This is a genomic window from Mesorhizobium sp. M0239, assembly GCF_040321815.1.
GTDB lineage: Bacteria > Pseudomonadota > Alphaproteobacteria > Rhizobiales > Rhizobiaceae > Mesorhizobium.
In genome coordinates this window covers 56,861-111,259 of the sequence record NZ_JAMYSG010000013.1, presented here as the reverse complement: position 1 = coordinate 111,259, position 54,399 = coordinate 56,861, and the positions used below count along the sequence as shown (strand labels likewise).

The following is a 54,399-nucleotide window of genomic DNA, read 5'->3' as shown; positions in this document are numbered from 1 at the left end:
GCCAGGAACCGAGCCATGAAGAGCGCTATTCATCCCGACTACCACACCATCAAGGTCGTCATGACCGATGGCACCGAATACACGACCCGTTCGACCTGGGGCAAGGAAGGCGATACGATGAACCTCGATATCGACCCGACCACCCACCCGGCCTGGACCGGCGGCCAGCAGACCCTGCTCGACCGCGGCGGCCGCCTGTCGAAGTTCAAGAAGCGTTTCGAAGGTTTCGGCATCTAAGCTCAACGAGCTTTCACAGATCAAAAACCTGCCTCCGTGGCGGGTTTTTTGTTGCGGCGCGGCGCTACTCGGCCAGCAATTCCCTTAGCGCCATGCGCTTGTAGGCGGCGACCAGCCTGTCGCCCTCCTGGCGCTCAACCGAGATCGCCAGCCGCATGGCGGCCTCGCCCATCTGCCAGACCAGAAACGCCGTGGTTTCCAGTGTCGCCGGATCGACCGCCGGCCGCAGCCGTTTCAGCACCGCGGTGAGGAATTCGGCGTTGGCGCGGCTGTCGGCGAGTTCGAGTTGGCGCAGCGCCTTGTCGGCCTGCGTGCCCGACCAGATGTCGCGCATCACCGGCTCGGCCAGGAACAGCCGGTAATAGATGTCGACTAACTCTGAAAACGCGGACTGCAGGCCTTCGGCGTCGCTGACGCCGGCGAGTGCCGCCGAGATGCAGGCTTGGCTTTCGGCGGTGTAGCGCTCGGCCAGCGCCCAGACGATCGCCCGCTTGTCGGGAAAGAACTGGTAGAGCGAGCCGATCGACACACCGGCCCGTTCCGCCACTTCTCCCATGCGCATGGCATCGCTGCCTTGCTCGGCGATCAGCGCCGAGGCAGCGGCCAGCATGCGCTCGACCCGCTCGCGGCTACGCTGCTGGCTCGGCGCCCGGCGCGGTGAAGCAACCTGCTCCTGTGCGGAAACGGGGGCTGCCGTGTCTTCCAATGACTGACTCCAAATGCAATCAAAATCGCTTGACCCACAAAATACGAGGGTTTATCACGTTTTGCAAACGTGAGGATTGTTCATATTTTGACGCAAAGGAAAACACAACGGGCATATGGAGCAAATGACATGATCGCGAAACTTCTTCCCACCCTCATCTTCATTGCCGCACTCGGCTCAGGCGTCGTCGGCGGCGTCTTCTTTGCTTTCTCCAGCTTCGTCATGCCGGGCCTCGCCCGCATGCCAGCCACAAGCGGCATTGCCGCGATGAATTCGATCAATGTCACAGCTGTGACCCCGCTGTTCATGACAGCGCTGTTCGGCACGGCGCTCGTCTGCGTCCTTGTCGCCATCGGTGCGGTGATTGGCTGGAGCCAGCCGGGTTCGCTCTGGCTGATTGCCGGCAGCCTGCTCTATCTCATCGGCATCGTGGTGGTCACGATGATCTTCAACGTCCCGCTCAACGATGCGCTCGCCGCCGTCGATCTGGCCAGCAGCAATGGCGCAGGCCTGTGGCCACGCTACCTCAATGAATGGGTGATGTGGAACCATGTCCGCGCCATCAGCGGCATAGCCGCGCTGGCATCCTTCTGGTTCGCCACGCGTTGACGACGATGGAGGAGCGACGGATGAAGGATCAATACGCAAAGATGGCCTTCGGCATGGCAATCGGAGTTGGTGTCGGTGCCGCGATCGGCACCGCTCTGGATGAGCTTCCGATGGGCGTCGCCGTGGGTATTGCGATTGGTGCCGCCGTCGGTGCGTGGCCACGCAAGTGACGGCAGCGCCGGCGGCCTCTACGCCTTTGTCTTCCGATCGGAATGACCGAGGTCGCGATCCGGGTCGATGACATCGCGGACCAGCTGCTTCAGTTTGGCCGCGTCCGGAAAACCGCCGTCGCGCTTGCGGTCCCAGACCAGCACGTCATTGCAGCTGATGGTGAAGATGCCCCCAGTGCCGGGCACCAATGTCACCTCGCCGAGATCGGTGCCGAAGGTCGACAGCAGTTCCTGAGCCATCCAGCCGGCGCGCAACAGCCACTGGCACTGCGTGCAGTAGGTGATGACGACGCAATGCTTCCCTGACGCGTTCATTGGTCCACCTCCAGAACGCGCACGGTCGTGCCGGCAACCCGGTCATGTATTGGCTCGTTGCCGAGTGCGACGGTCAGCGCGATCCAACATGGCCAGAGAATAGCTAGGGCAGACGCGGTAAAGGCGATTACGATTTCCAGTCGGGAATAGTTCAGCATGGGCGCCGGAGCGGTTTTCCAGGTCTGGAAAGCAAAGAAAGCTCCGACCAGCGTGGCGGGTAGATAGCCCAGGAATTTACCAACTGCCGACAAACGGTTTTTTGCAAAGCGAGGCCTTCCCTATGCCAATCCAGCTCGTCATGGACGAAGAGGGCCAGGACCCCCTTGCCAAGCGACCGACTGAAGGCCCCTTCCATCACAAGAAGATAGGTCGCAAGGACCAGCACTTGGAGAAAGCCTAGATCCAGTGCCGCAGTTCGAAAATTTCCGTTTGAATCAAGGTCTATCGAAAGGGTTGATACTGCCTTCGATTGAGCGTCCGTGCTCGTGCCGGCTGCCCATCTGGCCACCGGAAGACCGAAGAAGGATGTTGCACAAACCTGCCAATCGTAGCGGGAAAGGACAGGATCGCCTGTTCCTTTCAGACTGGCGGACTGGCAGGTTTTCCAGTTCAGCCAGAAGCTGCCTTTCACTCCGCCGTCGGTCATCAGAAACAAGGCCGCAACCAACGCATAAAGAGCGACGAAGATGACAAGGTAGTCGATAAGCGAAGCGAAAAGCCGTCGCCAAAGGCCGCCTGGACGAGGCCAGGTCACTGCAAGTTCAACGCCTTCGTCAGTCATCTTCCCCCTCGCCGACAACCGACTGCGCTACACCTTTGGCGGAAGTCTCAAGCAGCGAGGCCATGCTACCCCGCCTGTAGCGCCGTTGGCCACCACCTTGCAGTCCTATGCCGCGCTGAGCTTGGCCATGGTCTCGTCGTCGACTTCAAAGTTGGCGTAGACGCTCTGCACGTCGTCGTCGTCCTCGAGCGTGGCAACCAGCTTCATCAGCGACTGTGCCCGGTCCTCGTCGACCGGAACATTGTTTTGCGGCTTCCAGATCAGCTTCACCGATTCCGCCTCGCCGAGCGAGGCTTCCAGCGCCTTCGACACTTCGCCGACATTCTCGAAGCCACAATAGATCGTGTGGCCTTCCTCGTCGGTTTCAACGTCATCGGCACCGGCTTCGATCGCCGCATCCATGATCTTGTCGGCGCTGCCGGCCGATGCCGGATAATAGATTTCGCCGGCACGGTCCCACATGAACGACACCGAGCCGGTTTCGCCCATTGCCCCACCGGCCTTGGTGAAGGCGGCGCGCACATTCGAGGCCGAACGGTTGCGGTTGTCGGTCAGCACTTCGACGATGACGGCGACGCCGCCTGGGCCATAGCCCTCATAACGCACGGCTTCGTAGCTCTCGGCATCGCCCATCGAGGCCTTGTTGACGGCACGCTGGATGTTGTCCTTCGGCATCGACACCGCCTTGGCGTTCTGGATAGCCAGCCGCAGGCGCGGATTCATCGATGGATCGGGCGTCCCGCTCTTGGCGGCGACGGTGATTTCGCGCGCCAGCTTGGAAAACATTTTCGACCGCACCGCATCCTGGCGGCCCTTGCGGTGCATGATGTTCTTGAACTGTGAATGGCCAGCCATGGCACCCCTGTCGTCTTCTCGGCTAGAGCATCCCGAAGCGAAGTGATCTGACCTCGTCTGCCGCAATGCCCGAATTCAAAATTTCAGAGCGTCCCAGGTGCAACTCGTGGAAGCACGGCGTTCTCTGTCGGAATGGCCGGCTTATAGATAAATCGGCTCAATTCGTCCAGCCGCACCGCGCAAGACATGGCACTGCATGGCATGCTGCGGCCGCTCACGCCTCGAGGTCCGACTTCAGCCGGTCGATGATGCTGAGCGCATGTCCGGCATACTGGCTGATCCAGCGGTCGTGGATCTGCTTGATCGGCAGCGCGTTGAGATGGTTCCAGCGCTCGCGGCCGTCGCGCCGCGCAACGATCAGGTCGGCCTCCTCCAATACCTTGAGATGCAGCATGACGGTGCAGCGATCGATGTCGGGAAAGGCCTCGCACAGCATGCCGGTCGTCTTCGGCGCGTCCTTCAGCTGATCCAGTATTTCACGCCGGCGCGGATGCGCCAGCGCCTTGAAAACATTGTCGTCTTGCGATCGGCTTGACATGTTATGTTTCTATAACATATTGTTGGGCCGATCAAGGGAAGGAGTTGTGGATATGTCACTTGGATTCAGTGTTTCCGGACGCATCGGCAAGCCGGTCGCCGACGTCTTCGACGCAGTCGTCAATCCGAAGAAACTGAGCGGCTACTTCACCACGATCGGCGGCGCCAGCGCCCCGCTGGAAGCTGGCGCCGGCGTCGTCTGGTGGGGCAAGGTGCCGGTCGAGGTCGACGAAGTGGTCAAGGACAGCCGCATCGTGCTGCGCTGGGATGCCACCGACGCCGACGGCAAACCCGCCTACAAGACCCGCATCGAGATGAATTTCGAGCCGCTCGACGACGGCGGCACCTTCGTCACCATCGCCGAGAGCGGTTGGCAAGAAGGCGCGGTCGGCCTGAAGAAGTCCTACCTCAATTGCGAGGGCTGGTCGCAGATGCTGGCCTGCATGAAGGCCTATGTCGAATACGGCATCAATTTGCGCGACGGCTACTACCGCAGCGAGATGAAGGGCGAACCCGCCAACGAGACCAATATCTGAGCGGCCCCCATATCTCACCGCCAGGGAGCAAGACGGAGGTCAACGATGAAGAAAGTAACGCCATTCCTGATGTTCGAGGGCAAGGCCGAAGAGGCAATGACGCTCTATTGCGAGACCATTCCTGACAGCGGCGTCCTTGACGTCACAAATTACGGCCCCGGCGAAGATGGCTCGGACGGAACGGTCAAGCTGGCGCGCGTGTCGATCGCTGGCCTGGAAGTCATGGTCTTCAACAGCCCCGTGCACCACGCCTTCACGTTCACGCCGTCGGTCTCGCTCTATGTGGACTGTTCCTCTGAGGACGAACTGAACCGAATTGTCGAGACACTGGCAAAGGACGGCGGGTTTCTGATGCCGCCCGACAATTACGGCTTCAGCCGCCGCTTCGCATGGCTGAACGACAGGTTCGGGGTCTCCTGGCAGGTCAATCTCGCATAACCAGCCTGGGCAAAGCCGACCAACAACAGCTGAACACGACAAGGGAGCCAGCTATGACCGCGAAGATCACCGGCGGCATCAACATCGCCATGAAGGTGCCGCCGCACCAGTATCAGGCGACGATCGCCTTCTACCGCGACGTCGTCGGCCTGAAGCCTTTCACGGACAAGGCGCCGGCCATCGGCTTCGAGCTTGGCCCCAACCGCCTGTGGATCGATAAGGCGCCGATGATGAGCCAGGCCGAGGTGTGGCTGGAGCTGTTCACCAAGGATTTCCCCATGGCTGCGGATCATTTAGCCAAGGCCGGCGTTGTGCGTTGCGATGCCATCGAGCCCTTGGGCGAGGGCTTCCGCGGCGGCTGGATCACCAACCCCGCCAATATCATCCACATGCTGCGCGAACCGGACGCCTGGTGAGCGCCAAGCCACGAAAGGAGCATCCGATGGACATTCAGGAAAAACCGACCGCCGAAGCCGGCATGCTGATCCGGCGGCCTGTCGCCGAGGTGTTCGAGGCCATCGTCGACCCCGCCATTACAACGAAATTCTGGTTCACTCATGGCAGCGGCCGGCTGGACAGCGGCAAGCAGATCCGCTGGGAATGGCGCATGTACGGCGTGTCGACGACGGTCGACGTCAGCGAGATCGTCGCGAACGAAAAGATCGTCATGCAATGGAGCGATCCGCCGACCACCGTGGTCTGGACTTTCACGGAAATGCCTGGCGAGACGACCTTTCTCGAGGTTCGCAATTTCGGCTTTGCCGGCGATGGCGACGAGCAGGTGAAAGAGGCCGTCGGCTCAACCGGCGGCTTCACGCTGGTGCTGGCCGGCGCCAAGGCGTGGCTGGAACAAGGCCTGACGCTCGGCCTGATCGGCGACCGCCACCCGAAGGGCGTGCCGGCTAACTAAATCGGATCAACCTCGCCGCTTTTCCTGTTCGGTCACATGATGGCGAAGTACGCGATTGATTTCGGTTTGATAGCCACCGCCTCCGACATGTTCCTTAAACCAGGATAGCACATCGGCATCGAGCCTAATGGTGACCGGCTGCTTGAGTGGTCGGTAAAGATGTCCACGGCGAGCATGAATCCAGTTCTCGGCCGGAGCTTCTGGAATGTCCGAGGTATCAATCTCGCTGTCGGGCAAATCGGCCAGCTTGGCAAGTTGATTGCGCAGATCCTGGCTAAGGTCCTTCCTGTTCATAGCGCTTCCTTTCATGCGTTGTCGCTTTCCGAGCACCAACGATCCGAACCCGTTCTTCATCTTCGCGACCGGGGTAGGTATGCACAACCAGCAATACCGCGACAGCCTCAATCATCCCGATCGCGTGCCATCGTTGCTCACCATCTTCAAACCGGTCAGGCACGATGAGATGGAGCGGATCATCGAACACCTTTCGTGCAAGATCAAAGGCGATGCCGTGCTTGGCAAGATTGCGCCTCGCTTTTTCAGGATCCCATTCAAACTGCAAAGTAGCACCATCGACTACAGTATTGTATGTACAAATCCGTAAAAGTCAATCCAAACGCGGCATGCGCCCAAGCCCAAGCTCAGTGCCCGCCACCCGATTTCGCCTTCCTACGTCGCCGCGCCAGCATGTTGAGTCCCTCGACCAATGCCGAAAAGCCCATCGCCGCATAGATGTAGCCCTTGGGCACATGGTAGCCCATGCCGTCTGCGATCAGTGTCATGCCGATCATCAGAAGGAAGCCCAGCGCCAGCATGACAATGCTCGGGTTCTTGGCGATGAAGTTGGCCAGCGGCCCGGCCGCCAGCATCATCACGCTCACCGCCACGATCACGGCGATGTACATGATGGCGATCTCGTCGGTCATGCCGACGGCGGTGATGATCGAATCGATCGAGAAGACCAGGTCGAGCAGCAGGATCTGGAAGATCGCGCCGGCAAGGCTGATCTGCAGCGTCTCGCCCATCATCGTATCCTTGTGGTCGTCGGGATCGACCGTGTGATGGATCTCCTTGGTCGCCTTCCAGACCAGGAACAGGCCGCCGGCAATCAGGATCAGGTCGCGCCAGGAAAAACCGTGGCCGAAGGCCGTGAACACCGGCGTGGTCAGCTGGACGATGATCGAAATGGTGGCCAGCAGCACCAGCCGCATGATCAGCGCCGCCGAGATGCCGAGCCGGCGGGCACGGGCCCGTTGTGCTTCCGGCAGCTTGTTGGTCAGGATCGAGATGAAGATCAGGTTGTCGATGCCGAGCACGACCTCGAGCACAATCAGCGTCAGCAGCGCGACCCAGGCGGTCGGGTCGGACACGAATTGGAAATGCGGCGCCAGGAATTCGATGAGCTGCATGGAGGTCGTCCCCTCTTTTAACGATCTAGAGCAGTGTCGCCGGCAGTTAGGTACTAAGCGTGCCTATATCAATGTCAGGACCAGAAGGACGGTGCGGTTTCTTCCAGCCGTGGCCCGCGACGAAACGGCGCGATCCGCTCGGTCAGCCCTGTGCGGTCGGAAATATCGACGCCAACGCCGCACAAGGTCGCCGGTCCGGTCGCCGCCTCGAAGCGGCCTTTCGGCACCTTCGACAGGAACCGGTTGAGCGGCTCCTCCTTGTCCATGCCGAGCGAGGAATCGTAGTCCCCGCACATGCCGGCGTCGGACATATAACCGGTGCCGCCGTTGAGGACCTGGTGATCGCCGGTCGGCTGGTGGGTGTGGGTGCCGACGACGAGGCTGGCGCGGCCGTCGACGAAATGCGCGAAGCACATCTTTTCCGAGGTCGCCTCGGCGTGGAAGTCGATAATCACGGCATCCGCCTGCTCGCCGAGCGGACAGGCGGCAAGCTCGCGTTCGCCGGCCTGGAAAGGATCGTCGAGCTCGGGATGCATGAACACCCGGCCCATGATGTTGGCGACCAGCACGCGCGCGCCGCTCCTGGCGATATAGACACCGGAGCCGCGCCCGGGCGTGCCCTTGGGAAAGTTGGAGGGACGCAGGAAGCGCTCTTCGCGCGGCGCGAAGGCGAGCGCGTCGCGTTGGTCCCAGACATGGTTGCCGGTGGTGACGACATCAGCACCAGCGGCGATCGTCTCGCGAAAGATATCTTCGGTGATGCCGAAGCCGCCCGCGGCGTTCTCGCCATTGACGATGACGAAATCGAGTTTGAAGTCGGAGATCAGGCCGGGCAGTTGTTCCCACACCGCCGTCCGTCCTGTCTTTCCAACCATGTCACCGAGGAAGAGAAGTCTCATATGATCCCGCACCGAAGGTCAGCGAAAGCTGCATGACGCCAGTGAAGATCATGCGTCCCTTGTACTTATCTACAATTTTGGCGCGAAGCGGCGCAACCCGCTCTCGGTCAGTATTTCCGGAATGACGACGTCATGTTCCTCATCCGGCACCATTGCCACCTCCTGGCAGTCGAAGGCGATGCCGACCAGCCGCGGCGGCTGTCCCTTGTCGATCAGCTTGGCGATGGCGCGGTCGTAATAGCCGGCACCATAGCCGATGCGATGGCCGCGCGCATCGAAAGCGGCGAGCGGCACCAGCATCACAGAGGGGTCGAGCACCTCGGCTTCCTCGTGAGGGCCGACCGTGCCGAAACCCATCTCGACCATCGGCGCGCCGCGCACCAGTTCGCGAAAGACGATGGTGGTCTTGTCGAGAATGGCCGGCAGGCAAAGCCGCGCGCCCTTTTCACGCAAGGCAAACATCAACGGCCGAACGTCGACTTCGGAACGCATCGGCCAGAAGCCGGAAACGATCTGGCCCGGCTCGACGTGGAGGAGATCGCGTGCCGTCTCGGCCATTTCAAGCGCGACCTCCACCCGCCAGAATTCATCGAGCGCATCGCGGCGTCCGAGGGCCTCACGGCGAAGCTGCTTTTTCAGGTCTTTGAGAGAGGTCATTCAGCCAGGCTAGAAAAGGTCAGATCTGGATGGAGTTTTGGGAGCGACGTTTTCCACCGCAATCATCCACCGAAATGCGGGACGCGTGGCAATAAGTGACGATCCACACAACCGGTGGAGAGAGCGATCCCGGGAACCTACAAAGTAGGTGGGCGCCGTGTGAGAAAACCCACGGGTCTTCCCAGGGACAGCTCCCTAAGGATCGTTAAGGCCCCGGGGAAAATGTTCTCCTGCCGGGAAGCACAGACCGTCCCGCCCAATATAGGCTGCCGGCCGGCTAAGCGCCAGTGAGACGGGCATATGTTTCCATCAGGGTTCAAGCCCATTCGTCGCGGCCGGCGCACCCTTGCACAGGGTGAGCCGCGTCCTTACGGTTGCCATGATCAACCGAGGAGCAAGAATGCGTTTCGAAGGCACGGCGGCCTATGTCGCCGACAAGGATCTGATGGTGGCCGTCAACGCGGCGATCGCGCTGGAGCGGCCCTTGCTGGTCAAGGGCGAGCCAGGCACCGGCAAGACGGAGCTGGCCCGCCAGGTGGCGTCAGCACTTGGCCTCGACCTCATCGAATGGCACGTCAAGTCGACCACCAGGGCGCAGCAGGGCCTTTACGAATATGACGCCGTCTCGCGCCTGCGCGACAGCCAGCTTGGTGACGAGCGCTTCAACGACATCAGGAACTACATCAAGCGCGGCAAGCTCTGGGAGGCGTTCGCCGCCGGCAGGAAGGTCGTGCTTTTGATCGACGAGATCGACAAGGCCGACATCGAATTCCCCAACGACCTCCTGCAGGAACTCGATCGGATGGAGTTCTTCGTCTACGAGACCGGCGAAACCATCCGCGCCGCCGTCAGGCCGATCGTCATCATCACCTCCAACAACGAGAAGGAGTTGCCGGACGCGTTCCTGCGCCGCTGCTTCTTCCACTACATCCGCTTTCCCGACGTCGACACGCTGCATAGAATCGTCGATGTCCACTATCCCGGCATCAAGCAGAACCTGGTGCGCGCGGCGCTGACCCAGTTCTACGAAATCCGCGACGTGCCCGGCTTGAAGAAGAAGCCGTCGACCTCCGAGGCGCTCGACTGGATAAGGCTGCTGGTCGCCGACGACATCGCGCCGGAAGATCTGCGCGCCGATCCGAAGAACGCCCTGCCCAAGTTGCATGGCGCATTGCTGAAGAACGAGCAGGACGTGCATTTGTTCGAGCGGCTGGCGTTCATGGCACGAAGGCAGCAATAGGTAGCAGCAGCGCTTTCGCTTCTGTGGACCGTTGCCAGCAGCCGAACAGGCAGGCAGCCTCGGCCAAACCTTCAGAGGAGATGACATGGCTGAGATTATCGTCCGCCCGCTCGCGCAGTCCGACCGCGCCGATTGGCGGCGGCTGTGGACCGACTACCTCACCTTCTATGAGACGAAGCTGCCGGAAGAGGTCTACGCCATCACCTGGAAGCGGCTGTTCACCGAGGGTGAGTTCGAGCCGAAAGGCTTCATCGCCACGCTGGACAGCAAGGCGGTTGGCCTCACCCACTATCTCTACCACCGCTCAGGCTGGTCGGAAAAAAACAACTGCTATCTGCAGGATCTGTTCGCCGACCCTGACGTGCGCGGCAAGGGCATTGGTGCTGCGCTGATCGAGGCAGTAAGACAAGAAGCCGCGAAAATCGGCGTCAAGAACGTTTACTGGATGACGCACGAAACCAACACCACCGCGCGCAAACTCTACGACCATGTCGCGCGCCGCACCGGCTTCATCGAGTATGATCTGCTGTAGATAGACAATGTTCATCCCCTTCTTCCTCGAACTGAAGGCCGCGCGTGTTCCCGTTTCGCTCAGGGAATATCTGTCGCTGCTGGAGGGACTGGAAGCCGGGCTGGTCGACTACGACGTCGAAGGTTTTTATTACCTCGCCCGTGCGGTGCTGGTGAAGGACGAGCGCCATATCGACCGCTTCGACCAGGTGTTTGCGCATGTCTTCAAGGGCATCGAAGCGCTGGGCGGGCCGGATGCCGTCGATGTCGCTGACATTCCCGAGGAATGGTTGCGCCGCATCGCCGAAAAGCACCTGACCGACGAAGAGAAAAAACTGGTCGAGGCGCTGGGCGGTTTCGAGAAATTGATGGAGACCTTGAAGCAGCGGCTGGACGAGCAAAAAGGCCGCCACCAGGGCGGCTCGAAATGGATCGGCACCGGCGGCACCTCGCCCTTCGGCGCCTATGGCTACAATCCCGAAGGTGTGCGTATCGGCCAGCATGAAAGCCGCAACCGCCGCGCGGTGAAGGTGTGGGACAGACGTGAGTTCAGGAATTTCGATGATGCCGTCGAACTCGGCACCCGCAACATCAAGATCGCGCTGAAGCGCTTGCGTCGCTGGGTGCGCGAAGGCGCCGAGGAGGAATTCGACCTGCCCGGCACCATCCACGCCACCGCCGAACATGGCTATCTCGACGTGCAGACGCGGCCCGAACGGCGCAACGCGGTGAAGCTTTTGATGTTCTTCGATGTCGGCGGCTCGATGGACGACCACATCAAGAGCGTCGAGGAGCTGTTCTCGGCCGCCCGCGCCGAATTCCGCCAGCTCGAATATTTCTATTTCCACAACTGCCTCTATGAGGGTGTGTGGAAGGATAATCGCCGCAGGCATGCCGAGGTGATTCCGACCTTCGACCTCCTCCACAAATATGGCCCGGACTACAAGGTGATCGTCGTCGGTGACGCCTCGATGAGCCCTTACGAGATCGCTCATCCCGGCGGTTCGGTCGAGCACTGGAATCCGGAGGCAGGCAGTGTCTGGCTCGGCCGTCTGCTGCAGCAATGGCCGAACGCGGTATGGCTGAACCCCGAAGACCCCAAGAACTGGGGCTACACCCATTCGACTGCGATGATCCGCGACATCTTCGGCGGCCGCATGTTCCCGCTGACTTTGGCCGGGCTTGAGGGCGCGACCAGGCAGCTTTCAAGAAAACACTGAAAGACTGACAGGAGATCCGATGACCTGCTTTCTCTGCCTGCAATGCGGCGTCCAGTTCGCGGCGACAGAGACGCCTCCAAAACATTGCCCGATCTGCGAGGACGAGCGCCAATATGTGCGCTGGGAAGGGCAGGCGTGGATCACGCCGGAGGAACTTGCTGAAGGGCATCGGCTTGTGATGAAGGATGATGCCGGCGTTCTCGCCTTCGGCATCGAGCCGCGCTTCGCCATCGGCCAGCGGGCGCTGCTGGCACAGACGCCACACGGCAACGTGCTGTGGGACTGCGTTTCGATGGTCAGCGACGAGGCGGTGGCCGAGATCAACCGCCGCGGCGGCCTGGCGGCGATCGCCATCTCGCACTGCCATTATTATTCGGTGATGGTCTGTTGGAGCGAGGCGTTTGGCGGCGTGCCGATCTATCTCCACGCCGATGACCGCCAGTGGATCATGCGGCCGCACAAGGCGATCGTCAGCTGGGAAGGCGAGACGCTGGCCATAAACCCTTCGCTGACGCTCATCCGCTGCGGTGGCCACTTTGCCGGCGGTCAGGTGCTGCACTGGAAACGCGATGGCGGCGACGTCTTGCTGGCCGGCGATATCCTGCAGGTGACGCCGACGCGCCGCCATGTCAGCTTCATGTACAGTTATCCGAACTACATTCCGCTCAATGCAGCGGCCGTGCGCCGCATCGCGGCGGCGCTGGAGCCATTCGCATTCGAGCATATCTACGGCGCGTGGTGGAACCAGAATGTCATCGGAGGCGCAAAAGCGGCGTTGGCTGCTTCGGTCGATCGCTATCTGGCGGCGATCGCATGAAGGTCACGATCGAAAATGCGGGAAAATGCCGTAACAAATGCCTATCTTGGTGCGAATATGAGGTTGCAATCCGCGCATGACCCCGAGCCTCCGGTTCGGAAAGGATCATGCGCAAAACCAAAGTGCTACAGCGTCCCTTGCGCGTCCGATGGACGCGCGGCGCTGTAGGAGCGAGCCGGCAAGGCTGAGGAGATCACATGGACACCCACACCTACCCTGTAACTCGCACCGACGCCGAATGGCGCGCCCGGCTGACGCCCGAGCAGTATGCCGTCATGCGCGGTCACGGCACCGAGCGGCCGGGAAGCTGCGCTTTGCTCTACGAGAAGCGCGCCGGCACCTTTTCCTGCGCCGGCTGCGACCAGCCCTTGTTCGAATCCAAGCTGAAGTTCGAGAGCGGCACCGGCTGGCCGAGCTTCAACGACCCGGTGCCGGGCTCGGTCGAAAACACCGTCGACCGCAGCTACGGCATGGTTCGCACCGAATGCCATTGCGCCCGCTGCGGCAGCCATCTCGGCCATGTCTTCGAGGACGGCCCGCCGCCGACCGGCCTGCGCTATTGCATCAACGGCGTGGCGCTGAAATTCGAGCCCTCGGCCTGAGCCATCCGGGTTCGACACTATGAAAGGGCGGCATCTGTCGCCCTTTTCGTTTAAATATCCGTCGCCCCCCTCTGGGCAGACGATCAGACCACGATCATCGCCACCAGCCACAGCGTGGCGCCCAGCGTCATCATCCAGGCCTTGGCCCCGGGAATCTTTTCGGTGGTCCGCCACACCGCCAAGGTCAGGAACAGGCTGTAGGGCACCGACGCGAAATGCACTGCCAGCACAAGCCCGAGCGGCAACTTCAATCCGAGCAAGACGAGCGCCAGCACCGATGCGACGATGCTGACCGCGGTGCCGACGAGGACAAGGTCGCGCCAGAACAGCCGGTCGAGCGGCACCTGGCCTTGCCAGCGTGAGCGGAAAAAGGCGCCGATACCTTCTGGCAACACCGGATGTCTATCCCTGCCCCAGGACTTCGGTTACCGCACGCTCGAAGCGCGAACATTCGGTCACCAGCCAGTCGGCCATGGCTGGCCAGTTGTCCTCGGCATAGCAGTTCACCCGCCACATCGAATTGATGCCGAGGCCCTCGCAACTCTGTTCCGGCCTGAGCTTCAGCCTGTCTTCGATTTCACGCTGAAACGGCTTCAGCCGCGACCAGGCTTGCGTGGCGCCGAACTTCTCGTTGCGACCGAAGAAGACGCCGACCTGGTTCTGCGCCGGCGCGACATACATGGAAAGGACCAAGGCGAAGTCGGGCAGCCCGCGCTGCCAGAACCAGGGTCCGCGCCGCGCCATCAGAGCCCTTTCTTCCGGATGCCGCTCGGCGAACAGCGTCCAGAAGCCGCGCTGGCGGAATTCAGAGGCGCGGCGGGCGCCGAAGTCGAATTCGCTCATGGCTCGATGCTCGCTCCGGCATCATGCTCGCCCGAGCCTGTTTCGAAATTCGCTCTGGCGAGTCATATGGTGGTGGTTTCGAGAACCGGAGCGGAGCGTACTTAAAGTACGCGAGCACCGGAAGCGCAGAAAACGCCACCAGATGACCGCCGGAGTGAATTTCCAGACAGTCTCTACACCATGCCGAGTGCGGCCTTATACAGATCGAGGATGGTTTCCTCTTCCTGCCGCTCGGCCTGGTCCTTCTTGCGCAGCCGGATGATCGTGCGCATCGCCTTAGTGTCGAACCCAGTGCCCTTGGCCTCGGCGAACACTTCCTTGATATCGTCGGAAATGGTTTTCTTCTCTTCCTCGAGCCGCTCTATGCGCTCGATGAAGGCACGCAGCTGGCCGGCGGCAACAGTCTGGCTGGTATCGGTGATATCGTCGGCCATATTTTTCTCCAAAAGCATCGGCTCCGCGACTCGCGGACGACTGCGGCAAAATTTGAGCCGGTTCGATGCCCGACCGGCGGCGACGGGTCAAGCCGTTATCGACCAAGCCACGCTGGCTGCCGCCAGAAGCCGACAACCAGTCCGTTTTGCGAACTCTAATTGAAAGCGATCAGCAGATCCTTGGCATCGATCTGGTCGCCTGCCTTGACCAGCACCTCGGCGACCGTACCGTCGCGCTCGGCATGCAGCGCCGTCTCCATCTTCATCGCTTCGATGGAAAGCAGCACGTCACCGGCCTTCACAGCCTGGCCGGCAGCCACCGAAAGCGCCGAGACGACGCCCGGCATCGGTGCGCCGACATGCGCCTCGTTGCCGGGTTCGGCCTTGCGGCGGGCCTTGGCGGCGGACGCGCCATGCGCCCGGTCGGGCACCTTGACACGACGCGGCTGGCCGTTGAGCTCGAAGAACACGGTGACCATGCCCTTTTCGTCGACATCGCCGATGGCAAGGCATCGGACCACCAGCGTCTTGCCTTTCTCGATGTCGACGAAGATCTCGTCTTCCGGCTTCATGCCGTAGAAATAGGTCGGCGTCGGCAGGACGCTGACCGGCCCATAGGTTTCCTGCGCTCCGGCGAAATCCGTAAACACCTTTGGATACATCAGCCACGAGGCGAATTCGAACTCCGACAGCTTGCGCTCGAGCTTCTCCTCGATTTCCTTGCGGTTGGCCTTTAGGTCGGCTGGCTTGAGCAGTGAGCCGGGCCGCACCGTGATCGGCTTGTCGCCCTTCAGCGCCTTCCCCTGCAGCGCCGCCGGCCACCCGCCTGGCGACTGGCCAAGGTCGCCGCGCAGCATCGAGACCACCGAATCCGGGAATGCGATATCCTTGTCCGGGTTTTCGACATCGGCAACGGTGAGATCCTGGCTGACCATCATCAATGCCATGTCGCCGACGACCTTGGAGGACGGCGTCACCTTGACGATGTCGCCGAACATCAGATTGACGTCGTGATAGGTCTGCGCCACCTCGTGCCAGCGCGTCTCCAGTCCGAGCGAGCGCGCCTGTTCCTTCAAATTGGTGAACTGCCCGCCCGGCATCTCGTGCAGATAGACTTCCGAAGCCGGCCCCTTGAGGTCGCTTTCAAAGGCGGCGTACTGGTTGCGCACCGCTTCCCAGTAGAACGAGATTTTCCTGATCCATTGCGGGTCGAGACCGGGGTCGCGTTCGGTGCCCTTCAGCGCCTCGACGAGCGAGCCAAGGCATGGCTGCGAGGTGTTGCCGGAGAAAGCATCCATCGCCGCGTCTATGGCGTCGACGCCGCTTTCCACCGCCGCCAGCACCGTCGCCGCCGACAGGCCCGACGTGTCGTGGGTGTGGAAATGGATCGGCAGGTCGGTCGCCTCGCGCAGCGCCTTGAACAGCACGCGTGCCGCCGCCGGCTTCAGCAGTCCGGCCATGTCCTTGACGGCAATGATGTGGGCGCCGGCCGCCTGCAATTCCCTGGCCAGGCCGACATAGTATTTGAGGTCGTATTTCGCCCGCGCCGGATCGAGGATGTCGCCGGTGTAGCAGATCGCCGCTTCGATCAGCTTACCCTCGGCGCCGACCGCATCCATGGCGACGCGCATATTGTCGACCCAGTTCAGGCAATCGAAGACCCGGAACAGGTCGATGCCACCGCTTGCTGCCTGCTTGACGAAATGCTGCACGACATTGTCGGGATAGTTGGTGTAGCCGACGCCATTGGCGCCGCGCAGCAGCATCTGCAACAGCAGATTGGGCGCCGCCTCGCGCACCAGCGACAGCCGCTCCCACGGATCCTCGGTGAGGAAGCGCATGGCGACATCGAAGGTGGCGCCGCCCCAGCATTCCAGCGATAGAAGCTGCGGCAAGGCACGCGCATAGGTACCGGCGATGCCGGCAATGTCATGCGTTCGCACACGCGTGGCGAGCAACGACTGGTGGCCATCGCGCATCGTCGTGTCCGTGACCAGCACTTGCCTCTGATCGCGCATCCAGGCGGCGAACTTCTCCGGCCCGAGCACATCCAGCTTCTGCTTGCTGCCGCCGGGCACATTGCCGTTGAGGTAAGGCACCACGGGTGCGGCCGCATCGGCCTTCGGCTGCGGCCGGCCGCGCGTCTCGGGATGGCCGTTGACGCTGACGTCGGCGAGATAGTTGATGAGCTTGGTGGCGCGGTCCTGGCGCTTGACCTGCTGGAACAGTTCCGGCGTCGTGTCGATGAACTTGGTCGTGTAGGAATTGTCGGCGAAGCTCGGGTGGTTGATGATCGCTTCGAGGAAGGTCAGATTGGTGGCGACGCCGCGGATGCGGAACTCGCGCAGCGCCCGGTTCATGCGGGCGATCGTCTCGGCCGGCGTCGGCGCCCACGCCGTCACCTTCTCCAGCAGCGGATCGTAGAAGCGGGTGATGACAGCGCCCGAATAGGCGGTGCCGCCATCGAGGCGGATGCCGAAGCCTGTTGCGCCGCGATAGGCGGTAATGCGTCCGTAATCGGGGATGAAATTGTGCTCGGGGTCTTCCGTGGTGATGCGGCACTGCAGCGCGTGGCCGTTCAGCCTTATGTCCTTCTGCGCCGGCACGCCTGATTCCGGTGTGCCGATGGCAAAGCCGTCGAGGATATGGATCTGCGCCTTGACGATATCGATGCCGGTCACCTGCTCGGTGACGGTGTGCTCGACCTGGATGCGCGGGTTGACCTCGATGAAATAGAATTTGCCGGTGTCGGCATCCTGCAGGAACTCGACCGTGCCGGCGCCGATATAACTGGTCTCGCGGGCGATCTTCAGCGCATGGCCGCAAAGCTCCTCGCGCTGCGACATTTCGAGATAGGGCGCCGGCGCCCGCTCGACGACCTTCTGGTTGCGGCGCTGGATCGAACAGTCGCGCTCGAACAGGTGCACCGCATTGCCATGGGTGTCGCCCAGCACCTGCACCTCGACATGGCGCGCGCGTTCGATCAGCTTTTCGAGATAGACCTCGTCCTTGCCGAAGGCGGCTTTCGCCTCACGCTTGCCTTCGGTGACTTCACGGGCAAGGTCGGCTTCGGCGCGGATGGCGCGCATGCCGCGGCCGCCGCCACCCCATGATGCCTTCAGCATCACGGGATAGCCGATTCCCTTGGCCAGTTTCTTGACCGCCTCCATGTCATCCGGCAACGGATCGGTGGCGGGGATCACCGGCACCCCGACCTCGATGGCGAGATTGCGCGCCGCGACCTTGTTGCCGAGCCGCCGCATTGTGTCCGGCTTCGGCCCGATGAAGGTAATGCCGGCTTCGGCACAGGCGTCGGCGAATTCGGGACTTTCCGACAACAATCCGTAGCCGGGATGGATAGCATCGGCACCCGACAGCCTGGCGACGCGGATCACCTCCTCGATCGACAGATAGCTTTCGATCGGCCCCATGTCCCGGGTCAGATGCGGTCCGCGCCCGACCTGGTAGCTCTCGTCGGCCTTGAAGCGATGCAGGGAGTATTTGTCTTCTTCGGCCCAGATCGCCACGGTTTTAAGGCCGAGTTCGTTGGCCGCGCGAAAGACGCGAATGGCGATTTCGGACCGGTTGGCGACGAGGATCTTCGTGATGGCCAAGGACTGGGCTCCAGCAACGGAAGGAAGAGAAATCGGCGCAATGATTAGCGTGAAAATGCTGCAGTGCAAACAAATTTGACGCGCATTTAAACCGATTGAAATGGAATCATTGCGCCAGAGGCCTTCGCATTCATCCAAACAGCCAGAAAAAGCGCCGGCTCTGCCGTGACGCGCGATCATTCCCGGCTAAGGGACCCGGCTCCATCGGCCGCCCCTGATGGCAAAAGAAAATGCCCGGCGCGAGGCGCCGGGCATCCGTAAACGGTTGGAGACTGACGAGTCTTACATCTTCTGGATGTAGGTGTACTTGCCGTCGTCGCCCTTCTTCCATTCGTACATCACGTAGCCGGGCAGCGTGGGGTCGCCCTTGGCGTCATAGGACAGATCGCCGAGCACGGTCTTGAACGGGCCGTTTTCATGCAGCGCCTTGGCAACTGCCTGCGGATCGTTCGACTTGGCAGCGGTCGCTGCCTCGGCGATAGCCTGCACGGCGGCGTAGGAGTAGAGCGTGTAGGCTTCCGGTTCGAAACCCTGCGCGCGGAACTTCTCGACGAGTTCCTTGTTGGCGGGGATCAGGCGCGGATCCGGGCCGAACGTGTTGAGCGTGCCCGCAACCGCGTCACCCGCGATCGAAGCCAGTTCGTTCGACACGATGCCGTCGCCGGAGACCAGCGTCGCCTTGAGGCCCTGGTCGGCCGCCTGGCGGATGATCAGGCCGGCTTCGGTGTGCAGGCCGCCCCAATAGATGATCGAAACGCCGGCTTCCTTCATCTTGGCGATCAGCGCCGAGAAGTCCTTGTCGCCGACATTGATGCCTTCATACATGACTTCCGTCAGGCCCTTGGCATTCATTGCCTTCTTGGTTTCGTCGGCAAGGCCCTGGCCGTAGGTGGTCTTGTCGTGCACGACGGCGATCTTGGCGTCCTTGAAGTTCGCGGCGAGATAAGCGCCGGCAATGCTGCCCTGCTGGTCATCGCGTCCGCAGGTGCGGAACACGTTCCACAGACCGCGCTCGGTAAACTGCGGGTTGGTAGCGGCCGGCGTCACTTCGACGATGCCGTTTTCCGCATAGACTTCCGATGCCGGGATCGAGACGCCCGAGTTGAAGTGGCCGACCACGAACTTGACACCGTCGCCGACGAACTTGTTGGCGACCGAGATACCCTGCTTCGGATCGGAAACGTCGTCGCCGACCTCAAGCTTGATCTGCTCGCCATTGATGCCGCCCTTGGCATTGATGTCGGCGACAGCAGCTTCCGCGCCCTTCTGAAGCTGCGCGCCGAAGGCGGCGTTCGGACCGGTGATCGGACCTGCGACGCCGAACATGACGTCAGCCCACGCGTTGCCGCCGAACGCGACCAGCGCGGTCAGGGCGACGGCGGACAAAAGTGACTTTTTCATTTAAAACGCTCCCATTAACGGAGTGGGCGTGGATGAAGCTTTCATGCGATGCCCACCCTTATCGCAGAAAGCATAGTTTGCCGATTTTCAGGCACTTGTCACGCCGATTCAATTTCGAGGCGGCGTTAATGATGAACGTCAACCTTTCGGTTTCCAGCTCAAGAGTGAAGCTCTTTCGTAGAGCCAATTATACTGTGTCACCATCTGGTTGGTGCGCGTGTATTGATAGCCGACGAAGCCGAGGATCATCAGCACGATGGTGTCGACGACATAATAGTGCAGCGAGAACATGGTGCCGCCGAACAGCGCGTGATGGATGAAGCGGATCGCGATGCCGAGGCCCAGCATATAGGCGAACAGCTGGATGAAGCTGCGCCACGTCTGAGCACTGGCCTTGCCCGTCATCCACGCCGCCCAGCCGCCGAGCAGACAGGTGACGAAGAAGAACTGCCAGATCGAGGGTTCCTCGTAAAGAATGCCCTGCATGGTGAAGTCTCCTTAGCATGATCCCGAAAAGTTGCGGACTTTCCGGACAAGATCATGCGACAAACAAACAATCTGGAGCGGAATGGCGAATGCACGCATTCCGCTCCGAACTCAGTGGTGTCCGCCTTCGAGATAGGCGGCGCGCACTTCCGGATTGGCGAGCAGCTCCTTGCCGGTGCCGCTCATCGTCACATTGCCGTTGACCATGACGTAGCCGCGCGTGGCGAGCTTGAGCGCGCCGAAGGCGTTCTGCTCGACCAGGAACACGGTCAGCCCCTGGGTGCGGTTCAGTTCGCGGATGGCGTCGAAGATCTGCTTGACGATCAGCGGCGCGAGACCCAGCGACGGCTCGTCGAGCAAAAGCAGCTTCGGTCGTGCCATCAGCGCGCGTCCGATCGACAGCATCTGCTGCTCACCGCCCGACAGCGTGCCGCCGCGCTGGGTGATGCGCTCTTTCAAACGCGGGAACAGCGTGAACACCTTCTCGACGTCCTCGTCATAATGCTTGAGGTTGTCGAGGCTGGCGCCCATCTGCAGGTTTTCCATCACCGTCATGCGCGGAAAGATCCGCCGGCCCTCGGGCGACTGGGCAATGCGCATGCGCGCGATCTCGTGCGTCGGCATCTGGGTTATGTCGGTGCCGGCAAAGGTGATGGTGCCGGCGCGAGCCCGCGGCGCGCCGAAAATGGTCATCATCAGCGTCGACTTGCCGGCGCCATTGGCACCGATCAGCGCCACGATCTCACCTTCCTTCACAGTGACATCGACGCCGTTCAAGGCTCGGATGTTGCCGTAGTAAGTCTGCACGCCCTTGATATCGAGCAGCGTTGTCGCGGCCATCACTTGCCCCCTCCACGCTTGCCCGCCGCGGTCTTGCTCGCGGTCTTTCCGGAGGCTGCCTTTGCAGTCTTTGCGGAAGCATGGCTTGTCGCCACCTTGCCCGCGTCGACGCGGCGCGAGAATTCCGTGTCCTTGCCCTGGCCGAGCAGCCTGGCCTGTTTGACCCATTCCTCGCGCGCGATACGTCCGTCAAAGGCGAGATAGGCTTCGGCGGCCTCGACGTCGGCCTTTTTCCAGGCGCCGATCTGGTCGAAGTGGAAGATGCCGTGATCGTTGAGCTTTTTCTCGTTGACCGTACCGATGCCCTTGATGCGGGTCAAATTGTCGGCCTTGCCGCCGCGAGGCGCCGCCAGCCGGTTGGAGATCTCTCCAGCCTTCGCCGTGGCCTTGACTGCCGGCTTGGCCGACGCGGTCGACTTCGCCGCCGTGCCGGTTGCCGCCTTTGACGCCGCTTTCGGAGCAGGCTTTGCCTTCGCCGCCGGCACGGCTGCCAGCGAGGCTGCCTTGTTTGCCGCGGCGAGCGACCTGGCGTCGACCTGACCGGCCTTTGACGCTCCCTTGGCCACCGTAACCCGCTCGCCCGAACTATGGCCGACAGTGTCGGTCACCGGCCCGGCGAGATAGGACGACGATGTTCCCGGACCATGCGCGGCATCCGGCCCTGTATCGAGCTGTTCGATGACATCTTCGTCGCCGACTTCGGTGAGGACCGCCTCGACTTCCTCGTCGTCGACGCCGAGATAGGCGGCGATGACGCGCGGATCTGTGCGTACCGACTGCGGACTGCCGTCGGAAATCTTGCGGCCGTACTCCAGCACCACGACATGGTCGGATATCTGCATGACCACCGACATGTCGTGCTCGATCAACAGGATCGAGGTGCCGGATGTGTTCTTGATGTCGATCAGCAGCTCGTTGAGCGCCGCCGATTCCTTCGGATTGAGGCCGGCCGCCGGTTCGTCGAGGCACAGAAGCTCGGGTCCCGTGCACATGGCGCGAGCGATTTCGAGACGGCGCTGCGCGCCATAGGGCAGGTCGCCGGCCGGGTCGTCGGCACGGTCGACAAGATCGGCCTTTTCCAGCCAATGCTTGGCGAGTTCCACCGATTCGGCCGAGGCCTTGCGATAGCCGCTGAAGCCGAACAGGCCAAGCACCGTGTAGCCCGATGCCTTCATCAGTTTGTTGTGCTGGGCGACCAGCAGGTTCTCCAGCAGGGTCATGCCGGAGAACAGGCGGATGTTCTGGAAGGTGCGCGCCACCTTGGCGCGCGCCGGGATCTCATGGTTGGGCAGCCGCTCGAGCAGGAAGGTCGAACCATCGTTCCGGTTGAGCGTGATCATGCCTTCCGAGGGCTTGTAAAAGCCGGTGATGCAGTTGAACACCGTGGTCTTGCCGGCGCCGTTGGGGCCGATCAGCGCGGTGATCTCGCCGCGCTTGGCGGCGAAAGACAGATCGCCGATGGCCACCAGGCCGCCGAACTTCATCGACAGATGATCGACCTGCAGGATAGCGTCGTTCACGCCGGAATTGGCCTTCTGAACAGGGTTCGCATTCATCAGCCGTGTCCTTCCTTGGTGAAGGAGCTTGAGACAGCCTTTCGCTCCTTGAGGAAGGCGGTTGGTTCACGACTGCCGACGAAGCCGCGCGGCTTCCACAGCATGACGATGACCATGGCCATGCCGAACAGAAGCATGCGGTAGAGTTCCGGTGTGAAGTCCGGTCCGAAGACCTGCTTGAGGAAGTCGAGTTCGCGCAACGCCTCGGTACCGCCGATCATCACCATTGCGGCGACCGCGATGCCGACCAGCGAGCCCATGCCACCGAGAACGACGATGGCCAGGATGATGGCCGATTCCAGGAAGACGAAGGATTCCGGGCTGACGAAGCCCTGCCGTGCGGCGAAGAACGCGCCGGCGAAGCCGCCGAACATCGCACCCGTGGCAAAGGCTGTAAGCTTCGTAGTGGTGGTGTTGATGCCGAGCGAACGGCAGGCGATCTCGTCCTCCCGCAACGCTTCCCAGGCACGGCCGACCGGCATGCGCCGCAGCCGGATGGTAACGAAGGCTGTCAGCAGCGCCAGCGCCAGGATCAGGTAATAGAGGAAGATCTTGTAGTAGGCGCTCGATGTCGCGAGATGCAGCACCTTGGCGATGTAATTGGGGTCCGACACGTTGAAGGTCATCAGGCCGAAGAAGGTGACCTTCGGAATGCCGGAAATACCGGCCGAACCGTTGGTGACCTCACGCCAGTTGATCAGGACCAGGCGGATGATCTCACCGAAAGCCAAGGTGACGATCGCCAGATAGTCGCCACGCAGGCGCAGCACCGGAAAACCGAGCAGCACGCCCCAGAAGGCGGCCATGGCGCCGGCGGCCGGCAAAAGGATCCAGAACGACAGGCCGTATTGCGTGCCGAGCAGCGCATAGGCATAGGCGCCGACCGCGTAGAAAGCGACATAACCGAGGTCGAGCAGGCCGGCGAGGCCGACGACAATGTTCAGGCCCCAGGCCAGCATCACATAGATCAGGATCTGGATGCCGAAATTGTCGACCCATTTCAGCGAACCTTGCAGACCGCCGACGAACGACCAGGACATCAGCGACAGGATCGCCACTACCAGGATCGGATAGAGGATCAGCGCGGCAATGCCGAGTTTGGTGAAGTTAGCATGGATGAAGCCCCGGAAATAATAGATCACGCAGGCCAGCACATAGATGACTGCCAGGGCGCGCAGGAACTGCAGATAGCCCGCCGGCTCGGCTCCCACCCATCCGACGAGAGAGCTGTTGACCGCAAACAACACCACCGCCGCGACCAAGGCCACGATGAAGGCCGGCAACTGGAAGAAGCGTGACGCCACGCTGGCCGGCAGCAGGCCGGTGGCGACGTCGGTGATCTTCTGGTTGGCGAGGAAGGGCTGGCCATAAGCGACATAGAGGAAGCGCCCGACAGCCGTGGCGATCACCACGGCGGCAAGCAGGCCCCAGCGTGTCGTCAGGACCAGTTCATTGGAAATGTTCTGGCCGGTCTTCAGGCCGATGAACAGCACGAACAGGCCGAACGATATGGCAGCGGCATAAAGTGCCTCGCGCAACGCGCGCTGCATGGGGGTGGCGACGGTGTCGCGCTCCGGAGATACGGTGACGGCCATAGTCTCAGACCTTTTCGACTTCTGGCCGGCCCAATATGCCGGAAGGCAGGAAGATCAGCACGATGGCCAGGATCGAGAACGCCGCGACGTCCTTGTAGTCGATCGAGAAATAGGCCGACCACATGCTCTCGATGAAGCCGATCATCAGCCCGCCGACCACCGCCCCAGGCAGCGAACCAATGCCGCCCAGCACCGCCGCCGTGAAGGCCTTCACGCCCGGCGTGAAGCCATCCGAGAAGGCAATGACGCCGTAATACATCAGGAACAAAGTGCCGGCGACCGCGGCGAGGGCCGCACCCATGATGAAGGTGATCGAGATGGTACGGTCGACATCGATGCCGAGCAGCGCCGCCATCTTGCGGTCCTGCTCACAGGCCCGTTGCGCTCGCCCGAGCGAGGTCTTGTTGACCAGATACCAGAACAGCGCCAGCAGCAGCGCCGTGACGACGACGATGATGATCTGCTTCAGCGACACGCTGATGCCGTTGATGTTGTAAACCTGGCTGACCATCGGCGGGATCGGCTTGTTGCGTGGACCCTGCGTCACCTGGACGAAGTTCGACAGCGCGATCGACATGCCGATGGCAGTGATCAGCGGGGCCAGTCGGAACGAACCGCGCAACGGCCGGTAGGCGACCTTTTCGATCGTCCAGTTATAGAGGCTGGTGAGCAGCATCGCCACGATCATCATGATCAGCAGCGCCAGCACAACCGGCACCGAATAGAACAGCGCGCCAAGGGCGAGGAAGACGATCAGTGCCGTGAAGGCACCCACCATGAAGATGTCGCCATGGGCGAAATTGATCATGCCGATGATGCCGTAGACCATCGTGTAGCCGATCGCGATCAGCCCATAGATCGATCCCAGCGTCAGCCCGTTGATAAGCTGCTGGACAAAATACTGCATGTGTACATGGCTCCCCTGGAATGTCGCCCATGCAGACGCATTCCTTTTCGTATTTCCCCTAGTCGTAAAGTTTCGAGCCCGGATTGCAACGTCATTTTTCAATCGTCATGCGTGTTTTCGAAGCACGCTGTCCGATTGCCCGTTTTCCATCATCCAGCCCCTGGCCTATCGCGGACCCTACCATTGGCATAACGCAATGTCTTTGACGATTCGACCGCATCATGCGCTCCGTTTCGAAGAAATCGCCGTCAAAATTAGGTGATGAAAGGAATCCTTGCGTTTTTGGCACGATCCATTTTTCAGGCCGTTGCTTTCCGCAAGGTCAGGAGTCCCATCACTTGACAACAAATCCGTGCGCGAAAGGGTCGCGGTCGTCGATGAAGATGGTGTTCAGTCCGGTCATCCGCGCCCAGCCGCCGATCGAGGGAATGATGGCCGGCTTGCCGGCCACGCTGACATCCTTTTCGACCTTGCCCTTGAACAGCGAACCGATGATCGATTCATGGACGAAGCTGTCGCCGGCCTTGAGTTTGCCCTTGGCATGAAGCTGCGCCATGCGCGCCGAGGTGCCGGTGCCGCAGGGCGAGCGGTCGATCGCCTTGTCGCCGTAGAACACGGCATTGCGGGCATCCGCGCCATCCACCGTCGGCGCACCGGTCCACAGCATGTGCGACAGCCGGTTGATGCCAGGGCTCTCGGGATGGACGAAGGAATATTTCTCGTTGAGCCGCTGGCGCACCACCGGGCTCCAGGCGATGAAGTCGCCCGCCGAATAATCGGCCATGTCGCGATAGTTCTTCTGTGGTTCGACGATGGCGTAGAAGTTGCCGCCATAGGCGACATCGACGGTGATTTCGCCGAGCCCAGGGCATTCGACCGTCAGCCCCTCGGCATGGAGGAAGGACGGCACATTGGTGATGCGCACCTCCTCGACATAGTCGCCGACCTGTTTGTATTCGGCGATGACAAGGCCGGCCGGCGTGTCGAGCCGAAGCACGCCCGGCGTCTTCGGCTTGATCAGTCCGTGCTCGATGGCCATCGTCACCGTACCGATGGTGCCATGACCGCACATCGGCAGGCAGCCGGAGGTTTCAATGAACAGGATGGCGATGTCGCAATCCTCGCGCGTCGGCGGATAGAGAATCGAACCGGACATCACGTCGTGGCCGCGCGGCTCGAACATCAGCCCGGTGCGTATCCAGTCATACTCGGCCAGAAAATGCGCACGCCGCTCCATCATCGTCGCGCCCTGCAGCAGCGGGCCGCCGCCAGCGACCAGCCGCACCGGATTGCCGCAGGTGTGGCCGTCTATGCAGAAGAAGGATTTCTTGGCCATGACGCTCCTCGAAAATCAAAACCCGAAAATATCAAAATCGTTGCGGACTGAAGGGGGCCAGATCGATCGGTGGAGTCTGCCCCAGGACAAGATCCCTGATCAACCGTCCGGTGGCCGCCGCCTGGGTCAGGCCGAGATGGCCATGGCCGAAGGCATAGACCACCGACCGCTTTCCCGGCGCGCCGCCGATGACTGGCACTGAATCCGGCAGCGAGGGGCGGAACCCCATCCATTCGCGCCCACCCGAGGGATCGAGCCCCGGCAAGAATTTCTGTGCCTTCCGCAGCAGCGCTTTCGACCTGGCATAATTGGGCGGCCGCTCGATGCCGCCGAGTTCAACGGCGCCACCGACACGCAGGCCCGTTTCGAGCGGCGTGACGACGAAACCATGGCCGGAGAAGATCAGCATCCGCTTCACGTCGAAGGCACTCGTCGGCAACGTGGTGTTGTAGCCGCGCTCGGTCTCCAGCGGAATGCGATCGCCGAGCTGCCGCGCCAGCAGATGCGACCATGCGCCGGCGGCGACGACGAGGTGTCGCGCCTGCCTTGTGGTGCCGTCTGCCAACGTCAGCGTCGCACCATCCTGATCCACCGCGACTTGGCTGATTCGGGCCAGCTCAAAGCGGGCGCCCTTGGCCTGCGCATATGCCCACACCGCCTTGCCCAGCAGTTTCGGGTCGGCGACCGTCTTCCATCCCGGCACGAACGTGCCTTTGATGAAGCGCGGCGACAGCCCCGGCTGCAAGGCGGCCAGTTCCTCGCCCTCGACATGGCGGAAACCGATGCCGAAACGCTCACGCGCCGCCCAGCCGGGCAGCCCGGCCTGAAATTCGGCTTCGCTTTCATAGAGCTCGAGCGAGCCATCTTCGCGCAGCATCGACCGCGTGCCGGAGCGATCGAGCAGGCCCATCCACTCCGCTTCGGCGAGCTTCATCATGCCCGCCTGAGCGGCAAGGCTCGCCTCGTATTTCCCGGGCGCCCCGGCGCGCCAGAAGCGGATTAGCCAGGGCAGAAGCCTCGGCAGATGGGCGGGCGGAATGCTGAGCGGGCCAAGCGGATCGGCCAGCCATTTCGGCAGCTGCCGGATCATGCCCTTGTGGGCCAGCGGCAGCACGTCGGAGAAGGCGAAGGCGGCGGCATTGCCGGAGCTCGTCTCCTCGCAAATGCCGGTGCGGTCGAAGACGGTGGCCCTGCGTCCGGCCTCGGCGAGAGACGCAGCGGCACAGATGCCGATGATGCCGCCACCGATGATGGCGATGTCGATTGGAACATCGCTATTCATCTTTGTACGTCACCCCTGCATGCATGTCCCAGTCTCCGCCCCGCTCGCTTCATACCAGCTCAGAACTGCGGCAGTGTCGGCCGCACGGCGAGCGCATCCTTGACGATCTTCTCGACAGCCTTGCGGCGCTCTCCAGACAGCGGCTGGCGCGGCATGCGAACGCGGTCATTTGTGTTGATCGCGAACACTTCGGCAAGCTTGATGTTTTGGACCAGGTAAGTCGAGACATCGAGATCGAGCAGCGGCCGGAACCAGCGGTAGATGGCGAGCGCCTCCTCGCGGCGGCCCTGCTTCATCAGCTGGAATATGGCGACGGTCTCGCGCGGGAAGGCTGTGACCAGTCCCGCGACCCAGCCGATGGCGCCGACCGACAGCGCCTCGAAGGCCAGATTGTCGACGCCAGTGAACAGGTCGTAGCGAGTGCCCAGGCGATTGATGATCTCGGTCGAACGACGGATGTCGTCGGAGGATTCCTTGATCGCGACAAAGCGCTTGTCCGACGCCAGCTCCTCCATCTGGTCGACGGTGACGTCGACGCGGTAGGCAAGCCGGTTGGAGTAGATCATGACCGGCAGGTCGCCCGCCTCGGCGACCGCACGAAGCGCTGCAACCGTCTCTTCCGCATTGGTGTGGTAGATCGGGCTCGGCACGACCATGAGGCCATTGGCGCCTTCCCGGCTCGCGCGCTTGGCGATGCTGGCCGCCTCGCGTGTGCCGGCCTCGTTGACGGTCAGCAGCACCGGCTTCTTGCCGGCGACCTTCTGTGCGGTCTTCAGCACCTCGATCTTCTCGTCGGGCGACAGCATCGGCCCCTCGCCGAGCGATCCGCAGACGATGATGCCGTCGCAGCCGGCCTCCATCTGCAGGCTGAAGCAGCGCTCCATCTCGGCATGATCGAGACGATCATCCGCGGTGAATTTGGTCGTGACGGCAGGAAAAACTCCGGTCCACATGATCATCTCTCCATCTGATATATCAGTGGTATATCTATTAACAAACCCGCTGTCAATGCGGATTCCGTTATGATATATTCAAGATATATCAGGAGAGCGCATTTGATATCCACGGCAGCAAGCACCTCGGCGGAGCCAGCCGCGACCAGGGCCTACCATGTGCTCGAGCACATGATCGTCACGCTCGAACTGGCCCCGGCAAGCTTCGTCACCGAGGGCGCTCTGATCGACAGGCTCGGGCTTGGCAGGACACCAGTGCGCGAGGCGATCCAGCGGTTGGCCTGGGAAGGGCTGCTTGACATCAGGCCGCGCGCCGGGATCGCCATCGCCCCGCTCCATGCCGGCGACTGGCTGCGCGTCCTCGATGCACGTCGCGGCGTCGAGGTGGTGCTCGCCCGCTCGGCCGCCCGCTTCGTCACCCGCGAAGCCGCCGACTTGTTTCACGAAGCAGCGCTCGCCATGCAGAAAGCGGTGATCTCGGGCAATGTGCTTGCCTTCATCCAGGCCGACAAGGCACTCGACGAAGCGCTGGCGCTGGCTGCCGACAATCCCTTCGCCGCCCGTTTGGCCGCCCCCTTGCAGACCCACAGCCGCCGCTTCTGGTTCCGCTACAAGGCCGAAACCGGTCTTGCCGAATCCGCCGAGCACCATGTAGCGCTGATCCGCTCGATCCTTGCGGGCGACGAAGAGGCCGCGGCCAAGGACGCCAAACGCCTGATGGCGCTGTTGCGCGGCCACGCCGAGACGGCCGCCACGCGCTGAACGTCCTTTTATATCCGGTGCGCTCTCGTCGTTGGCGCTTCCTCGAAGCTCGGGTTAAGTCCCGGGCAAGGCAGCCGCCGCCATCAACGGACCGTCCCAGCCTTCGCCTGCCGTGATGACGCAGCTCTGACCATGCGTGTCGGTGGCAAGAATTGTCCAGGTGCCCTGGTCGGAGACGAATATCTCAAGAATCAGGCTCGGGTTGACCAGGCCCCGCGCCGCTTCGCTTTCGTGGAATTTTTCCCCGAGCGCTTTGATCATATCCGCACGGGCCGCGCATTGCTCTGCCATCGCCGGGGCGGCCGGAAACGCGGAAACCGCCGCGAAAAATAGCGTTGCGACAAGACGGGTCATCTGACACCTCCTTGCGCCAGACGATGTCCCCGAAGCTGTCGCCAGCGCCGTTGCTTGATCTGCCGTACCTCCTTGCGGCAGGACTGCAAACCAAGACGGCAGATGCTACTTGGTTCCATCACATTAGCGTTCAACGGATAGGGTCGCCACCGATTGCAAAAAAACGCCCGGGCGCGAGCGCCCGAGCGTTGAATCCAAACCAATTTGTTGTCCGGCTCAGTTCATCGTCGGGATGACGAATTCGGCACCGTCCTTGATGCCGGACGGCCAGCGCGAGGTCACCGTCTTGGTCTTGGTGTAGAAGCGGAACGCGTCCGGGCCATGCTGGTTGAGGTCGCCGAAGGAAGATGCCTTCCAGCCGCCGAAGGTGTAGTAGGCGATCGGCACCGGGATCGGCACGTTGATGCCGACCATGCCGACCTGGACACGGCTTGCAAAGTCGCGCGCAGCATCGCCGTCACGGGTGAAGATGGCGACGCCATTGCCCATCTCGTGATCGTTGGCGAGCTTGATCGCGCTCTCATAGGTCGGCGCGCGCACAACAGAGAGCACCGGCCCAAAGATCTCTTCCTTGTAGATGCGCATATCGGCGGTCACGTTGTCGAACAGGCAGCCACCCATATAGTAGCCGTCTTCATAACCCTGCATCGAGAAGCCGCGGCCGTCGACGACCAGCTTGGCGCCTTCCTTGACGCCGGTGTCAACATAGCCCTTAACGCGTTCCAATGCCTGCGCCGTCACCAGCGGGCCGAAATCGGCGGAAGAGTCCGTCGAAGGACCGACCTTCAGGCTTTCAACGCGCGGGATCAGTTTTTCCATCAGCCGGTTGGCGGTATCGTTGCCGACCGGGACGGCGACCGAGATCGCCATGCACCGCTCGCCGGCCGAGCCGTAGCCGGCGCCGATCAACGCATCGACGGTCTGGTCCATGTCGGCATCGGGCATGATGATCATGTGGTTCTTGGCGCCGCCGAAGCACTGCACGCGCTTGCCGGCGGCCGTGCCGCGCGAATAGATGTAATGGGCGATCGGCGTCGAGCCGACAAAGCCGATGGCCTTGATGTCGGGATCGTCGAGGATGGCGTCGACCACGTCCTTGTCGCCATTGACGACGTTGAGGATGCCTGCCGGCAGGCCGGCTTCGAGGAACAGTTCGGCAATGCGCATCGGCACGCCGGGATCGCGCTCCGAAGGCTTCAGGATGAAGGCGTTGCCGCAGGCGATGGCCGGCGCGATCTTCCACAGCGGGATCATTGCCGGGAAGTTGAACGGCGTGATGCCGGCGACGACGCCGAGCGGCTGGCGCATCGAATAGACGTCGATGCCGGGGCCGGCGCCGTCGGTGAATTCGCCCTTCATCATATGCGGCGCGCCGATGCAGACTTCGACCACTTCGAGGCCGCGCTGGATGTCGCCCTTGGCGTCGGCGATCGTCTTGCCATGCTCACGCGCCAGGATGTCGGCCAGTTCGTCATAGTCGCGGGCGACCAGTTCGAGAAACTTCATCAGCACGCGCACGCGGCGCTGCGGGTTGGTCGCGGCCCATTTCGGCTGCGCTGCCTTGGCATTCTCGACCGCCGCGCGCAGTTCCGCCTGCGAGGCCAGCGCCACCGTGCCGCGCACGGAGCCGTCCATCGGCTGCATGACATCCTGCTTGCGGCCGCTGGTCCCGGCGACATGCTTGCCGCCGATGAAATGACCATAGTCGATCATGATTTCTCTCCCTTGTTTGTGATGCTGCATTGTCCGCCTTTGGCCGGCGGATGGCAACGCGAGTGAGAACGCAACCGTTGTGCGGAAAGCAGATAACGAGAGGCACCTGTGCATCAATTGCCGCAAATGATAGGGTGCGCCCGTCTTTACAGGATTTCTCAAGGTTGAGCTTCGTCACACCCCCCTCTGTCCTGCCGGACATCTCCCCCGCAAGGGGGGAGATCGGATGCAGCGGTCGCTTTCGCAAATCTTCAGCTCCGCAAAAGAGGCTCTGTCAGGGGAGCTGCCAATCTCCCCCCTTGCGGGGGAGATGTCCGGCAGGACAGAGGGGGGTGGGCGGGAACGCGACGCTCGTCATTAGATCGGACCATCCCCATGAACTGGGATGACGTCCGCATCTTCCTCGCCGTGGCGCGCGCCGGCCAGATCCTTGGCGCGGCCAAACGGCTGGAGCTCAACCACGCCACTGTCTCGCGCCGCATCGCCGCACTCGAGGATGCGCTGCGGACAAAGCTGTTTCGCCGGTTGACCACCGGCAGCGAGCTGACGCCTGCCGGCGAGCGCTTTCTCGACATTGCCGAGCGCATGGAAGGCGACATGATCGCCGCACGTTCGACCGTTGCCGGCGAAGGCGACGATGTCTCCGGCACGGTGCGCATCGGCGCGCCGGACGGGTTTGGTGTCGCCTTCCTGGCCAAGCGCCTTGGCGCGCTGACCGCCCTGCACCGCGAGCTGACGATCCAGTTGGTGCCGGTGCCGCGCTCCTTCTCTCTGTCGCGGCGCGAGGCCGACATCGCCATCACCGTCGAGCGGCCGACGGAGGGTCGGCTGGTGGCGGGAAAGCTGGTCGACTACTCGCTCGGCCTGTTTGCCTCCCGCGCCTATGCTGACGTGCATGGTTTGCCCCAAACCGCCGCCGAGCTTGGCCAGCACACATTGATCGGCTATGTGCCGGACCTCATCGTCAGTCCCTCGCTCGACTACGCGGCCGAATTCAGCGCCGACTGGCGCACCAGCTTCGCCATCTCCTCGGCGCTCGGCCAGGCCGAAGCGGTGCGCTCGGGCGCCGGCATCGGCATCCTGCACACATTCGTCGCCCGCTCGATGCCGGAACTTGTGTCCGTCGATGCTGTCGCGCCCATCCGCCGTGCCTACTGGCTGGTCTATCACGAATCGGTCAGGCCGCTGCGCCGCGTCCAGATCGTTGCCAGCTTCATCACCAAGGCAGTGGAGCGGGAGCGAAACCTGTTTGTCTGATGCATGTCGCCCAAAAGTGATCTCGGTTTTGAGAGAACGACATGCATAAAACAAAGACGCTAAAGCGCATCGCATGAATCCGATCAAACGCGATGCGCTTTAGCCGTGCCGCCTTTTCCTTGCCACAAAACCGGCCAGTGTGGCATCAGGCGTGCGGTCGCCGGCTGTGGGCGGACGCCGCGCGCAGGGACATCTTTCAGAAAGCTGGCGCGAATAGACATGCGAGCCGTTCTTGCCATCCTGCCGCTGCTTTTCGTTTCCGCATGCGCCAATCCGTGGACGAAAGTCCCGGAGGCCGAACTGCCCAAACCGATCCGCTACGCCATGGCGCGGCCTTCGCCTTTCATCTTCGGCAATTATTGCGGCCCCGGAACCCGCACCGGCGACCTCTCGGCCCGGCCGGTCAACCGCCTCGATGCTGCCTGCCAGACGCATGACGCCTGTTACATCGCCCGCCACAACCATTGCGACTGCGACGGCACCCTCGTCGCCTCGGCGAAAGCGATCCGCGACGACAAGACAGCGCCGCGTAAAATGCGCGGCGAGGCCGAACTGCTGATCGCCACCTTCACCATTCCCGTCTGCAAGGTCTTCCCGCAGGGCTTCATGCCGCCGCGCGATCCGGCGCAATTGAGCGCCCTGAAGACCGGAGCGGCCGGGTGAAGGGTCACGCATCCATCGCCATCGCTCTGTTCGGGCTGGCTGTCCTTGCCGGGTGTGCCGGTACTGGTCGCAATGCCTGCGATCTCCTGCAAGGCCAGAGCGTCTGCGCGCGACCCTCGCTCTCGGCCAAGACAGCTGGGCCGCGGATCGCCGCCGCGCAGTTTTTCGGTGACGCCGGCACGAGCGACTATGAAAAACGCTTTCTGGCGCTGCTCGCCCGCCATCAGCTTGGCGCTATGGACCGCGCCAACGGCACCGGCCCTTTCGGCCATGACCGCCATGAGATCCGCAATAGCGATTTCCAGGCGACCTACCGGACACTGCAACAACTGGCCGGGCCGGTCGCAGAAATGCATCTGCCGCCAGCCGGCGCCAGCAGCGGCGAGGGTCATTTCGAAGGACGCTGGCGGGTGTCGCGGCAAACGCTCTACATCGATGCGGCGGCGCGGCCCTCAGTGCCCAGGATCTTCGATTTCTCCGGCCTGCAGGCGCGCAGCGTCGAGATCGTGCTGCGCCAGGCCGGCAAGCAACCGGCCGACATCGAAGGCATCTGCGATGGCACGCTGGCGATCCGTTCCGGCACCGGTTCACGCACCATCGCCACGGGCACGGCATTCCGCTTTCGCCTGTCCGGCGAGGATGACACGGTCAGCCTGTTCCCGAGTGACGGCCTGAACCGCTGCACCGCAAGGATCCGCTCCAGCCTTGCCCCGGCCGGTGCGCCGCTCACCATCCGGCGCGAAGAGACCGCCGATCCGGCCCTCGCCGCCTTCGACAGCCGCTACGAGCGTTGCCCGACGCCAGACCCCACCGGCCTCGATGCGCTCAGCCGCGCCTTCTATGCCAGCCGCTGGCTGTCGCAGACCTGTGCCTTGCCTATTGGAAAGCCGCGCCTGCTGCGCAAGTCGCGCGATGGCTTCAACGCCAAGGTCGAGGCGCTGATGGGAGCGCCGCTGTCCGACAGCGCCATAGACAAGGGCGACCCGGAGCTGCCGCTCGATTTCTCCAAGGCGCCAAGGCTGAAGCTGATCTACCTGTCGTCGCTGGAGTTCAAGGCCGACTTTTCCGGCCGCATCATCGGACGGCTGATCCGCCACCATGCGGCCCTCGGCACCAAGGTGCGCATCCTGGTCACCGACGTGCTGGAGCGCGACAAGGACGACGCCCTGCTGCATCGGCTGGCGGCCGAATTCCCCAATGTCGAATTGCAGGAATATCGCTGGCGGGCGGACCATGGCGCGCCGATCGACGAGCAGATCTCACAACTGCACAAGGTCCATCACGTCAAGATGCTGGCAACGCTTGCCGACGATCCCACGCGCTCCCGCGCCATCATCGGCGGCCGCAACATCCATGACGGCTTCCTGTTCCACCAGCCGATCGATCTGTCGCGCTATCCCGATCTTGAGCAATACGGCAAGACCGACGGGTTCTCGTTGAATTACTATTCGAACTGGAGCGACTTCGACATCGAGTTCGCCGATCCGGCCACGGTCGAAACGCTCGCCGCGCATCTTTCGACAGTGTGGCTGCGCGACGCCGACACCAATCTGGCGCGTCCCTTCTCCATTCCGGTCCGGTCCGACGGCGCCCGCCCGTCAGGCACGGCGCGGCACTTCATTTCGGTGCCCTACGAGGATGGCCATGCGCTGGAGGACTATTTCGTCGAGTTGGTCGACGCCGCCCGGCACCATATCCAGATCGTCAATCCCTACCTCAACCTGACGCCCAAGCTCGCCCAGGCTGTTGATCGGGCGCTCGCCCGGGGCGTCAGGATCGACATTGTCGGCCGCATCGATCTCAAGGGCGATATCGGCGGCAAGTTTCTCACCGCGCTCAACAAGCTGTTCGTCGAGAAATATGGCGACCGCATCAACATCCGCGAGTTCAAGGCGCCTGACGTGGTGCTGCATTCCAAGATCATGATGATCGACGAAAGGCTGGTCGCCATCTCGTCGGTCAACCTCAACAACCGCAGCTTCTTCCACGACAGTGAGAACGGCATGATGGTGCTCGATCCGGCCTTCTACGCCAGGATGAAGCCGATCTATGACGACTATGTCGCGCACTCCAATCCGGTCGCCACCAATGTAACGATCCCGTGGGCTTACCGGCTGCTTTTCGACGAGGACTGGGTCCGGCAGGCGTTCTGACCCTCTACCGTAGATAGCGCTCCTGCGCGAGGTCACGAACGTCGATGTCCGGCACCCGGCTGGAGATGATGTCGGCCAGAACCTTGCCCGAGCCGCAAGCCATGGTCCAGCCGAGCGTGCCGTGGCCGGTGTTGAGATAGAGATTGGAGAGCTCGGTGCGGCCGATCAGCGGCGGACCGTCCGGCGTCATCGGCCGCAGCCCGCACCAGAACGTCGCGTCCCGCATCGCGCCGGCGCCCGGAAAGAGATCGCCGACCGAGTGTTCCAGCGTGCGCCGCCGCGATTCGTGCAGCCTGAGGTCGAAGCCGGAAATCTCGGCCGTACCGCCAACCCGGATGCGGTCGCCGAGCCGGGTGATCGCCACCTTGTAGGTCTCGTCCATCACCGTCGACACTGGTGCCGCGGCGGCATCCTTGATCGGCACGGTGATCGAATAGCCCTTGACCGGATAGACCGGGATCGGCCGCTTCACCCGGCGCATGAAACCTGCCGAATAACTGCCCAGCGCCATCACATAGGCGTCGGCGGTCTTCCAGCCTTTGCTGGTGCTGAGATTGGCGATGCGGTTGCGGCTGCGGATGACGCGCCAGATCGTCACGTCGTATTCGAACTTGACGCCGCGGGCCACACAAAGCTCGGCCAGCCTGTCGGTGAACATCTTGCAGTCGCCGGTCTCGTCGTGCGGCAGCCTGAGGCCGCCGACGAACTTTTCGCGCACCCCGGCAAGGCCAGGCTCAGCCGCGATGCAGCCGTCCTGGTCGAGGATCTCGTAAGGCACGCCATACTTCTTCAGCACCTCGACATCGCCGCCGGTGCCGTCGAGCTGCTTTTGCGTACGGAACAATTGCAGCGTGCCTTGTGTGCGCTCGTCATAGGCGATGCCGGTCGCTTCGCGCAGCGCCTTCAGCGTGTCGCGGCTGTATTCGGCGAGCGGCACCATGCGCGCCTTGTTGATCGCATAGCGCTCGGCCGTGCAGTTGCGCAGCATCTTGATCAGCCATGTCCACATATGCGGATCGAAGGCCGGCCGCACCACCAGCGGGCCATGCTTCATCAGCAGCCATTTGATCGCCTTCAGCGGAATGCCGGGTCCGGCCCAGGGCGAGGCGTAGCCGGGCGAAATCTCGCCGGCATTGGCGAAGCTGGTTTCCAGCGCCGGGCCTTTCTGGCGGTCGAGAACCGTCACCTCGTGGCCGGCCTCGGCAAGGAAGTACGCCGTGGTCACTCCGATGACGCCGCCGCCCAGCACCATGATCTTCATCGTTCACTCCTTGCGGCGCGCAGCACGTCCTTGGGGACGCCTGGACGCGGCCGCATTTCCGATTTGCGCACGATCCCCGGCGAAAATCGATGCTGACTTTCGGGATCGTGCAGTGTTGCCTGTTCACGCCGCCGTGGGACCGGGGTCGTCATCCCCTGTCTGCCGCATTCCGGCCCTTTCGCCAAGGGGCCGCCAATCGGCTGCGGCGCTGTAGACGAGGGTGAGCCCATGCGGCCGTCGCGCCTCGGCCTGGGATTTCTCCCTGACGGCACGCCGCGCGGCCTCCGGCTGGTAGAGCACGGTCGCGATCAGGACCGACTCCCGCCTGCCGTCGGCCTGTTCGATCCATGCAGTCCGGCCCTCTGCCATGCCGAGCATGCAAAGCCCCCGCCTTGTCATGATCGACAGGCTGGAGCCGACCGGACCGCGCACCTCGTTCTGCACCAGGGTCCGGGTCTGGGCAGGGCCGGCATCGACACGAAACACCAGCCTGCTGTTCAGCGTCACGATATCGGATCCCACCGAATCGATCGCGACGACCTCGGCTTTGGAAAGCTTGTCTTCAAGCATTGGAACAATCGGATCCGCGAAGGCCCGCCGACGCTCCAACATGATCTCGAGGACGGCGAAGTCCTTTGTCGTCAGCCGGAAATTCGCGCCTGTCATCGCCGTCTCCATGATCAGGATCCCTCGCGCCCGCAGGCCGGCGTATCGACCACTTCGATGATCGCCGACAGCTCCCGGCCGCCACGGCTGCTCCAGCACACTGTCTGCCCGATCGACGCGCCGATAAGCGCCGTCCCCATCGGCGTCTGCACCGAGATCCTGTTTTCACTGATGTCTGCTTCGCCGGGATAGACCAGCGTGACGCGCTGGGTGTTGCCGCCATCGTTGCGGATTGTCACCGTCGAACCCATCCGCACCACGTTGGCCGGCATGGAAGCCGCTGCTGTGACGACGGCGCGGTCCATCTCCGAAAGCAGTTCTTCGGCCGTCTCGGGGACGCGGTCGAGCGACGCCCGCGCCAGGCCCGTGAGCCTGTGGTGGTCGGCATCGCTGACCAGAAGCCGGCTCGGTGGACGCAATCCTGTTGCATGTTGCATGGCAAACCTCATGAGTTGGCGCATCGAACAGACGCGCGCCTGCCGCCGCACGAACGGTGGCTTGATGAAAAGCCGGCAGCCGCGAAGCTGTCTGGCTCGGGAATGATGATCAGGTAGAAATGCCCCGGTTCGGACGGACGCCAAAAGGCGGCCGCGCCGGGGCTACGATCCCGCGATCGGGCAGACCCTGAACAAGGTTCTGATATAAGCTGGGTTGCTCATGCAAGGAGCCTTGCCGACAGGCGTCCGCTTGTCAAGCGTGGCCAAACCGCTCAACCGCCGACATAGCGCCGATGGAAGCGCGAGCCGAGGCTGGTCAGAATCTCGTAGCCGATGGTGCCGGCATGGCCGGCAGCGTCGTCGACACTTTGCGAGGGACCGAGCAGTTCGACGAGATCACCCTCGCGCAGCCTGCCGGCCGGCAGGGCGGAAATGTCGAGAATGATCGAATCCATCGACACCCGCCCGAGGAAAGGCAGCCGCACGCCCTCGAACCAGGCGGCGGACGCGGCGCGGCGTTGCCAGCCATCCGCGTAGCCGAACGAAATCGTCGCCAGCCTGAGCGGGCCTTGCGCATGATAGGTGTGGCCATAGCCGACGCCGGCGCCTTTTTCGACGCTGCGCGTCTGTGCCACCTTTGCCTGAAGCCGCACCACCGGCAGCATCGGATTGGGCTTGGCCGGCGTCGGATTGATGCCGTAGAGGGCGGCACCGGGGCGGGCGAGATCGTAGTGAAAGGATGGCCCGAGAAAGATGCCGGACGAATTGGCGAGCGAGGCTGGCGTCGCCGGCAGCATTGCGCGCAGCCGCTCGAACGCCAGCCGCTGCCGTTCATTGGCCGGATGCTCCGGCTCGTCGGCGCAAGCCAGATGACTCATCACGAACCGGATGTCGATGCCGTCGAAGGCCTGCGGATCGGCGGCAACGCGCTCCACATCCCGGGGCGCCATGCCGAGCCGCGACATGCCGCTGTCGACCTGGATCGCGGCCGGCAGTTTTCGGCCGGCGCGGCGAGCCGCCACACGCCAGGCCACCAGTTGCTCGGGGCTGTTAATGACAGCGCAAACGTCCGCTGCCACGGCGTCCGTCTCGGCACCGGACGGAACGCCGTTCAACACGAAAATGGCAGGGCCCGGACCAAGCGAGCGGCGCAGGGCGACGCCTTCGCCCAGAAGCGCAACGAAGAAGACATCGCAGCCTTCGCGCAGCAGCGCCGCCCCGACCTGGCCGGCGCCAACGCCGTAGCCGTCCGCCTTGAGCACACCAGCGCAGCGAACATCGCCCAACCGCGCTTTCAGCCGCCGGTAGTTTTCACGGATTGCACCGAGATCGATGGTGAGGATGGCCCCAGCCGCCACTTCGCTTGTGGCGGTGACCTCTTCTGGCGGCGGCTTTTGGGGGGCGTCGTTCATGGCGACCCTTCGCGTGGTAGTGGATACATCAATAGGACCGCCGGGCCGGCGCGGCAACCGCGGTTGTTGTATAGCGGCTATTGCACCAGATGCCGGAACGCCGCCACCACATCCTCATAGACATGGCGCTTGAACGGCACGATCAGGTCGGGCAAATCCTGCATAGGCCGCCATGCCCATTCGTCGAACTCTGCGGTGTGGCCGCCCGGCGGCGGGTTGATCTGGATCTCGCTGGTGTCGCCGTGGAAGCGAAAGGCGAACCATTTCTGCGTCTGGCCGCGATACCGGCCCTTGAAGGCGATGCCGACGAGATGGTCCGGCAAATCATAGTTGATCCAGTCCGGCGCCTCGGCCAGCAGCGAGACGCCTCGCATGCCGGTCTCCTCATAGAGTTCGCGCTCGGCCGCCTGCAGCGGCTCCTCGCCCTTGTCGATACCGCCTTGCGGCATCTGCCAGAGCTGCGTCGTGCCGGCAAATTCGCTGTCCGGTTCGGCAATCCGGTGCCCGACCCAGACCAGGCCCTGGGCATTGAGGATCATCAGCCCGACACAGGGACGGTAAGGCAGCGTTTCGCGGTCGATCTTTTTAGCCATGCGTGATGGGGTCCAGCCGTTTTGAGAATTCGCTCCGGTGAGGCAGGTGGCGAGCGGTTTCGAGAACCGGAGCGGAGCGTACTTAAAGTACGTGAGCACCGGAAGCGCAGAAAACGTCGCCAGATTCCCGCCGGAGTAGAATTATCAAGACGGCTGTTAGCCTTTTTGGGGGTCAATGGCCACCGCTGAAATCGGCACGATCTCGATGCCGCGCTTCTTGGCTTCGACCACCCAGGACGACACGGTATCGACCGTCAGGTCGAAGGCCGAACCGATGCCGACGGCAGTGCCTTTGGCCCGCGCGGTCGCCTCCAGGCTGTCGAGCTTCTTCAGGATTTCGCCGCGATCCTGCACGGCATCGATCGCCATGTCGCCGGAGACGAAGGGCACGCCATCCCTGAGCGCCAGGTCCGGCGCCAGGCTGCGAGCCGACGAGCCGTCATCGATATAGGCGAGGCCGCGTTTGCCGAGCTCGGCGATGAACGGCTCCATCGCCGACGCGTCGGCGGAAAAACGGGCGCCCATATAGTTCATGACGCCGGTATAGTTGGTCGTCCGCGACAGTGCCCAGTGCAGGCTTTTCAGGTTCTCATCCGCGCTCGCCGCCACCGTCAGCGTGTTGCGGCCCGGATTGACCTTCGGATAATCGAACGGTTCGAGTGGCACCTGCATGACGATCTCGTGGCCGCTCTGCCTGGCTGCCTGCATCCACCGGCCGATGCTGTTGCCTTGCGGGGCGAAGGCCAGCGTCACTTCTGCCGGCAGCTTGGCGATGGCCGCCTGGGTGCCGGTCTGCGACACGGCAAGCCCACCGATGACGATCGCCACCCGTGCGCCGCGCCCGCCCGACCAGGGCCGCGCATAGACGTCGAACGGCCGCCTGCCATCGGCGGCGCGCACCGGCAAAGGCCCGGTCTCGCTGGCTTCGATCAGCGCCTTGTCTGGAATGTGCGCGATCTTCAAGTTCTGGCCGATGGTCGACGGATCGCGAATGACGATCGCCGCCTTGGGCGGCCCATCGCCCTCCTCCGTCTGCACATGGATGATCTGCGGCCCGCCTGATTTGACCGGCGCCTCCGGCTTCGGTGCCGCCGGGGCCAATGCAGGCGGCGCGGCGGCAGGCTCGGCCGCCGCGGTCACTTTCGGTGTTGAAACGGCAACCTCTTGCGGCTTTCGAAACGGCTTTTCCCTGAGCGCGATCGCGCCGGAGACGCCGGCCACCGCCAGCACGGCCACGGTCGCCATGATCGCACCGCCGCTGAGCTTGCCGGCGGCGCGCGGCGGCCGGACTGCCTGTCCGAGCGGGCGTTCGATGTCCTTGCCGATGTCAGCCAAGCCTAATCCCCGGGCGCATGGCTCCGAAGGCGAAGCCGCTTCGAAAAGACATGCGCGAATTCATCAATCCCGGCACACACCCCGCGCCATGCCTTGGGGGCTTTGCCTCACCCCCCGAATCAAACTGCCGGAACCTTTCGGTCCCGGCAGCATCGCATTGCTTCCATCAGGCTCAAACAGAAAGATGGAGCGGCGCGTGCGCCGCTCCAGATCCTTACTGGTTGAGAACCGCCTTTTGCGGATTGGGCGGGAAGGCCGGATCGGTCTTCTGGCCGCGCAGCAGCTGCTCGGCATAGATGAGCTGCAGATCGTCCTTCGGATCCGGCGGCACATAGGCTGCCGAGCCCGAACCGGTCGTGCTCTCATCGGCGCCCTTGATATGGCCCTTGAGGTCGGATTCGCCGCGCGTCAGGTCCCTGCCCTGCAGTTCCGGCGGCAACGGCTGGTCGACCTTGATGTCGGGCGTGATGCCCTTGCCCTGGATCGACTTGCCGGACGGCGTGTAATATAGCGCCGTCGTCAGCCGCAACGCACCATTCTCGCCGAGCGGAATGATGGTCTGCACCGAACCCTTGCCGAAGGACTGCGTGCCAACCACCGTGACGCGGCGCAGGTCCTGCAGCGCGCCGGCGACGATTTCCGATGCACTGGCCGAACCGCCATTGACCAGGACGATCATCGGCTTGCCGTTGATGTCGTCGACCTGCTTGGGCTTGGCGTCGAAGCGGGTGACGTCCTTGGGGTCGCGGCCGCGCGTCGAGACGATCTCGCCGCGGTTGAGGAAGGCATCGGACACGCTCACCGCCTGGTCGAGCAGGCCGCCCGGATTAAGGCGGAGATCCAGAACGTAGCCCTTCAGCTTGTCGTCGGGAATCTGCTTCTTGATGGTGTCGATGGCGTTCTCGAGGTCGTCATAGGTCTTTTCGGTGAAGGAGGTGATCTTCATGTAGCCGATGTCGTTCTCGACCCGGAACTTGACCGCCTTGACCTTGATGATGTCGCGTACGACCGTCAGTTCAATCGGCTTGTCGGCGCCCTGGCGCAGGATGGTCAGCTTGATCGGCGTGTTGACCAGGCCGCGCATCTTGTCGACCGCATCGTTGAGGGTCAGGCCGCGAACCTCTTCGCCATCGATCTTGGCAATGTAGTCGCCGGCCAGCACGCCTGCCTTGGCGGCCGGCGTGTCGTCGATCGGCGTGATCACCTTGACCAGATCGTTCTCCATGGTGACTTCGATGCCGAGGCCGCCAAACTCGCCCTTGGTCTGGACGCGCATATCCTGCGCCTGCTCGGCATTCATGTAGGAGGAGTGCGGGTCAAGCGAGGCCAGCATGCCGTTGATGGCGTTCTCGACCAGCGACTTGTCGTCGGGCGGTGTCACATACTGTGCCCGCACCCGCTCGAAGATATCGCCGAAGATCGCCAGTTGCTTGTAGGTCTCCGACCCTGCAGCGTTCGCCGCCGAGCCGGGTGCGCCATAGACCAGGCTCATGGCGGACGCGCCCATCAGCGCACCGGCAAACAGAAGCGACAGTTTCCGCATTATTCACGTCCTTCCAGAAAAACGGTCCGCCCACCATGGGGCCGGATCGACGGGTTTTCCATCCTTGCGGAACTCGACATAGAGTTCCGGCGTGGCATTTCCATTCTTCGAAACCGAGGTGCTCGCCACCCGGGCCTCTCCCATCGCACCGATCGGCTCTCCTGCAAGCACTGATTGACCGGTCGCGACGCTGATTCTGCTCATCCCCGCCAAAACGACATGATAGCCGTCGCCTGCGTTCAGGATCAAGAGTTGACCATAAGACCGAAACGGCCCCGCATAAAGCACATTTCCATCCGCCGGCGCGGTGACGATGGCTCCCGATTGTGTCGCAACCATGTCGCCAAGCATCACCGCGCCGTTACCGTCATCGGCGCCGAATCGCCGCTTGATGCGGCCGGTCACCGGCAGTGCGATCTGCCCCTGAAGGGCCGAAAAGGGCACCGCGGCGGCAAGTTGGTTGCCCTCCGGAACCGGCAGCGACGCCAATTCCGCCGGCGCAGATGTGTTGTCGCCATCCGCCGTCTTCTGCTCGGCGGCCTTGGCCGCATCGGCGGCCTTGCGGTTCTTGTCGGCCTGCGCTTCGAGCGAGGCGATCAACTCTTTCAGGCTGCCGGCCTTGGCCGCCAGCGCTTCGGATCGCTGCTTTTCCGCAGCCATTTGCGTTTGCGTGTCGGCTTCGAGCTTCTGCTTGGCCTCCAGCAGCATGCCGAGCCGCTTCTTTTCCGCCGTCTGGTCGCCGACCGCCGCTGTCAGCCGCGCCCGTTCGGCCTCGATCGACGCCGTAATCCTGGTCTGTTCCTTGAGATCGGCAAGCAGGCTATCGGTCTGCTGGCGCAGTTCGGGCACCACCGCGCCGAGCAGGATGGCGCTGCGCACCGACGACAGCGCGTCCTCGGGCTTGACCAGGATCGCCGGCGGCGGGTTGAGGCCCATGCGCTGCAACGCGCCCAGCACTTCGGCCAGAACGTCGCGCCGCGCCATCAGCGAGGCGCGGATCTTCTGTTCCTGGCCCTTCAGTCCTTCCAGCCGAGCGCCGATGTCCTCGATGTCCTGGCCGAGCTTCTGCTCGGTCATCGCCGACTGGATCAATGCGGCGGTGATCGAGGCGTGATCCTTCTTGATCGTCGCGATATCGGCGGAGAGTTTGGCCAATCGTTCCGACGACAGCGTGATCTCCTTCGAGACCCGTTCATATTCGGCCCGGCTCTGATCCGGATCGGGAGCCATGTCGAGCGTGTTTTCCGCCCGCCCCGCATGCAGCGACAGCACAAGTACCGCCGCCGCGATGCCGCAGCGCGCGCGCCAGGAGCCCGTTCTTGATTTGCTGTCTTCAGACATTGAAGCCCGACTCTATGCGTGGCTTCGTTAACGAACAATCAACCATGTTCGAAACCGCCCACTCGATGCAATCTTGCCTCGGCATTGGGGCGGAAATCCGGGTGTGTCGCACCAATTCACCGGTTTACGAGCGATGGTAGGGATGTCCCGAAAGGATGGTGGCCACACGATAAAGCTGCTCTCCCAGCATCACGCGCACCAGTTGATGCGGCCATGTCAGCAATCCGAACGACATCACCAGTTCGGCCTGGTCGCGCAGCGACTGATCGTGGCCGTCGGCGCCGCCGATGGCGATGACCAACGCCTTGCGGCCACCGTCACGCAACAGGCCGAGGCGCCCGGCGAAATCTTCCGAGGAAAAGCTTTTGCCGCGTTCGTCAAGGAGGATCAAAGCGGTTCCGGGCTGCAACTGCGTCTGCAGTTTCTGGCCTTCCTCACGCCGCCGCTCGTTGGCGGTCTGGCCGCGCCCCTCGGCAATCTCGGCAATGCCGCCAAATTCAAGCCCCACTACCGGGCCGCTCTTGGCGAAACGCTCGAAATAGCGGTCGGCCAGCAGCTTTTCGGGGCCGGCTTTCATCCGGCCCACGGCATGAACTGATATCTTCATCCTCGCCTTGTAAGCCGCGCGAACGACTTAGTGGAGCGTTTCTTCCTCGAGGTCCGGCGCCTGCCACATCTTTTCGAGATTGTAGAATTCGCGGACTTCGGGGCGGAAGACATGGACGATGATGTCGCCAGAATCGATCAGGACCCAGTCGGCGCCGGACATCCCCTCGACGCGCGCGGTGCCGAGACCGGCATCCTTGATCGCTTTGAGAAGATGATCGGCGACAGCCGCGACATGACGGTGCGATCGGCCCGAAGCGACGACCATGTAGTCGCCGAGGCTCGATTTCCCCTGGATGTCGATGGAGACAATGTTTTCGGCCTTGGAGTCTTCCAGACTGGCAAGGACTGTCTTGATGGCACGGGACACGGCGTCGTCTACGCTGATCCTGGCCGGCGAAGGCATGATATCGGCCTTCTTCCGCAGTGCTGTTCTCAGTGTAGTTCCTTTCGCAGCAAGAACAACCAAATCACCCCTTGAAGCAGGTGACACCACTTAGATAGGCAGAGTTCCCCGACAGTTTCAAGACGGGACCCTGCCTCGCACGAACGTATTGTCGCTGCTGTGGTTCCGCCGCACGCCGGAAAAGATCGGAACCCTCGCCGTCGGCATGGGTTATCGGCTCACCGACCAACGGGATTTCCCCATGCCGATCGACCCGCAAAACGCCTTTCTCAGCGTCCAGGCTGGCCTCGCCCAACTGAGCACGCTGATTGTTTCGTACTCCTTCTCGGCCATCGGTGCCGTCATCCTCTTGATTGTCGGCTATATCGTCGCCGGTCTTGCCGAACGTTCGATCTTCGCTGGTCTCGGCCATATCCATGGTTTCGACGCGACGTTGCGGCATTTCTTCTCGAAGATCGTCCGCTACGCCATCCTGATCCTCGTCACCATCATGGTGCTCGGCCAGTTCGGCGTGCAGACGGCCTCGATCATTGCCGCGATCGGTGCCATTGGCCTCGCCATCGGCCTGGCGTTGCAGGGCACGCTGCAGAACATCGCCGCCGGCATCATGCTTCTGGCGCTGCGGCCGTTCCGCATCGGCGAATCCGTCGAGGTCGGTTCGATCGCCGGTACGATCGAGGAGATCGGCCTGTTCGCGACCAAGCTCAGGACGGCCGACGGGGTCTACATATTGGCGCCGAACTCGACGCTGTGGAACCAGCCGGTGCGCAACTTTTCGCGCAACGGCGTACGCCGCAGCGACATCATACTCAGCATCGGCTCCTGGAACGACATCGACAGGGCGCAGAAAGCCTTGCTTGCCATTGCCGCGGCCGAACGGCGAGTGAAACGTGAGCCGGCACCGATCGCTTTCGTCTCGACATTGGGCGACAGCACTGTTTCGATTGCCCTGCGCTATTGGACATCGTCGGCGGACTTCTTCGCCACCCAGACCGATCTCACCAAGCGCGCCAAACAGGAATTCGATAGCGAAGGCATATCGATCCCGCTGCCGCCGCCGGAAGCGCCCCAACCGGAAGCCCGTCGACAATAGGCGGTTGGCTCAGTGCCGGCCCTCATCGTCCGGTGCGAAGGCAAGTTCGACCGGCAACGGCGCCTGCGCCGTCATCGGTGCGAAACTGCCGGTTTCACCGACCGGGACCGCACGCGTCGTGAACACGCGCAAAAGCACGAACAGGCAGAAGGCTGCGGCGATGAGAACAGCCACATAGATGAAAGCCTGCGTTCCGAAGACGGCTGAAAGCGCCGTCACGATGCCGGGCACGACGAAACCCGACAGCGACCAGGCAAACAAAAGCGAACTGGACAGCGCCACCATGTCGTCCTTGCCGGCGCGGTCGGCGGCATGTGCGCTGGCCAGCGAATAGATCGATTCCGAGGCGCCGTCCCACACGATATAGATCACAACCAACGCGGCCAACGCGCCGCCATCGAACCCGAGCGCAAACAGGCCGGCAACCATGGCGAGCGCGGATGCGGCGATCAGCACATAGCGGCGGTCGGTTCGGTCGGAAATCCAGCCAAGCGGGATCTGCAGGATCAGCGTGCCGAGAGGCATCGCCGAAAGCAGCAGCGCCACATCGGCCTGGCTGTAGCCCTTGGCCGTGGCGTGGATCGGCGCGAAGCCCGCAATCGACATCGACAGGCCGCCGACCGCAAGCATGCCGGCGACGCCGACCGGTGAAACCCGCCAGGCACGGCGCAGCGCCACCGAGGCCGCCTGCGGTGCCGGCGGCTGGGCAAGTTTGGTCATCCCGACAGGGAGGATCGATAGCGCGGTGAAGACGATGCCGATCAGCGGCGCATCCGCTGTCCTGATATCGACCAGCGCCAGCGTCGCGTAGCCGACGCCGAGCCCGGCGACATAGGCAACGTAGAAGAAAGCCATCACCCGGCCGCGGATGGCGTTGGCAACGGCATCGTTGAGCCAGCTCTGCGCGACGATGAACAGGCCGCAGATGGCAAAGCCGTAGAGCGCGCGGGCGGCTATCCACAGCAGCGGATGGACCCCGGCGCCGACAGCGGCGTTGGCCAGTGCGATCAGCGCCGACAACACCATGAAGGCACGGGCATGGCCGACCCTTCGCACCAGCGGTCCGGTCAGGATGCAGCCCGCCAGCCCGCCGGCCGAAAGTCCGGTGATGATCAGCCCGGCCCAGGTCGGATCGAAACCCTCGGCGCCGAGCCGAACCGGGATATAGGCAAACATCAGCCCGTTGCCGACGGCAATCAGTGCCATCGACACGATGACGCTGGCAATCGCGATCAGCGGTGTGGGCTCGGCGCCCTGCTCGGCTTCGCTGCGGATTTTCCTGGGAACCGACATGCCTGCTCAGGATTGCCCATGAAACTGGCAAAGGGAGCGATAAAAGCGACATGGGCGGACGGGCGGGCTCACCCCTTCGCCAGCTTGCGGATCGCGCTCGATGACAGCGACGAGCGCGGGCCGTGGATGAAGGTCCAGGCCGGTGCCTTCATGCGGGCAAGCCGCGGCGCATCGCCCTCGTCGACGCGGGCATAGTCGAAGGTCTTGGCGACGACCGAGGACAGGAACGACAGCGTCGCGCCCGGGCGGTCGATGACGGCGATCGGGAAGGTCATGACGATCTCGCGCCAGCGCTGCCAGCGGTGGAAATCACGCAGACTGTCGGCACCCATGATCCAGACGAAGTCGACGCCGGGATTGCGCGCCTTGACCAGCGCCAGCGTGTCGGCGGTGTAGCGGACGTGATGGGCGGCTTCGAAAGCGGTGACCTTGATCTTCGGGTTCTTGGCGATCTGCTCCGACAGCTGCAGCCGCTCGTCCAGCGGCGCCAATTCCCTGGTGTTCTTCAGCGGATTGCCCGGCGTCACCATCCACCACAGCTGGTCGAGCGCCAGGCGCCGCAGTGCAATCTCGGCGACCAGCGCGTGGCCGGCATGCGGCGGATTGAACGAGCCGCCGAACAGGCCGACGGCGAGGCCTTTCTCGGCATGCGGCATTTTGAGATAATGGGAGGGAACGGGGGGGTGGGAAGGGGATAGCATCGCGCTAGGCACCCCCCTCTGCCCTGCCGGCCATCTCCCCCGCAAGGGGGGAGATCAGCAGTTTCGGCGAAGGCGTAAATCTTGCCGCGTTGGAGATCGGCGAAACCCGAAATGCCAGCCAATCTCCCCCCTTGCGGGGGAGATGTCCGGCAGGACAGAGGGGGGTGGCTGGGCGCAAGCTTCAGGCCCTTTGGGCGATATACGTCAAGGCCTCACCTGTCCAGACCCGCGCACGCGGTATTTGAACGACGTCAGTTGCTCGACGCCCACCGGTCCGCGCGCATGCATCTTGCCGGTGGCGATGCCGATCTCGGCGCCCATGCCGAACTCGCCGCCGTCGGCGAACTGCGTCGATGCGTTGTGCAGCAGGATCGCCGAATCGATCTCGTTGAAGAATTTTTCGACCGCTTGCGCATCCTCGGCGACGATCGCCTCGGTGTGATGCGAGGAAAACGTCTCGATGTGATCGATCGCACCCTTGATACCGTCGACCAGCTTCACCGCGATGATGGCATCGAGATATTCAGTCACCCAGTCGGCATCGGTCGCCGGCCTGGCGTCGAAAAACACTTTCAGCACCTCGGCATCGGCATGGATCTCGCAGCCGGCCGCGCGCAGTGCGTTGAGGATCGGCACCAGATGCGTGGAGGCGACCGCGCGGTCGACCAGCAGCGTCTCTGCGGCACCGCAGACGCCGGTGCGCCGCATCTTGGCGTTGACGGCGATCCGCACCGCCATTTGGAGCTCGGCCGAACGGTCGATGTAGAGATGGCAGATGCCTTCGAGATGCGCGAAGACCGGCACCCGTGCCTCGGCCTGCACCCGCCCGACGAGGCTTTTGCCACCGCGCGGAATGATGACGTCGAGCATACCGCCCAAGCCTTTCAGCATCTCGCCGACGGCGGCGCGGTCGGTGATCGGCACCAGTTGGATGGCGTCCTCCGGCAGGCCGGCTTCCTTCAGCCCTTCGACCAGGCAGGCGTGGATGGCGGCCGAGGAATTGAGCGAATCCGAGCCGCCGCGCAGGATTACCGGATTGCCGGCCTTGAGGCACAGCGCGCCGGCATCGGCGGTGACGTTCGGGCGGCTCTCATAGATGACGCCGACGACGCCGAGCGGCGTGCGCACGCGCTCGATATGCAGACCGTTCGGCCGATCCCATTGTGCGATCACGTCGCCAACCGGGTCGCGCAATTCGGCGATCTCCCTGATGCCGTCGGCCATGGCGCGAATGCGCGCCGGATCGAGCTTCAGCCGGTCCATGAAGGAGGCGGAAAGCCCGGATTCCTGGCCGTTCGAGACATCGATGGCGTTGGCGTCGAGAATGTCTTGCTGCCTGGCGACGATCGCCTCGGCCATGGCGGCAAGTGCAGCATTCTTGGCGGCGGTGGTGGCAATGGCCAACGGTCGGGCGGCAGCGCGGGCGCGGCGGCCGATATCGGCCATCAGCGCCACTGTGTCTTCTCCGGATTTTTCATGCTGCTTCAGCATGCTCATCCTCCGCTTATGGCGCCACCGGCCAGTACTTGGTCGCTAGCCCCTACTTGGGCACCAGAATGACTCACCACAAGGTCGTCGCGGTGGATCATCGCCGAACGCGCCTCGTAGCCGAGCACGGTTTCGATCTCGGCCGTCTTCAGGCCCGCGATCCTTACGGCATCGGCTGCATCGTAGGCAACCAGCCCGCGCGCGATCTCGCGGCCCTCGGGCGACAGGATCGCCACCGTGTCGCCGCGCGAGAAATTGCCGCTGACCAGCTTGACGCCGGCCGGCAGCAGCGACTTGCCCGACAGCAGCGCGCCGATGGCGCCGGCATCGACTGTCAGCCGGCCGGCCGGTTCGAGTTGGCCGGCGATCCAGGTCTTGTAACCCTTGACCGGATTGGAACTCGGCCGGAAGAAGGTGGCGCGTTCGCCGCGTTCGATCGCCATCAGCGGCGACAGCCGCGTGCCCGACGTGATGATCATCGCGGTGCCGGCGGCGGTGGCGATCTTGCCGGCATCGAGCTTCGTGCGCATGCCGCCGCGCGACAGTTCGGAAGCGGCCGCACCCGCCATCGCCTCGATATCGGGCGTGATCCGGTCGACCACCGGAATGAATTTGGCATGGGGGTCACGCGCCGGCGGCGCCGTATAGAGCCCGTCGATGTCTGAGAGCAGCACCAGGAGGTCGGCGCCCATCATGGTGGCGACGCGAGCCGCCAGCCGGTCATTGTCGCCGTAGCGGATTTCGGAAGTCGCCACCGTGTCGTTCTCGTTGATGACCGGCACTGCCTTCATCTTCAAGAGTGTCGAGATCGTCGCCCGCGCATTGAGATAACGGCGGCGCTCCTCGGTGTCGCCGAGCGTCAGCAGGATCTGGCCCGATTTCAGGCTGCCCTTGCCGAGCGCGTCCGACCAGGCGCCGGCCAATGCGATCTGTCCCACGGCTGCCGCCGCCTGGCTCTCCTCCAGTTTCAGGGCTCGCTTGCCGAGGCCAAGGATGGTGCGGCCAAGCGCGATGGCGCCGGAGGAGACGACGAGGATTTCAGCGCCGCCCTGCGCAAGCACCGCAATATCGTCGGCAAGCGAGGCCAGCCAGTCGCGCTTCAGGCCTGACGTTCGGTCGACGAGCAGCGCCGAGCCGATCTTGACGGTGATGCGCCGATATTTTTTCAGCGACTGCATGGCCTACTTGTCCCAGCGCGTCTCGACCGGGGTAGCCGTCCGCGCACGCGCCTCGCCCACCACCGACATCAGCGCCCGCAGCACCGCCTCGACGCCTTCGCCGGTGACCGCCGACAACAGCATCGGTGCTCGGCCGGCGGCACGCTTCAGCGAGGCGACTTTCTTCTTGCGCGCATCGGCGTCGAGCGTGTCGACCTGGGAAAGTGCCACAATCTCGACCTTGTCGGTCAGGCCGTTGCCATAGGCCTCAAGTTCCGCGCGCACGGTCTTGTAGGCTTTGCCCGGATTTTCCTCCTGCGCCGAAACCAGATGCAGCAGCACGCGCGTGCGCTCGACATGGCCAAGAAAGCGATCGCCAATGCCGACGCCCTCATGCGCGCCTTCGATGAGACCCGGAATGTCGGCGATGACGAACTCGCGCGCGTCGATCCGGGCGACGCCGAGGCCGGGATGCAGCGTCGTGAACGGATAGTCGGCGATCTTCGGCTTGGCCGCGGTGACCGCCGCCAGGAATGTCGACTTGCCGGCATTGGGCAGCCCGACCAGCCCGGCATCGGCGATCAGCTTCAGCCGCAGCCAGATGTTGAGCTCCTGCCCCGGCAGGCCGGGATTGGCGCGGCGCGGCGCCTGGTTGGTCGAGGTCTTGAAATGTTGGTTGCCGAAACCGCCATTTCCGCCCTTGGCCAGCAGAAAGCGCTGGCCGACCACGGTCAGATCGCAGATCAGCGTCTCGTTGTCCTCTTCGAACACCTGCGTTCCCGCCGGCACCTTCAGCGTGACATCGGCGCCCTTGGCACCGGTCATGTTGCGGCCCATGCCGTGGACGCCGGTCTTGGCCTTGAAATGCTGCTGGTAGCGGTAGTCTATGAGCGTGTTCAACCCGTCGACCGCCTCCAGCCAGACATCGCCGCCACGGCCGCCATCACCGCCATCCGGCCCGCCGAACTCGATGAACTTTTCGCGCCGGAACGACACCGAACCGGCGCCACCGTCGCCGGAGCGGATGTAGACCTTGGCTTGATCGAGAAATTTCATGGGATTGTACAGTTTCTACTAGTGGCCTTGCGGCATTGCTCTAAACCTTGGCCCTTGCTCTAAACCAAGGCGCGGCGAAGGGCGAGGCCGTTTTGTGACAATGGCCGCGTGGGATCGGCCGGAGAGATGCCGGAATGAAGCTTGTAACTTACAACATCCAGTACGGCATCGGCCTCGACGGGCAATACGATGTCGGGCGCATCGCTGATGCCGTGCGCGGCGCCGACGTGATCGCTTTGCAGGAGGTGACCCGCAACAATCCCAGGAATAGCGGCCGCGACATGGTCGCCGAGATCGGCGAGGCGCTGCCCGACTACTTCGCCGTCTATGGCAGCAATTTCGAGGCCAATATCGGTTCGCACATCGACAATGGCCGCGCCATCACGAAAACCTTCCAGCTCGGCAACATGGTGCTGTCGAAAACGCCTATTCATCTGTCGCGCAACCTGCTTTTGCCGCGCAGCCGCAGCTTCGAGATGATGAACTTCCAGCGTGGCGCGCTGGAAGCGCTGATCGAGACGCCGCTTGGTTTCATCCGCTTCTATTCCATCCATCTCGATCACCGCAGCCCCGTCGAACGCGCCAGCCAGATCCAGTTCTTGCGCCAACGCATGCTGAACTACGCGCTCGAAGGCGGCGCGCTGTCCGGCGTCGCCGAGATCGGCCTGCCGGAACTGCCGCATCCCGAAGCCTTTGTCGGCATGGGCGATTTCAACATGCTGGCCGGTTCACCCGAATATGTCGAACTCGCCGGCCGGCCGGACCATGAATTCGGCATGCCGCTGACCGCCGACTTTGCCGTCGATGCCGCCTTGCGCCTGAACGCCACCGGCGACGATCTCATCAGCTGGGTCGACCCGAAACAACCCACCGACCCCAGCCGCCACAAGCGCATCGACTATATCTTCACAAGCGCTTCGCTTGCCAGATCCCTGCAGCGCCTGTGGGTCGACCGGAAAGCTGACGGTTCGGACCACCTGCCGGTGTGGGTCGAACTGGGCTGATGGCCTTTCATCCGGCAGTGTTTTCACGTTTGACGATCGCCATCATGATCGTATCGCGGTATTCCCCGTCGATATGGACGGCGTCGCGCTGCACGCCCTCCCTGACAAACCCGACCTTGTCGTAAAGAGAGATGGCGCGAGCATTGTCGGAATGCACGGAAAGCTCGACGCGGATAAAGCCGGTCTTGCGCGCCTGTGCCAAGGTCGCATTGATGAGCCGCAGTCCCAGGCCACGCTCCCGATAGGAAGGAATGATCCCCATTCCGAGGGAGCCGCGATGCGCATGGATGAGCCGATCGTGGCGTGAGATGTCGCACCAGCCGACGACCTCGCCACGAACAACGGCCACGAACCCCGGATCGCCTCTCCCGATACGGTCCATTGCGAAACTTCTGACTTGATCCAGCGGTGGCGCCTCTAGGAAGGACAGGTACTTTCGCTCACGCGCGACGACATCGAGCGCGCGATGAAAGCTTTCGATATCCCCGGGCGTCATCGGCGCGATCGCGACCGTTTCAATATCGCTGCTGTCGACCATTGGCTTGACCGTCGTCACACATCAAAAATGTACCCAGTTCCGCAGGCTGGTCCAGGTCTTGCGATCGAGCCGGTAGCGCTCGACGGGAACCTGGCCGGCAACGATCGAGTTCAGCATGCCCTGGCCGGCATACTGGAACCCGCATTTGTGGATCACCCGCCTGGAGGCCGGGTTGATGACCCGCGTCGAGGCCTGCAGAACCTGGATCGACGTCCTCTGGAAGGCGAGATCGACCAGCGCATGGGCTGCTTCCGTCGCATAGCCCTTCTTCCAGTAAGGCTCGCCGATCCAGTAGCCGAGTTCCAGCCCGCGTTCGGTGGTGTTGAGACCGGCACAGCCGACGAACGTGTCGGTTCCGGCCAGCGTCAGGGCATAGGCGATGCCGGCCCGGCGCGACCTGGTCATGGCGAGGAAGGAGCGCGCCTCGGCCTCGCCATAGGGGTGCGGCATGCGTGCCAGCATTTCGGCGACATGACGGTTGTCGGCAAGTTCGACCAGTTGCGCGACATCGCCTTCATGGGGCGCCCGCATCACCAGCCGCTCGGTGACCAGCACCGGGCAGTCTATCGCGTAACTTCCGTCTTCTGAGTCTTCCGCTTCGGCAACCATTTGAAAGTCCTCCAGGCACAAGAAAAAGGGGAGATGGAAACCCATCTCCCCTGATCCTTTTCCTGGCTTTGCCAGACACCGGTTCCCGAGATGGGCGCCGGTGTTCTAGTGCGGAACCGGCTACTCCGCGGCTTTGGCAATCGGATTGACCGATACGTAGGTTCGGCCGTTGGCTTTTTTGTTGAACGTCACGGCGCCGGTCTCGAGCGCAAAAAGCGTATGATCCGTGCCCATGCCGACATTGACGCCGGGATGCCACGTGG

General features: G+C 62.9%; 61 protein-coding genes and 1 other RNA gene (1 of these 62 running past the window's edge). 18 read left to right on the top strand and 44 right to left on the bottom strand.

Going from position 1 to position 54,399, the window contains the following annotated elements; genetic code table 11:
• Positions 1 to 15 precede the first annotated feature (15 nt).
• Positions 16 to 237: a 50S ribosomal protein L31 gene (rpmE, locus tag NKI99_RS15770; RefSeq protein ID WP_023811830.1), complete on the top strand. Its 222-nt coding sequence runs from the start codon at positions 16 to 18 to the stop codon at positions 235 to 237.
• A gap of 64 nt (positions 238 to 301) precedes the next feature.
• On the opposite strand, the gene NKI99_RS15765 is transcribed toward rpmE, so the two are convergent.
• Positions 302 to 943 carry a TetR/AcrR family transcriptional regulator gene (locus NKI99_RS15765; protein ID WP_023811829.1) on the bottom strand — a complete coding sequence of 214 codons (642 nt, stop codon included), beginning with the start codon at positions 941 to 943 and terminating at the stop codon, positions 302 to 304.
• A 129-nt stretch (positions 944 to 1,072) separates the two neighbouring features.
• On the opposite strand from NKI99_RS15765, the gene NKI99_RS15760 reads away from it, so the two are divergent.
• Entirely contained in the window at positions 1,073 to 1,552 is a 480-nt protein-coding gene (locus NKI99_RS15760) for an anthrone oxygenase family protein (protein WP_352611391.1), read from the top strand.
• Between the two features lie 20 nt (positions 1,553 to 1,572).
• Positions 1,573 to 1,722 carry a glycine zipper domain-containing protein gene (locus NKI99_RS15755; RefSeq protein WP_352611424.1) on the top strand — a complete coding sequence of 50 codons (150 nt, stop codon included), beginning with the start codon at positions 1,573 to 1,575 and terminating at the stop codon, positions 1,720 to 1,722.
• An 18-nt stretch (positions 1,723 to 1,740) separates the two neighbouring features.
• Here NKI99_RS15755 and NKI99_RS15750 read toward each other — a convergent pair whose 3' ends face one another.
• The 4 genes from NKI99_RS15750 to NKI99_RS15735 form a co-directional block, all read right to left on the bottom strand.
• Complete coding sequence (locus NKI99_RS15750) at positions 1,741 to 2,037, bottom strand: Rdx family protein (RefSeq protein WP_023811826.1); 297 nt, start codon at positions 2,035 to 2,037, stop codon at positions 1,741 to 1,743.
• 151 nt (positions 2,038 to 2,188) lie between these two features.
• A complete protein-coding gene (locus NKI99_RS15745; RefSeq protein WP_352611390.1) occupies positions 2,189 to 2,818 on the bottom strand; it encodes an RDD family protein in 630 nt (209 codons plus the stop codon).
• Positions 2,819 to 2,923: 105 nt separating this feature from the next.
• A complete protein-coding gene (locus NKI99_RS15740) occupies positions 2,924 to 3,673 on the bottom strand; it encodes a YebC/PmpR family DNA-binding transcriptional regulator (protein ID WP_352611389.1) in 750 nt (249 codons plus the stop codon).
• Positions 3,674 to 3,887: 214 nt separating this feature from the next.
• Positions 3,888 to 4,211 carry an ArsR/SmtB family transcription factor gene (locus NKI99_RS15735; protein ID WP_352611388.1) on the bottom strand — a complete coding sequence of 108 codons (324 nt, stop codon included), beginning with the start codon at positions 4,209 to 4,211 and terminating at the stop codon, positions 3,888 to 3,890.
• Positions 4,212 to 4,263: 52 nt separating this feature from the next.
• Between NKI99_RS15735 and NKI99_RS15730 the strand changes: the two genes are divergently transcribed.
• The 4 genes from NKI99_RS15730 to NKI99_RS15715 are packed head-to-tail and all read left to right on the top strand — an operon-like array spanning position 4,264 to position 6,094.
• Positions 4,264 to 4,746: an SRPBCC domain-containing protein gene (locus tag NKI99_RS15730; protein ID WP_352440976.1), complete on the top strand. Its 483-nt coding sequence runs from the start codon at positions 4,264 to 4,266 to the stop codon at positions 4,744 to 4,746.
• A 45-nt stretch (positions 4,747 to 4,791) separates the two neighbouring features.
• Positions 4,792 to 5,184 carry a VOC family protein gene (locus NKI99_RS15725; RefSeq protein ID WP_352611387.1) on the top strand — a complete coding sequence of 131 codons (393 nt, stop codon included), beginning with the start codon at positions 4,792 to 4,794 and terminating at the stop codon, positions 5,182 to 5,184.
• Between the two features lie 53 nt (positions 5,185 to 5,237).
• On the top strand, positions 5,238 to 5,600 hold the full coding sequence (locus NKI99_RS15720; RefSeq protein WP_352611386.1) for a hypothetical protein: 363 nt from the start codon (positions 5,238 to 5,240) through the stop codon (positions 5,598 to 5,600).
• 26 nt (positions 5,601 to 5,626) lie between these two features.
• On the top strand, positions 5,627 to 6,094 hold the full coding sequence (locus NKI99_RS15715) for an SRPBCC family protein (protein WP_352611385.1): 468 nt from the start codon (positions 5,627 to 5,629) through the stop codon (positions 6,092 to 6,094).
• Positions 6,095 to 6,100: 6 nt separating this feature from the next.
• Here the strand turns inward: NKI99_RS15715 and NKI99_RS15710 are convergent, their stop codons facing one another.
• The 6 genes from NKI99_RS15710 to ssrS all read right to left on the bottom strand — a co-directional run bounded on the left by NKI99_RS15710 (position 6,101) and on the right by ssrS (position 9,311).
• Positions 6,101 to 6,388, bottom strand: coding sequence for a BrnA antitoxin family protein (locus NKI99_RS15710; protein ID WP_023811818.1), 288 nt, complete (start codon positions 6,386 to 6,388; stop codon positions 6,101 to 6,103).
• Complete coding sequence (locus NKI99_RS15705; RefSeq protein WP_081734874.1) at positions 6,369 to 6,656, bottom strand: BrnT family toxin; 288 nt, start codon at positions 6,654 to 6,656, stop codon at positions 6,369 to 6,371. The genes NKI99_RS15710 and NKI99_RS15705 overlap by 20 nt, the downstream gene beginning before the upstream one ends.
• A gap of 79 nt (positions 6,657 to 6,735) precedes the next feature.
• Positions 6,736 to 7,503: a TerC family protein gene (locus NKI99_RS15700; RefSeq protein ID WP_031213449.1), complete on the bottom strand. Its 768-nt coding sequence runs from the start codon at positions 7,501 to 7,503 to the stop codon at positions 6,736 to 6,738.
• Between the two features lie 74 nt (positions 7,504 to 7,577).
• Positions 7,578 to 8,402, bottom strand: a complete 825-nt coding sequence (locus NKI99_RS15695) for a TIGR00282 family metallophosphoesterase (protein WP_023811815.1) — start codon at positions 8,400 to 8,402, stop codon at positions 7,578 to 7,580.
• Positions 8,403 to 8,471: 69 nt separating this feature from the next.
• Entirely contained in the window at positions 8,472 to 9,059 is a 588-nt protein-coding gene (locus NKI99_RS15690) for a 5-formyltetrahydrofolate cyclo-ligase (protein ID WP_023811814.1), read from the bottom strand.
• A gap of 96 nt (positions 9,060 to 9,155) precedes the next feature.
• Positions 9,156 to 9,311, bottom strand: a non-coding RNA gene (ssrS, locus tag NKI99_RS15685) — 6S RNA.
• A gap of 148 nt (positions 9,312 to 9,459) precedes the next feature.
• Here ssrS and NKI99_RS15680 point away from each other — a divergent pair.
• From NKI99_RS15680 to msrB, 5 genes are all read left to right on the top strand, one after another.
• Positions 9,460 to 10,299: an AAA family ATPase gene (locus NKI99_RS15680; RefSeq protein ID WP_023811813.1), complete on the top strand. Its 840-nt coding sequence runs from the start codon at positions 9,460 to 9,462 to the stop codon at positions 10,297 to 10,299.
• Positions 10,300 to 10,384: 85 nt separating this feature from the next.
• The gene (locus NKI99_RS15675) at positions 10,385 to 10,831 is read left to right on the top strand and encodes a GNAT family N-acetyltransferase (protein ID WP_352611384.1); all 447 of its coding nucleotides are present in this window, start codon (positions 10,385 to 10,387) and stop codon (positions 10,829 to 10,831) included.
• Between the two features lie 7 nt (positions 10,832 to 10,838).
• Entirely contained in the window at positions 10,839 to 12,029 is a 1,191-nt protein-coding gene (locus NKI99_RS15670) for a vWA domain-containing protein (RefSeq protein ID WP_352611383.1), read from the top strand.
• A 19-nt stretch (positions 12,030 to 12,048) separates the two neighbouring features.
• Entirely contained in the window at positions 12,049 to 12,846 is a 798-nt protein-coding gene (locus tag NKI99_RS15665; protein WP_352611382.1) for an MBL fold metallo-hydrolase, read from the top strand.
• A 197-nt stretch (positions 12,847 to 13,043) separates the two neighbouring features.
• Positions 13,044 to 13,448, top strand: a complete 405-nt coding sequence (gene msrB / locus NKI99_RS15660) for a peptide-methionine (R)-S-oxide reductase MsrB (protein WP_127270383.1) — start codon at positions 13,044 to 13,046, stop codon at positions 13,446 to 13,448.
• An 83-nt stretch (positions 13,449 to 13,531) separates the two neighbouring features.
• Here msrB and NKI99_RS15655 read toward each other — a convergent pair whose 3' ends face one another.
• The 13 genes from NKI99_RS15655 to NKI99_RS15595 form a co-directional block, all read right to left on the bottom strand.
• Positions 13,532 to 13,843, bottom strand: coding sequence for a hypothetical protein (locus tag NKI99_RS15655; protein WP_352611381.1), 312 nt, complete (start codon positions 13,841 to 13,843; stop codon positions 13,532 to 13,534).
• Between the two features lie 7 nt (positions 13,844 to 13,850).
• The gene (locus tag NKI99_RS15650) at positions 13,851 to 14,291 is read right to left on the bottom strand and encodes a hypothetical protein (protein WP_127296220.1); all 441 of its coding nucleotides are present in this window, start codon (positions 14,289 to 14,291) and stop codon (positions 13,851 to 13,853) included.
• Between the two features lie 173 nt (positions 14,292 to 14,464).
• A complete protein-coding gene (locus NKI99_RS15645; protein WP_013529099.1) occupies positions 14,465 to 14,725 on the bottom strand; it encodes a DUF2312 domain-containing protein in 261 nt (86 codons plus the stop codon).
• A gap of 155 nt (positions 14,726 to 14,880) precedes the next feature.
• Positions 14,881 to 18,339 (bottom strand): pyruvate carboxylase, encoded by a 3,459-nt coding sequence (gene pyc, locus NKI99_RS15640; RefSeq protein ID WP_352611380.1) that lies wholly within the window; start codon positions 18,337 to 18,339, stop codon positions 14,881 to 14,883.
• Positions 18,340 to 18,621: 282 nt separating this feature from the next.
• Entirely contained in the window at positions 18,622 to 19,740 is a 1,119-nt protein-coding gene (locus tag NKI99_RS15635) for a branched-chain amino acid ABC transporter substrate-binding protein (RefSeq protein WP_127296222.1), read from the bottom strand.
• Between the two features lie 138 nt (positions 19,741 to 19,878).
• A complete protein-coding gene (locus tag NKI99_RS15630) occupies positions 19,879 to 20,226 on the bottom strand; it encodes a DUF6867 family protein (RefSeq protein WP_023811804.1) in 348 nt (115 codons plus the stop codon).
• Positions 20,227 to 20,337: 111 nt separating this feature from the next.
• Entirely contained in the window at positions 20,338 to 21,066 is a 729-nt protein-coding gene (locus tag NKI99_RS15625; protein WP_127296224.1) for an ABC transporter ATP-binding protein, read from the bottom strand.
• Complete coding sequence (locus tag NKI99_RS15620; RefSeq protein ID WP_352611379.1) at positions 21,066 to 22,622, bottom strand: ATP-binding cassette domain-containing protein; 1,557 nt, start codon at positions 22,620 to 22,622, stop codon at positions 21,066 to 21,068. Before NKI99_RS15620 ends, NKI99_RS15625 begins: the two co-directional genes overlap by 1 nt.
• Complete coding sequence (gene livM, locus NKI99_RS15615; RefSeq protein ID WP_023811802.1) at positions 22,622 to 24,217, bottom strand: high-affinity branched-chain amino acid ABC transporter permease LivM; 1,596 nt, start codon at positions 24,215 to 24,217, stop codon at positions 22,622 to 22,624. Before livM ends, NKI99_RS15620 begins: the two co-directional genes overlap by 1 nt.
• A 4-nt stretch (positions 24,218 to 24,221) precedes the next feature.
• A complete protein-coding gene (locus NKI99_RS15610; protein WP_013529092.1) occupies positions 24,222 to 25,124 on the bottom strand; it encodes a branched-chain amino acid ABC transporter permease in 903 nt (300 codons plus the stop codon).
• Positions 25,125 to 25,458: 334 nt separating this feature from the next.
• Positions 25,459 to 26,460 carry a 4-hydroxyproline epimerase gene (locus tag NKI99_RS15605; RefSeq protein WP_352440984.1) on the bottom strand — a complete coding sequence of 334 codons (1,002 nt, stop codon included), beginning with the start codon at positions 26,458 to 26,460 and terminating at the stop codon, positions 25,459 to 25,461.
• A gap of 31 nt (positions 26,461 to 26,491) precedes the next feature.
• On the bottom strand, positions 26,492 to 27,742 hold the full coding sequence (locus NKI99_RS15600; RefSeq protein ID WP_352440985.1) for an NAD(P)/FAD-dependent oxidoreductase: 1,251 nt from the start codon (positions 27,740 to 27,742) through the stop codon (positions 26,492 to 26,494).
• A 59-nt stretch (positions 27,743 to 27,801) separates the two neighbouring features.
• Complete coding sequence (locus NKI99_RS15595) at positions 27,802 to 28,695, bottom strand: dihydrodipicolinate synthase family protein (protein ID WP_023811799.1); 894 nt, start codon at positions 28,693 to 28,695, stop codon at positions 27,802 to 27,804.
• A 69-nt stretch (positions 28,696 to 28,764) separates the two neighbouring features.
• On the opposite strand from NKI99_RS15595, the gene NKI99_RS15590 reads away from it, so the two are divergent.
• Entirely contained in the window at positions 28,765 to 29,457 is a 693-nt protein-coding gene (locus NKI99_RS15590; protein ID WP_352611378.1) for a GntR family transcriptional regulator, read from the top strand.
• 54 nt (positions 29,458 to 29,511) lie between these two features.
• Here NKI99_RS15590 and NKI99_RS15585 read toward each other — a convergent pair whose 3' ends face one another.
• Together NKI99_RS15585 and NKI99_RS15580 are read right to left on the bottom strand one after the other, a co-directional pair.
• Complete coding sequence (locus NKI99_RS15585; RefSeq protein WP_023811797.1) at positions 29,512 to 29,811, bottom strand: hypothetical protein; 300 nt, start codon at positions 29,809 to 29,811, stop codon at positions 29,512 to 29,514.
• A gap of 216 nt (positions 29,812 to 30,027) precedes the next feature.
• Entirely contained in the window at positions 30,028 to 31,524 is a 1,497-nt protein-coding gene (locus tag NKI99_RS15580) for a CoA-acylating methylmalonate-semialdehyde dehydrogenase (RefSeq protein WP_023811796.1), read from the bottom strand.
• A 375-nt stretch (positions 31,525 to 31,899) separates the two neighbouring features.
• On the opposite strand from NKI99_RS15580, the gene NKI99_RS15575 reads away from it, so the two are divergent.
• The 3 genes from NKI99_RS15575 to NKI99_RS15565 all read left to right on the top strand — a co-directional run bounded on the left by NKI99_RS15575 (position 31,900) and on the right by NKI99_RS15565 (position 35,597).
• Positions 31,900 to 32,781, top strand: coding sequence for a LysR family transcriptional regulator (locus tag NKI99_RS15575; protein WP_023811795.1), 882 nt, complete (start codon positions 31,900 to 31,902; stop codon positions 32,779 to 32,781).
• 219 nt (positions 32,782 to 33,000) lie between these two features.
• Complete coding sequence (locus tag NKI99_RS15570; protein ID WP_352611377.1) at positions 33,001 to 33,444, top strand: phospholipase A2 family protein; 444 nt, start codon at positions 33,001 to 33,003, stop codon at positions 33,442 to 33,444.
• Positions 33,441 to 35,597: a phospholipase D-like domain-containing protein gene (locus NKI99_RS15565; RefSeq protein ID WP_352611376.1), complete on the top strand. Its 2,157-nt coding sequence runs from the start codon at positions 33,441 to 33,443 to the stop codon at positions 35,595 to 35,597. The genes NKI99_RS15570 and NKI99_RS15565 overlap by 4 nt, the downstream gene beginning before the upstream one ends.
• A gap of 4 nt (positions 35,598 to 35,601) precedes the next feature.
• Here the strand turns inward: NKI99_RS15565 and NKI99_RS15560 are convergent, their stop codons facing one another.
• The 10 genes from NKI99_RS15560 to rsfS form a co-directional block, all read right to left on the bottom strand.
• Positions 35,602 to 36,858: a D-amino acid dehydrogenase gene (locus NKI99_RS15560; RefSeq protein WP_024502886.1), complete on the bottom strand. Its 1,257-nt coding sequence runs from the start codon at positions 36,856 to 36,858 to the stop codon at positions 35,602 to 35,604.
• 123 nt (positions 36,859 to 36,981) lie between these two features.
• Positions 36,982 to 37,536: a GreA/GreB family elongation factor gene (locus tag NKI99_RS15555; RefSeq protein ID WP_352611375.1), complete on the bottom strand. Its 555-nt coding sequence runs from the start codon at positions 37,534 to 37,536 to the stop codon at positions 36,982 to 36,984.
• Positions 37,537 to 37,538: 2 nt separating this feature from the next.
• The gene (rnk, locus tag NKI99_RS15550; RefSeq protein WP_352611374.1) at positions 37,539 to 37,961 is read right to left on the bottom strand and encodes a nucleoside diphosphate kinase regulator; all 423 of its coding nucleotides are present in this window, start codon (positions 37,959 to 37,961) and stop codon (positions 37,539 to 37,541) included.
• Positions 37,962 to 38,233: 272 nt separating this feature from the next.
• Positions 38,234 to 39,373, bottom strand: coding sequence for an alanine racemase (alr, locus tag NKI99_RS15545; RefSeq protein ID WP_352611373.1), 1,140 nt, complete (start codon positions 39,371 to 39,373; stop codon positions 38,234 to 38,236).
• 77 nt (positions 39,374 to 39,450) lie between these two features.
• The gene (locus NKI99_RS15540) at positions 39,451 to 39,966 is read right to left on the bottom strand and encodes an RNA pyrophosphohydrolase (RefSeq protein ID WP_128304960.1); all 516 of its coding nucleotides are present in this window, start codon (positions 39,964 to 39,966) and stop codon (positions 39,451 to 39,453) included.
• A 156-nt stretch (positions 39,967 to 40,122) separates the two neighbouring features.
• Complete coding sequence (locus tag NKI99_RS15535) at positions 40,123 to 41,301, bottom strand: divergent polysaccharide deacetylase family protein (RefSeq protein WP_352611372.1); 1,179 nt, start codon at positions 41,299 to 41,301, stop codon at positions 40,123 to 40,125.
• Between the two features lie 214 nt (positions 41,302 to 41,515).
• A complete protein-coding gene (locus NKI99_RS15530) occupies positions 41,516 to 42,847 on the bottom strand; it encodes a S41 family peptidase (RefSeq protein ID WP_023811786.1) in 1,332 nt (443 codons plus the stop codon).
• Entirely contained in the window at positions 42,848 to 44,185 is a 1,338-nt protein-coding gene (locus NKI99_RS15525) for a murein hydrolase activator EnvC family protein (RefSeq protein WP_352611371.1), read from the bottom strand. It abuts the gene before it with no gap.
• A 124-nt stretch (positions 44,186 to 44,309) separates the two neighbouring features.
• A complete protein-coding gene (gene rlmH / locus NKI99_RS15520; protein ID WP_023811784.1) occupies positions 44,310 to 44,792 on the bottom strand; it encodes a 23S rRNA (pseudouridine(1915)-N(3))-methyltransferase RlmH in 483 nt (160 codons plus the stop codon).
• A 27-nt stretch (positions 44,793 to 44,819) separates the two neighbouring features.
• Positions 44,820 to 45,197 carry a ribosome silencing factor gene (gene rsfS, locus NKI99_RS15515; protein ID WP_352611370.1) on the bottom strand — a complete coding sequence of 126 codons (378 nt, stop codon included), beginning with the start codon at positions 45,195 to 45,197 and terminating at the stop codon, positions 44,820 to 44,822.
• A gap of 241 nt (positions 45,198 to 45,438) precedes the next feature.
• Here rsfS and NKI99_RS15510 point away from each other — a divergent pair, with 241 nt between their 5' ends.
• On the top strand, positions 45,439 to 46,290 hold the full coding sequence (locus NKI99_RS15510; protein ID WP_352440995.1) for a mechanosensitive ion channel family protein: 852 nt from the start codon (positions 45,439 to 45,441) through the stop codon (positions 46,288 to 46,290).
• A 9-nt stretch (positions 46,291 to 46,299) separates the two neighbouring features.
• Here NKI99_RS15510 and NKI99_RS15505 read toward each other — a convergent pair whose 3' ends face one another.
• The 5 genes from NKI99_RS15505 to obgE all read right to left on the bottom strand — a co-directional run bounded on the left by NKI99_RS15505 (position 46,300) and on the right by obgE (position 51,985).
• On the bottom strand, positions 46,300 to 47,583 hold the full coding sequence (locus tag NKI99_RS15505) for an MFS transporter (RefSeq protein ID WP_352611369.1): 1,284 nt from the start codon (positions 47,581 to 47,583) through the stop codon (positions 46,300 to 46,302).
• Positions 47,584 to 47,651: 68 nt separating this feature from the next.
• The gene (locus NKI99_RS15500) at positions 47,652 to 48,284 is read right to left on the bottom strand and encodes a nicotinate-nucleotide adenylyltransferase (protein WP_352611368.1); all 633 of its coding nucleotides are present in this window, start codon (positions 48,282 to 48,284) and stop codon (positions 47,652 to 47,654) included.
• 204 nt (positions 48,285 to 48,488) lie between these two features.
• Complete coding sequence (locus tag NKI99_RS15495; RefSeq protein WP_352440998.1) at positions 48,489 to 49,775, bottom strand: glutamate-5-semialdehyde dehydrogenase; 1,287 nt, start codon at positions 49,773 to 49,775, stop codon at positions 48,489 to 48,491.
• Between the two features lie 2 nt (positions 49,776 to 49,777).
• Positions 49,778 to 50,950, bottom strand: coding sequence for a glutamate 5-kinase (gene proB, locus NKI99_RS15490; protein ID WP_023811780.1), 1,173 nt, complete (start codon positions 50,948 to 50,950; stop codon positions 49,778 to 49,780).
• Positions 50,951 to 50,953: 3 nt separating this feature from the next.
• Positions 50,954 to 51,985 (bottom strand): GTPase ObgE, encoded by a 1,032-nt coding sequence (gene obgE, locus NKI99_RS15485; protein WP_352611367.1) that lies wholly within the window; start codon positions 51,983 to 51,985, stop codon positions 50,954 to 50,956.
• A 134-nt stretch (positions 51,986 to 52,119) separates the two neighbouring features.
• On the opposite strand from obgE, the gene NKI99_RS15480 reads away from it, so the two are divergent.
• Entirely contained in the window at positions 52,120 to 52,989 is an 870-nt protein-coding gene (locus NKI99_RS15480; RefSeq protein WP_352554290.1) for an endonuclease/exonuclease/phosphatase family protein, read from the top strand.
• A 7-nt stretch (positions 52,990 to 52,996) separates the two neighbouring features.
• On the opposite strand, the gene NKI99_RS15475 is transcribed toward NKI99_RS15480, so the two are convergent.
• From NKI99_RS15475 to rpmA, 3 genes are all read right to left on the bottom strand, one after another.
• Positions 52,997 to 53,527, bottom strand: a complete 531-nt coding sequence (locus NKI99_RS15475) for a GNAT family N-acetyltransferase (protein WP_352611366.1) — start codon at positions 53,525 to 53,527, stop codon at positions 52,997 to 52,999.
• Between the two features lie 21 nt (positions 53,528 to 53,548).
• Positions 53,549 to 54,136: a GNAT family N-acetyltransferase gene (locus NKI99_RS15470; RefSeq protein ID WP_023811776.1), complete on the bottom strand. Its 588-nt coding sequence runs from the start codon at positions 54,134 to 54,136 to the stop codon at positions 53,549 to 53,551.
• Positions 54,137 to 54,256: 120 nt separating this feature from the next.
• Positions 54,257 to 54,399 carry the 3' portion of a 50S ribosomal protein L27 gene (rpmA, locus tag NKI99_RS15465; RefSeq protein WP_013529063.1) on the bottom strand. The gene runs 127 nt beyond the window's last position, so only the last 143 of its 270 coding nucleotides appear in the window; its start codon lies off the right edge, out of view; it ends in the stop codon at positions 54,257 to 54,259.

Excerpts from the sequence above, each read along its gene's own strand:
- NKI99_RS15585 (WP_023811797.1), bottom strand. The coding sequence starts at position 29,811 with ATGACCCGTCTTGTCGCAACGCTATTTTTCGCGGCGGTTTCCGCGTTT.
- NKI99_RS15700 (WP_031213449.1), bottom strand. The coding sequence starts at position 7,503 with ATGCAGCTCATCGAATTCCTGGCGCCGCATTTCCAATTCGTGTCCGAC.
- NKI99_RS15505 (WP_352611369.1), bottom strand. The coding sequence starts at position 47,583 with ATGTCGGTTCCCAGGAAAATCCGCAGCGAAGCCGAGCAGGGCGCCGAG.
- NKI99_RS15755 (WP_352611424.1), top strand. The coding sequence starts at position 1,573 with ATGAAGGATCAATACGCAAAGATGGCCTTCGGCATGGCAATCGGAGTT.
- NKI99_RS15470 (WP_023811776.1), bottom strand. The coding sequence starts at position 54,136 with ATGGTTGCCGAAGCGGAAGACTCAGAAGACGGAAGTTACGCGATAGAC.
- NKI99_RS15710 (WP_023811818.1), bottom strand. The coding sequence starts at position 6,388 with ATGAACAGGAAGGACCTTAGCCAGGATCTGCGCAATCAACTTGCCAAG.
- NKI99_RS15760 (WP_352611391.1), top strand. The coding sequence starts at position 1,073 with ATGATCGCGAAACTTCTTCCCACCCTCATCTTCATTGCCGCACTCGGC.
- NKI99_RS15595 (WP_023811799.1), bottom strand. The coding sequence starts at position 28,695 with ATGTGGACCGGAGTTTTTCCTGCCGTCACGACCAAATTCACCGCGGAT.
- NKI99_RS15665 (WP_352611382.1), top strand. The coding sequence starts at position 12,049 with ATGACCTGCTTTCTCTGCCTGCAATGCGGCGTCCAGTTCGCGGCGACA.
- obgE (WP_352611367.1), bottom strand. The coding sequence starts at position 51,985 with ATGAAATTTCTCGATCAAGCCAAGGTCTACATCCGCTCCGGCGACGGT.
- NKI99_RS15510 (WP_352440995.1), top strand. The coding sequence starts at position 45,439 with ATGCCGATCGACCCGCAAAACGCCTTTCTCAGCGTCCAGGCTGGCCTC.
- NKI99_RS15525 (WP_352611371.1), bottom strand. The coding sequence starts at position 44,185 with ATGTCTGAAGACAGCAAATCAAGAACGGGCTCCTGGCGCGCGCGCTGC.
- NKI99_RS15540 (WP_128304960.1), bottom strand. The coding sequence starts at position 39,966 with ATGGCTAAAAAGATCGACCGCGAAACGCTGCCTTACCGTCCCTGTGTC.
- NKI99_RS15690 (WP_023811814.1), bottom strand. The coding sequence starts at position 9,059 with ATGACCTCTCTCAAAGACCTGAAAAAGCAGCTTCGCCGTGAGGCCCTC.
- NKI99_RS15475 (WP_352611366.1), bottom strand. The coding sequence starts at position 53,527 with ATGGTCGACAGCAGCGATATTGAAACGGTCGCGATCGCGCCGATGACG.
- NKI99_RS15560 (WP_024502886.1), bottom strand. The coding sequence starts at position 36,858 with ATGAAGATCATGGTGCTGGGCGGCGGCGTCATCGGAGTGACCACGGCG.
- NKI99_RS15750 (WP_023811826.1), bottom strand. The coding sequence starts at position 2,037 with ATGAACGCGTCAGGGAAGCATTGCGTCGTCATCACCTACTGCACGCAG.
- rnk (WP_352611374.1), bottom strand. The coding sequence starts at position 37,961 with ATGCAACATGCAACAGGATTGCGTCCACCGAGCCGGCTTCTGGTCAGC.
- NKI99_RS15650 (WP_127296220.1), bottom strand. The coding sequence starts at position 14,291 with ATGAGCGAATTCGACTTCGGCGCCCGCCGCGCCTCTGAATTCCGCCAG.
- NKI99_RS15555 (WP_352611375.1), bottom strand. The coding sequence starts at position 37,536 with ATGGAGACGGCGATGACAGGCGCGAATTTCCGGCTGACGACAAAGGAC.
- NKI99_RS15675 (WP_352611384.1), top strand. The coding sequence starts at position 10,385 with ATGGCTGAGATTATCGTCCGCCCGCTCGCGCAGTCCGACCGCGCCGAT.
- NKI99_RS15680 (WP_023811813.1), top strand. The coding sequence starts at position 9,460 with ATGCGTTTCGAAGGCACGGCGGCCTATGTCGCCGACAAGGATCTGATG.
- NKI99_RS15630 (WP_023811804.1), bottom strand. The coding sequence starts at position 20,226 with ATGCAGGGCATTCTTTACGAGGAACCCTCGATCTGGCAGTTCTTCTTC.
- NKI99_RS15605 (WP_352440984.1), bottom strand. The coding sequence starts at position 26,460 with ATGGCCAAGAAATCCTTCTTCTGCATAGACGGCCACACCTGCGGCAAT.
- NKI99_RS15670 (WP_352611383.1), top strand. The coding sequence starts at position 10,839 with ATGTTCATCCCCTTCTTCCTCGAACTGAAGGCCGCGCGTGTTCCCGTT.
- NKI99_RS15745 (WP_352611390.1), bottom strand. The coding sequence starts at position 2,818 with ATGACTGACGAAGGCGTTGAACTTGCAGTGACCTGGCCTCGTCCAGGC.
- NKI99_RS15645 (WP_013529099.1), bottom strand. The coding sequence starts at position 14,725 with ATGGCCGACGATATCACCGATACCAGCCAGACTGTTGCCGCCGGCCAG.
- NKI99_RS15635 (WP_127296222.1), bottom strand. The coding sequence starts at position 19,740 with ATGAAAAAGTCACTTTTGTCCGCCGTCGCCCTGACCGCGCTGGTCGCG.
- NKI99_RS15600 (WP_352440985.1), bottom strand. The coding sequence starts at position 27,742 with ATGAATAGCGATGTTCCAATCGACATCGCCATCATCGGTGGCGGCATC.
- rlmH (WP_023811784.1), bottom strand. The coding sequence starts at position 44,792 with ATGAAGATATCAGTTCATGCCGTGGGCCGGATGAAAGCCGGCCCCGAA.
- NKI99_RS15480 (WP_352554290.1), top strand. The coding sequence starts at position 52,120 with ATGAAGCTTGTAACTTACAACATCCAGTACGGCATCGGCCTCGACGGG.
- NKI99_RS15620 (WP_352611379.1), bottom strand. The coding sequence starts at position 22,622 with ATGAATGCGAACCCTGTTCAGAAGGCCAATTCCGGCGTGAACGACGCT.
- NKI99_RS15625 (WP_127296224.1), bottom strand. The coding sequence starts at position 21,066 with ATGGCCGCGACAACGCTGCTCGATATCAAGGGCGTGCAGACTTACTAC.
- NKI99_RS15730 (WP_352440976.1), top strand. The coding sequence starts at position 4,264 with ATGTCACTTGGATTCAGTGTTTCCGGACGCATCGGCAAGCCGGTCGCC.
- alr (WP_352611373.1), bottom strand. The coding sequence starts at position 39,373 with ATGAACGACGCCCCCCAAAAGCCGCCGCCAGAAGAGGTCACCGCCACA.
- NKI99_RS15495 (WP_352440998.1), bottom strand. The coding sequence starts at position 49,775 with ATGCTGAAGCAGCATGAAAAATCCGGAGAAGACACAGTGGCGCTGATG.
- msrB (WP_127270383.1), top strand. The coding sequence starts at position 13,044 with ATGGACACCCACACCTACCCTGTAACTCGCACCGACGCCGAATGGCGC.
- NKI99_RS15570 (WP_352611377.1), top strand. The coding sequence starts at position 33,001 with ATGCGAGCCGTTCTTGCCATCCTGCCGCTGCTTTTCGTTTCCGCATGC.
- NKI99_RS15590 (WP_352611378.1), top strand. The coding sequence starts at position 28,765 with ATGATATATTCAAGATATATCAGGAGAGCGCATTTGATATCCACGGCA.
- livM (WP_023811802.1), bottom strand. The coding sequence starts at position 24,217 with ATGGCCGTCACCGTATCTCCGGAGCGCGACACCGTCGCCACCCCCATG.
- rpmE (WP_023811830.1), top strand. The coding sequence starts at position 16 with ATGAAGAGCGCTATTCATCCCGACTACCACACCATCAAGGTCGTCATG.
- NKI99_RS15720 (WP_352611386.1), top strand. The coding sequence starts at position 5,238 with ATGACCGCGAAGATCACCGGCGGCATCAACATCGCCATGAAGGTGCCG.
- NKI99_RS15715 (WP_352611385.1), top strand. The coding sequence starts at position 5,627 with ATGGACATTCAGGAAAAACCGACCGCCGAAGCCGGCATGCTGATCCGG.
- proB (WP_023811780.1), bottom strand. The coding sequence starts at position 50,950 with ATGCAGTCGCTGAAAAAATATCGGCGCATCACCGTCAAGATCGGCTCG.
- rsfS (WP_352611370.1), bottom strand. The coding sequence starts at position 45,197 with ATGCCTTCGCCGGCCAGGATCAGCGTAGACGACGCCGTGTCCCGTGCC.
- NKI99_RS15725 (WP_352611387.1), top strand. The coding sequence starts at position 4,792 with ATGAAGAAAGTAACGCCATTCCTGATGTTCGAGGGCAAGGCCGAAGAG.
- NKI99_RS15575 (WP_023811795.1), top strand. The coding sequence starts at position 31,900 with ATGAACTGGGATGACGTCCGCATCTTCCTCGCCGTGGCGCGCGCCGGC.
- NKI99_RS15695 (WP_023811815.1), bottom strand. The coding sequence starts at position 8,402 with ATGAGACTTCTCTTCCTCGGTGACATGGTTGGAAAGACAGGACGGACG.
- NKI99_RS15580 (WP_023811796.1), bottom strand. The coding sequence starts at position 31,524 with ATGATCGACTATGGTCATTTCATCGGCGGCAAGCATGTCGCCGGGACC.
- NKI99_RS15610 (WP_013529092.1), bottom strand. The coding sequence starts at position 25,124 with ATGCAGTATTTTGTCCAGCAGCTTATCAACGGGCTGACGCTGGGATCG.
- NKI99_RS15500 (WP_352611368.1), bottom strand. The coding sequence starts at position 48,284 with ATGCTATCCCCTTCCCACCCCCCCGTTCCCTCCCATTATCTCAAAATG.
- NKI99_RS15735 (WP_352611388.1), bottom strand. The coding sequence starts at position 4,211 with ATGTCAAGCCGATCGCAAGACGACAATGTTTTCAAGGCGCTGGCGCAT.
- NKI99_RS15740 (WP_352611389.1), bottom strand. The coding sequence starts at position 3,673 with ATGGCTGGCCATTCACAGTTCAAGAACATCATGCACCGCAAGGGCCGC.